Genomic DNA, 57,671 nt, shown 5'->3' on the forward strand with positions numbered 1-57,671 from the left:
TTCGAAGGCCAGCCACCTTGCGTAGCTGTGTAAATGAGGGTACACCGGAGGTTCCGCTGCTGCTATCTTCTCCATGGCGGGATCGATAAAATCCATAATATTATCTTCCGATAACATATTGTACAGCGCGAGCTTGTCGACCAGATCGTTCTTTTTCGAAATCGCTTTGATCAGGCCTGCAATTTTCTGCGCTACTTTTTCATTGCCTCCCGGGTTTCCATGATGCCCGAACGCACCATCCATACCACCCGCCACCCACCGCAGTGACCCATTTTTAAAACGTACTTCTTCATCAGGTAAGTTAAACGCCGATGGGGCCAGTCGTCCTGAGCTTTCAAGATTGGACTGAATATGACCAAAAATTGAGGGGCGGTTATTCCAGGGAAGCGCCTGTGGCTTCACATCCTGGTTCTGCTTAAAAATGGAAAAAAATTTCATGATGATGTTCTTAAAAGCGGTGACTACGTTCACCCAGCACAAACCTAATGATGCAGTGCGCAGTCTTTTTGCACACTAAAGCCGGAATTATAAAAAATACGAGGTACGAAATACGAGGTACGGGGTACGAGCAACGCGATCCGGATTTATCATACCTCATACCTAAATCTCGCCCGCCTTCAGCATGAGGTACTTCTCCGCAGCCTGCTGTAGTTTCTTTTCGATCCGCTCACGCAGTCGTAGGGGTTTCAACACAACAATACTTTCGCCAAACCCCAGGATCTCACGTTCGAGCTCATAGTTGAGCACCACATCGATGGTGATCTCAATACCATCAGCTGATTTGGAGATGACCTGCTGCGTATGGTGAAGTGGCTTGGTGATCACATAAGGGGCATTGCTCCTATCGATGGCAAGATGCACGGTCTGTGGACGGTTGCCATCATTGATGGTAACACCGATCACATCGCGATAATATTCATCGGCATCGAAACCCGGGTTATCAACGTATTTAATATTGCTTAGGGTTCTGAGCTCTTTGATCCTGTCCAGCGCCAGTGTGACCATCGGTTCTTTAGCGCTTTTGCGTCCCAATACAAACCAACGGTTGCGATACTCTTTTAATAAATAAGCGTGAAGGGTAAAAACATTCGGCTTCCTCGCCTTGAACGACTGATAGGTCAATTCAATGACCTGCTTCTTTCTTATTGCCTGGTAAATGAGGTCTATGAACTCGATGCCTTTCAGATGGTCGTTGGTTTCAAGGTGTATGATCGATCTTTCTTTTGCCTGGGCACTATTCACCTTGTCTTCCAGTCCTTGGATCACGCCGGTCATTTCCTGGAAGTGGCTGAATCCTTTGAACTGCCTGAGCACGCCGATGGCCTCCGAGAGCTTATCGAGATCGGCCTCGGTCAGCGGGTTGTTGGTAATGGAGTACGCAGGATCTTCGTAGGTATAATACTTCTTTTCCGTCACAACGATCGGGGCATTGTATCCCAATTTATCGCTCCGCATCAGCTGGATATCCATCTGGATGGTGCGTCTGCTTAATCCTTTATCGATGCCTTCGTATTCGTAAAGGGCATCGGAGCAGGCATCGATCAGATCTTCGAGGGTCCATTTTCTGCCTCTGTTCCTGAGACAGTTGTCAATGGTCCGGAACCGGATCAGGGCATTGCGGTTAACTGGCATCTAACTGGATTAAAGGATTTGCAGGATTTAACTGGATTGAAAAGGCAAAATCGTAAAAATCCTGATTGGAAAGAATGATCTGCGCAAAAAGACTGCGCAATTCTGAGTCGTTTTTGTATTGGCGTACCTGAACAATTGACGAGATGACCACATGGCAAGGGTTTAATAAGGGCTTATGAAAGCAAACGGGCTTCAATGGTCAACACAGTTATTGTTGATCCCAACAAGGGATAATGGAAAGGACGATGATATAATTTCAATTCATTAAGGTACCATGTCAGGATAAAAATATCTCTTCCGGAGAGATGAGCTATCCACGCAAGTAAATTGAGCCACTGAAGAAAGCTGTAACGGGCACAGGCGACGATCTTTGTGTCATTAATCAACAACAGTAATGACAACAATTAAAAAGATTGCCCTGGGCAAAAACGGACCGCTGGTATCCAAACTTGGTTTAGGCTGTATGCGCATGTCGCCGGTTTGGGGTGGACCAAAAAATGACGAGGGCGAAAGTATTGCAACCATCCGGATGGCGTTGGACAGCGGCATCAATTTTTTGAATACCGGTGACTTTTACGGAAGCGGGCATAACGAACTGCTTGTGGGCAATGCGATCAAAGGCAGAAGGGATGATGCCTTTATCAGCGTCAAGTTCGGCGGGATCTTCTATGGTAGCCGGTGGCTTGGGCTGGACCTGCGCCCCATCGCCATTAAGAATTTTATCAATTATTCTTTGGTACGCCTGGGTATCGATACAATCGATCTCTATCAGCCATGCCGGTTGGACAACAGCGTTCCGATAGAAGATGTGATCGGAACCATAGCAGACCTGATCAAAGACGGAAAAGTGCGCTATATCGGCGTCTCTGAAATCACCGCCGATCAGCTACGCAAGGCAAACAGCATCCATCCCATAGCTGCGTTGGAGATAGGTTATTCATTGGCTGATCGCCAGATAGAAAATGATCTTCTTCCCACAGCCAAAGAACTGGGTATCGGGGTGGTGGCATTTGCCAATACAGCCGAAGGATTACTCACCGGGGAAATGAAAGCGCCGCTTGCCGCCGGAAGTTATCAAAATCACTTCTCCCGTTTTCAAGGTGAAAACCTGATCAGAAACCTGCACAAAGTAGAATTATTAAAAGAGATGGCAAAGGCAAAAGCATGCACACCAGCCCAACTGGCAATCGCCTGGGTGAATACGCAGGACGAACACATCATGCCCTTGGTGAGTATGAGCCGCCGGTCCAGACTTCCGGAGAACATCAAGGCCATGGAGATCCAGTTGACTGCTGACGAGATGCATACGCTTAACACGCATTTTTCTCCGGGCGCGATACTTGGAGGTACCTACCTGCAGCGGTAAATTTGGAGCTGTTAAGCGCCTTAGCTCATTTTACAACATGACAAATCCATCTGAAATAATCCCGGGGCTCATCTTTTACGGTTATAATTCGACCACGCGAAAAGAGAAAGTGGGATTCCTGTCGCACCACACCCTTGTATTGCAGGTGTCAGGACATTTTACGCTGGAAACGGCTGAGCAGAAAATTTCAATGAACAAAGGTGAGATGTTATTGATCGGCAAAAATCAACTGGGACAGATCACCAAAACTCCGCAGTCCGATGCGCATTACGAAACGATCGTTATTTCTTTGCAAGAGGATCTGCTCAGAAAAATTGCGCTGGAGGAACATCGGGAGTCACAAGAGAAATACACAGGGCCACCGAATATCCTCATTCCCGCGAATGAGTTTTTGAAAAGTTTCTTTCAGTCCGTACTACCCTACGTTCGCAATCCGGAAGAAGCGTTAACAAAGGAAATCGGTTTGCTGAAAGTGAGAGAAGCGGTGACGTTGCTACTGCATACCATGCCCCGACTCAGTAATTTCCTGTTTGACTTCTCGGAGCCGCACAAGATCGACCTGGAAAAATTCATGCTCAGCCATTTTCATTATAACATCCCTGTTGCTGAATTTGCCGGGCTTACCGGAAGAAGCCTCGCAGCATTCAAACGCGATTTCCAAAAGATATTCGCGATGGCCCCGCGACAGTGGTTGCAGGAAAAGCGACTGATGGAAGCCAAAAATCTGATAGAGAACAGGCATCAGAAACCATCTGCTATTTATCTTGACCTGGGATTTGAAAGCCTTTCGCACTTCTCAAGTTCTTTTAAGAAAAAATTCGGTAAGACACCTTCAGATTGGTCGAGCAGGATAGCTCATTAGTCGCAAACCGCCCTCCTATTTGACGCGAATGCCCCTGAGACGGTGAGCCCGGCTGTTCTAACTTTGTTCAATTATTAACGCAACAGTAAACAAACATGAACAATATCAACAAGACCATCGCCGGCCTCGAACTCGCGCAAATTGGCTGGGTGGTGCCTGACATCCACGCTGCCGTAAAATTTCTTTCAGGCGCCCTGGGCATCGCTGGCTTTCCTGAGCCACAACATGTTCGAGCCCAGGATCTGGACATGACCTATTATGGCGAGGTGGTAGCCGGTGAGTGGCTGACCACGCAGACCTATAACGGAGGTACGTTCATTGAGCTTGTGCAGCCTCTTTCCGGTCAAAGTATGTTCCATGACTATCTCGCCAGGTATCCCGCGGGTGGCACTCAACATCTTGCGTTCCGTTTGCCTGTGAGCGATTTCGAAAGCATCACCGGTGATCTGCGCAAACAAGGCTATGCAATGATCAGTGAAGTAGATCACCCCATTGCACGGATGGCGTTCTTCGACACTTACAAAACGCTGGGTGTGGTTACCGAGATCATGGGTATTACGCCTGAAGGATGGAAGATCATTGAACAAATGCAGAAGGTGGGGTAAGGACGGCGGCGCGCCTGACAGTTTGCATAGTTGTAGTTTAATTTGGTCAACACGTTTGGGAGAAAGTATGAAAATAAAGAACTTGCCTTTCACTCTACGACGTATTGACTTTCGACAATGACGGACAAGGAAAGAAAACTACGGCAAATCATCGCAGACTTTGAAAATCGAAAACTCGATGAACAAAGCGCTATTGATCAGATCAAACAATTAACAGGAGAAACTGTTGATGCAGGGTATCTATCCGGGTATTGGGCATCCGAAAGTTTAGATGAGTTCATCGGTAAACTATTGGTTGAACCAATCCGTGACTGGCAGGAAATTGACGACGACCGCGCAATTACCCTGATAGCAGAAATCATGAACAACGTGACTGATCATGTTGTCATATCAAGAAATTCGCTCGCGCTGGAAAGGCGATATGGAAAACCCAACGGCACTGTAGTGGAAAAGGTGTTTCATGACAACCTACAAGATCCGGTGAAAGTATTACAAGCGCTAAAAAAGGAAACCAGGATTTTCCTGTAACCAACACGCAGTTTTTGAATAAGTAAAGCGCTCGATTGGGTTTTCATTGTTTCTACGTACCACACGCCAATTAGTCGGCCGGCTATTTTTTGAAAGTACCATCCAATCTGATCGCTTCTTTTAAAAGTTTTTTTATCGGCTTTTCATCAATCTCCTCCACTGTGTGGTAGATCTTATAAAAAATCTGCTTGTTAGTTCCACGCGATAGAAAGCCATCGCGGTCATTTAATTTGTGGCCATACCAAAAACCAAAAAGAACTCCTTCTTTGATACCTCCTCTCGGAACCGTTGACGGCCAAATGATACAGATCCCTTTGTTGCCATAAAAAAATGGAACATTGTATGATATCTTCTCTTTGCAATACTCCGGAAGCGCTTCAATAACTATCTGCCGCAACACATCCACCATTACTTTTTCGTCTTCCGGAAGAATAGTATAGAGATCAGCAAGGTTTGTAATTTTCATAATGACGCAAAATTATTAGCCTCAGCTCGCATCATGTATATAACGTTAAAAAATTAGTGAATCGTAAAGATAAGCGTTAATGGCTAAAGCAGCACGAAACTTTAGAAGCCCATCACAGCATCTTGCTAAGTGCAGACTATTCCGCTTTATTTGTAAGTTATGAGATCTTTATTGTTGCTAATTTCCATTATTTGCTTGGGCACTACAACCGCTATAGCCCAGACCGATTCGGCGCGGTATGCCCAGGTGGATACTTTGGTGAACCTTTCGCGGGGTATTGTGAACATCAATATCGACAAGGCCGATAGCCTGGCCCGCGAAGCGCTGAAGCTCGCCGTGGCAGAACACTACCCACAGGGGGAAGCCAATGCCAGCTCGCAGCTGGGCATGATCTACTTTCACCGCGGCAATAATAAAGAAGCCATTAAATATTACCTCGCCGCATTAAAGATCTATGAACGCGATCAGCTCGAAAATACTTTGCAGTACGGACTGGTGATGATCCGGCTTGCGGCCGTCTTTCATGTGGAAAAAGACTGGGAACGAAACAGATACTACCTGAAAAAAACTTTATCGATAGCGCGCACCATCAGCAATGAACGCCTGCTCGGGCTCGCCTATACGGAGCTGGCCGACCGTCACACTGCCCGCCAGGAATACGATAGCTCCTTTCATTACTATCAGGCAGCGCTCGACATCTTCGGCAAAAGCAACGACCGGCTCCGCATCGCCAATATCTACGGCAACATGGGCATCAATTACTTTTACATGGGCAAGTACGCCCAGGCCGTCGAGCAATTTAAAAAAGGCCTTGCCGTGAACAGGCAACAAGGTAAGACCATGCAGTACGGCAACGGTCTGTATAACATCGGTGAATCATATTTTTACATGAACAATTACCCCCTCGCCATCACTTACCTCGACAGCGCCGAAGTTACATTAAGCGTTGCCGGGCAGTGGGGCGCGGTGCCAGACGTGTACCTGATGAAAGCACGCGCTTACAAACAGCTGAAACAAATCGATTCAACAGCGCTTTATTTCGAAAAATTCATCGCATTAAAAGACTCAACCAGTAATCAGACCTACCAGACGGAGCTGGCCTCGCTGCAAACAGCCCTCGACTTGTATAAGCACGAAACAGAGAACAAGCTGCTGAAGCAAGATAACCGCATCGCTACCCTCTACCGAAACCTGGCGGTTGCTGTTGCCATCGCACTGATTGCTTTGCTGGCTTTTGTGCTCACACGCCAGAAACTCAGGATCAATCAATCTATAAAAGCGAAGCTGGAGAGTGAGGTACAGGCCCGCACTGCCGAGATCACGCAGGCCAATACAGAAATACAAAACAAGAACAACGCGCTGGAAGAAAGCAATGCTGTTAAAAGCAAACTTGTGTCGGCCCTGGAAGAAGTTAACCTGAAGCTTCAATTGTCCTTGAACCGTGCGAAGGTAGATCCCCACTTTGTATTCAATACGCTCAATTCCATACAACATATCGTGATGGAGAAGAAACCACACGAAGCGCTGGACCATCTGGCGAAATTGTCGCGACTTATGCGCTATGTGCTGGAGAAGTCGTCGCTGGAAATTGTTGCCCTTACTGAAGAGGTGAAGATGCTGGAACAATATATCCAGCTTGAGCAGTTGCGGCTGGATGATAAATTTCAATACCAGATCATCGCCAACGTGCCAGAGCCTGTTAAAGTGCCGGCCATGCTCATACAGCCCTACGTGGAAAATGCAATCCTTCACGGTCTTTCTCCCGCTGCTGGTGCCGGCTTGCTGCTGAAGCTGCTCGTGGAAAAAGCAGGCGAGATGCTGCGCATCGTCATTGAAGACAATGGTGTGGGACGCACCGCGAAACCAAGGGAAAACCACCAGTCAATGGGCAGCTCGCTGGGCCAAAAACGCCTCGACATTCTTTCTAAGCTCGAGCACAAGCTGTTCTCCGTAGCTATAGAAGACATTGTTCTCAATGGCAAACCCGCCGGCACTAAAGTGATACTGGAGATACCGGCACAATAACTTCAGATCTTCCCGATACCACGAGTAGCCTTTAAATATGGTATAAACAGAAAGTGCCAGCTCAAAAAAGCCAGCACTTCACTCATTTGCTTTTGCTGAACTGCTTTACTTTTTAGGTTCAAACAACTCGATCAGGTTTCCTGAAGAGTCCTGCAGCAGGGCCTGCTTACCACCCTGGCCGGTGATGATGTCGCTTCGAAAGGAAGCGCCTTTGGCCTTGAGGTCTTTCACAAAATTTTCCAAATTGTCGGTTTCAAGCTGAAAACGATTCCATCCTCCCGGTGCGGGAACTGCTCCATCCTTCATCGTCTGCCCTGCACCACCAGCACCTGGCTGGTTCAGATACAACTTCAGATTGTCTTTTGACAGCGCTGCAAAACCCGGCGCTGGGTGCATGTCTACTTTAAAACCAAGCTTGTCCGTATAGAAAGCTATTGCATCCTCTACGTTGTTTACAATATACCGCACGTTAATGCCCATACATTTTTCAATTAGTGATTGTCTTTTGTAAATAGTCACTGAAATCTATACTATAAAAAGCAATGCCGATGGATGTTCCATAACTCCATTTTGGATTGCCTACCCATACCGTCGCATCAACTGTTTTGCGTTGACCGACACTTCAAAGTAACGTACAGATCTGCGTTGAGTTGGATTAAACACGGATAAATCAAACGTTTATGCAATCAAAACGCTGAGGATAAAGTAGAAATTCCTCAAATGAATTGGTGGTGCACAGCCATCCGGATCAGCGTTGCCGTATTGCGCACGTCAAACTTGGCGAGCAGGTTTTTTCGATGGGTATCTACTGTTGTAATGCTGATGAACAGTTTTTCTGCGATCTCAGCGTTGGTGAGGCCGTCAGCGATCAATACCAGCACTTCCTTTTCCCTGCGGGTGATAACCGGTGTTTCAGAGTTCTCCTTCTTTTTTATCGTGACAGCAGCTTCAGTGCTTAAAAATCTGTTGCCCGCCATAACGGACTCAATGGCTTCAATCAATTCTTCGCGTGTGGCATTTTTCAGCACATACCCGGAAGCTCCGTTGTCAACCATCTTTTGTATGTAGCTCTGCTGGTTAAAGGAGCTGAGGCCTATAACATGAATTGCCGGATATTTTACTTTCACTTCTTTGCATAGGTCTATGCCGCTTTTATCCGGAAGGTTGATATCCATGAAGATCACATCGGGTTGCTGTTGCTGAAGGAAGGCCATGCACGAGACCGCATTCATGGCATGCCCCATCCACTCAATATTCTTTTCATGCTGAAGCAGCGAACGAATGCCTTCCACCACCATGTAGTGGTCATCGGTGATGAATACCCTGATAGCCATTTTTTAAACGTTGAATTCAATGTGCACCGAGGTGCCTTTGCCAGGCCCGGAATTTACATCCAGCTTACCTTTTAAAAAATCTACCCGGTGCTGAATGTTGGTCCAGCCGATACCTTTCGATTGTTTCAGAATGCTGGTGTCAAAACCCTTTCCGTCATCTTCAATGGTGGCACTCAGTTGCCCGTTGGTTTTTGTCAACTGCACGATGGCTGTGGCTGCGGCGGCGTGCTTCATGGTGTTGCTGATCAGCTCCTGCACGATCCGGTAGATGGTGATGGCGGTGGTTTGGTCGATCGGTTCATCCGCAATGCCGATGGACTGATAATTAATTTTCAACGCACCGCTTTGGTTAATGTCATGGCAATAGTCCTTCATTGCCGTGTCCAGGCCAAATCGCACCAAAGCCTCCGGCATCATGTTGTGTGCCACCCTGCGCATTTCTTTTATCGAGCTGTCAAGCATGTCCATGCTCCGCTCAAAGGCCTGATGGTTTTCAGGCGTCATAATGAGATTTCCTTTCATGGTATTGAATGAATATTTAATTCCCGAGAGCATGCCGCCCAATCCGTCGTGCAGGTCTTTTGCCAGGCGTGTGCGTTCCTGCTCCTCTCCCTTCAGCACGGCTTCTGTGGCATTCAATTGTCTTTCTGTTTCCAGCTCCGCAATACGCTGGTGTTGGAGTTTTTGCTTTTGTCTGTAGTTGCGATAAAAAAGCAACGATATGATCAGGATGGCCACGGCAATTCCAATCAGAATATAATTGGTTATACTTTTCTGCCGGATGGTGAGCTGCTGCAATTCCTTTTCTGTTCTCAGGTTTTTGATCTCAGCTTCTTTACCCGCAACCTGATACCGCATTTCAAGCGAGGCGATCTGTTTGTTGTTTTCTTCTGAAAGAATACTATCGTGCAGCGCTACAGATCTCCGGAGGTATTCGTTTGAATTTTTATAGTCGCCTTTTTTCTCATACCACAATGCAAAACCATCGTACACCTCCTTTTTCCGTTTTTTCTGGCCGGTCTTTTCAGCCAGCAACAGCGTGGAATCAAGATATGCTTTTGATTCAGCGAGGTTATTCATGGCCATGAAACAATCGACCATCAGACTCATTACCGCCGCGGTCTGATGCAGGTCATCGATCTTTTTACCCAGCTGCAGCGATCTTCTGAGATGCGCGATGGCGTCCGGAAATTTTTTCTGAAGCAATGCCAGGTCGCCCTTCATATAGAAAAAATATTGTGAGTACGCGGTGTTTTGCAGTTTAACAATGAGGGGCGCTGCCTTGTCGAGCACATCCCTGGCCCTGGATAATTTCCCTTTGTTCAGCAGCTCATTCGCATGATTCATCAGGATCCTGCATTTCAAATCATCGTTGGATGACTCTTCTGCTATTGCCAGTGACTTGTTCATGTATTCCAATGACCTCACTGTGTCAGAAAGGTTCGTGTAGATGCTTGACAAATTGCTGTAGAGTGAGCCGAGATAATTCTTGTCGTTGAATTTTTCAAAAGTGGCAATCGCTAAAAAATAATATTCAATAGACCTGGCGTAGTCTCCCATGCGGTTATAGTTATTTGCCAGATCCCAGTGAAGGATAGCCATCTCTCTTTTGGCGGCGTAAGAGCTGTCGTTCCTAAGAAAACTCGTCAGTGAATCAGCATAAGAAAATGATCGCTGAAAATCGGCGCGGTCTCCATAATACATGGTATACATCCGTAATCCTTTCCGGATGCCATAGGGAAAATTGATCCGCCTGCTGATGGAAAGCATCTCGCGGATGTAGGGTTCATGATCGGCTGAATTGAACAGGGTTGCCCTCAGGTATTGATAAATTGATTTTACCCTGACACTATCCTGTGCGGGATGACCATCAATCATTCGCTTGAGGCTGTCAATGGTTTTGTCCGATTGTGCCTGTAGCTGCAAACAAAAAAAGGATGCGCAGATAAGTGCGATGATCTTCATGAGTCAATTAAGATAGACGTTTTACGTCCCATTTACAAAGTAAGGAAAATGATCTGCCTTCGTTTCTCCTCTTTTTCCATGATTTTATCAACATTCTGAAAATATCCTGTTTTCAAGGGATGCTGTGTATATTATATTGAGTGATATTTGTTAGTAAAAACTGATCTTGTATGAAAGATCACCGTGCGAGTGAGCAATGGGGAATCCTTCGCTCGCACCGACCGACGCCCGTATGCCGCTCTCAATTACGCGCTATCAGGAGGCTCCTATGGAGCCGAATATGGAGCCAACGTTGCATTGCTATAGACAGGAAGCTCCATCCGGAGCTGAATGCATTTCGCTCCGTAGGCGCATTCTGTTTATAGAGAACGGATCAATTTTGTCTGCCCGGCTCCATAGGAGCCACCTGAAATCGTAATGTGACAAACCAGTTATGAACATACGTTATTCCATCATCGCTCCCGCCTTCCGCTGGATAAATTCTCAGGATGACCGTCTTCGAGGCAAGGATACCATGGACTGTGGGACAAACCCGATGTTTTGAGTAATCGAAATAAAAATATGAAGTATTTGCCCCTGCTACTATTGTTGTTTGCTGCCGTTCAGCTGACGGCGCAATCAACCGTAACATCCATTCCAAATCAAAAACTGATCAACGGAAGTTATGTCTCCAATCCAGACCATATCCTGGATGAAAGTACCGTGGCGCAGATAGACACACTATTAAAATCGCTGGAAAAGAAGACCTCTGTACAGGTTGCTGTAGTGGCCGTCGAATCTATTGGCGAGGCAGATGTTTTTGAATTCGCACAGGAGCTTTTTACCACCTGGGGCATTGGCAACAACGACAACGGTCTGCTGTTGCTGCTGGTAAAAGACATCCACACCATCCGGTTCCACACGGGTTATGGGGTTGAGGCCATGCTGCCCGATGTGGTCTGTAAACGTATTCAGCGCGATCACATGCTTCCGGAATTCAGGAATGGAAACTATAGCGCAGGAATGCTGGCCGGACTGATACAGGTGGAAAAAATTCTGACCGATCCAGCGTCAGCCGGCGAATTAAAGGCGCCTGAAGTGAAGGAGCTCAGTGACTGGGCGGCCCTTATTACTGTTCTTGTTGTTTTTCTTTTACCCGTATTGCTTGTCACGTACATCATAAAAGCCAGCAAAGGAAGGTTCAGGGACTCAAAAAGACCGGATGAAACACCTTATCCCGAGATGCGGATGAAGCGATGGAGCTGGTTGCTGGAATTTGTTGGCATACCCATCCTGATCGTCACTTTATTTGGACTAAGCACGATAGAGAATCCCACGGGATGGTGTTTTGTTTCGCTTTATCTTTATTTCATAGGAACACGTTTTCACCGGTTGCGGCGCATGAAAAAAGTGATCAACCGGTTCCTGAAAATTCAGGACTATTACGAGATCGTGGAATTTCTGCGAAAGCAACAATGGTATTGGTTCTTCATGGCCGTTTTGTTTCCCATTCCATTCGCCTTCTATTTTTTCTACCACCTTGCCCGTAAACGGATCTATCGCAATCATCCACGCAAGTGCAAGGCATGCCAGGGCAAAATGAACAAGCTGAACGATCTGGCCGAAGACGAATATCTTTCCGAGAGCATGAAGATGGAAGAAACATTACGGTCTGTTGACTACGATGTTTGGCGATGTGAAGCCTGCCAGTCTGTTGAAATGTGGTTTTACCTTAACCGCCATTCCAAATACGATCCCTGCCCGAAGTGCAAAACCATTGCTTATTGCTCTGCCGGCCTAAGGACTATTAGGAGCGCCACCTACTCTTCCAGCGGACAGGGCGAGGAAACTCACGCTTGCAAATTCTGTGGGTACCAGTCGAAATCTACTTACACCATTCCCCAGCTTGAGCGCAGCACACCCAGTAGCAGCAGTGGCAGCTCATTTGGCGGAAGCAGTTCTTCCAGCGGAGGAAGCTGGGGCGGTGGTCGCTCCGGTGGCGGTGGCGCCAGCAGCAGTTGGTGAGAATAATTTTCTCACATTCCTGAAATATCCTGTTTTTACAGGATTGATCCGCGCGCGTTAGCTATGCATTTTTACAATGCCAAGCAACTCAATGCAACTTCAATTCAATCGCTAGAAATGTAAAAGCTATCCGCTTTTTACAAGCAGTTGCTTTGTCCTAAAAAAGCAAGACTATGAAAAAATTTGTAACCCTGGCAGGTTTAGTTTTTCTGTCCACAGCGTTAGTGGCCGCCCAGACCAAACCGAAATCAAAGCCCAAACAAACTGAAGCTGCGCCCACACAGCAAGAAATGGAAGCCCTGATGAAGGAGGCGCAAAAGGAAATGGACAACCTCGATCCGGAAACAAAACACATGATGGACAGCATGGGGTTCAAGATGCCTTCGTTCAAAACGATTCCTCAGGTAACCGATGCGCAACTGAAAGAAGCTTACGAAAATGAAAACAGGATCGTTCCTGTAAAAGATGCAGCCCGGATTGCCAGCATCTCAAAATCTCCGTTGACCAATGCATCGTTGCCTTCTTTTATAGCCACTGCCCACAACAAGGTGGTGACGCAATTAAAACCCGCATCGAAAGCGAAAGGAGAAGAGGTGTATCAATCAGTGAAATCACAATACAATTCTCCTGTAGCCACAGGCAATACGGCAGCAGGTCTCTGGATGTTGGGAAAGGTTGAGCTCGCCCTCTATGTAATGGGCAAAGCCTGTATTGACAATCCAACCAATACAGACAACCTGAATAATTATGCCTCCATGTTGTCGATGAGCGGCGCAGAGCAGCTTTCTCTTCCGCTACTGCATTATGTGAATAAACGTTTCCCCAAAAACAGCACGGTGCTCAACAACATCGGGCAGGCGTGGTTTGGGCTTGGAGACATCGATAAAGCCAACGCCTACCTGGATAGTGTTATCCGGATCTATGCTTATCATCCACAGGCCAACTATACCAAGTCATTTATTGAAGAGAGCAAGGACCATAAAGCTGCGGCCATCGAGGCTGCCAAACGCGGTATCAAAAAATCATACAACCAAAAAAAGGAAGATCGCCTGAACAAGCTCGGTTATAAACTGAAAAGTAATGACCTGAGCTGGGATCAGCCAATGCCCCAGGATGTTTTGGGACTTGAAAAATTCAAGTGGCCCGCGTATCCAAAAAATGTTTCAGAGAGTGAGGTGATGGAAAAAGAGTGGAACGCCTTTAAGGAAATATGTCAGCAGGAGCTCGCCACGCTCAGGCCGCAGCAGAAAAAACTGGAAGACGCAATGGTTGCGGCAAACCAAAAACGAACGACTGAATTACTACAGGCCGGCCAAAAAGGTTTATGGGTGAGTCCATTACCTCCGCTTGCCTTTAAGGCGATGATCAAGTTGCAATACCTTGTAGATGATCAGGACGGGCACCTTTCAGTATCCTATCAAAAGAAAGTAGAAGCCCTTGCAAACGCTAACGCGCAAGCAGGCACGCTCGAAGAAAATCTTTCCAAACAAATGAATGTGCTGGAGAAAAAGTATGAAGATCAGTTTGGAGAAGGAAAGCCCAATCCTTTTAGTGCGGCATGCAATGATGAAAATGGATTAAAAAACGGGTTCCTTAATTCATCTAACACTTTATTGGAGCAAACTTACCGTGACTACCTCAATTTTCTGCGCCGAAAGCTTAATGATGAAACATATTATTATCAATACACACAATGGCCCGAGCAATTTGAGCTGACGAAGCTCAATGCCAAGATCACCTGGCTGAGCTCCATTGCCGGGCAGAAGGTGATGTTCAAGAACAAAAGCACATGGTGCCAGCCCCAGCCTGAACAAAAGCCGAAGCCGTTTAAGCTGGCTGCCTTCGATGATGTGCATTGTGTGTACCACAGCACGTTTACCACGCCGGTGGGAACCATTCAAATGGACTGCAGCAGGTTGACCACAACCCTGGATCTGAAAGTGGTGAAGCTCGGATTGAAACAGGACATGGACAAAGAAACTTTTGGCGATCAGTTCATGACCTGCTCTGTTGAAGCGGGCATGGGCATCAGCGCAGGCATTAATGCGGGGCCTATCAAAGCAGAAGCTTCCATCGGTGCGGGAATAGCGGCGGAGTTTGATCGCAATGGCCTTAGCGATCTTGTTTTAAAAACATCGGCGAGTGTAGGCGGGGGAACGGATATCATTGAGGGCGGAAGTATGGCTGGCGTCGGTGTCAGTGACCTGTCGCTGGATGTGGGTGTAAAGGGTCAGATCAGTCTTATCAGCGGAAAATCTTCCGTGGAGAGTACCGGGCTTTTGGATGGAGTCTTTGTAAAATAAACGCAATATGAGAAAGAACATTTCGTGTTTGTTAATGGCGATGATGGTGGTGCAATCCGCCTTTTCACAAAATTGCGCACAGGCAACACTGGCGCAAAAGCAGGGTGAATGGAAAGAAGGCGTTAAAGGACCTGCATCGGGCATAACATCTGCAGATTTAACCAGAGAGAAAAGCGTTGTGGCTGCCCTGCATGCCATGATTAAATCGAAGTATGTACCGATGGGTGTGAGCGCTGGGTTTAATGGCGTTTACTCAGCCGCGCAGTCAGCCACTCCGGTGAACACCTATGGTTATAACATTATACCCTTGAACTACTTCTGCGATGGAAGCGCCTTAAAGACAGCGCATGAAACCTCAACCTACTTTCAGATCGGAGTTAATTTTTTTGATGCTGAAATCTATGACGAGGCGCAGGGTGACCGGGCGATGGCCGAAGGCTTTAACACGATACCAGATATGCCCCGCGAAAAAGATGGCTACTACTATTTTAAGGAAAAAGATGTCTCGCTGGGATTTGGCTTGCCTGGTAAGAGTCGCCTGTGGCTGATCACTTACCCCGGAAAGCTTCCATTCAGCTACGTCAGCAAAAAGGAATTCCTTGAAAAAAGAAAAAGCATTTTGGCAGCAGACATGCTTGCATCGGCATCTGGCTTTACTGACGTGCTCAAAAGAATAGAGATCGAGAAAAGCTTTAAGGAGAAAGAGTACAAGAATGATCCGGAGAAACTAAAACAGTATTTGAAAATGGATTATCAGCCCACCAAAGAACGGTATGAAAAACTGGTGGCCGACAATGAGAAAAACTACAAGCCCGCACTCGCTAAAATTGAGTCCCTGTTAAAAATGACACCTGGTGAGCTGAGTCAGCCAGCGATTGTAAAGCAGGACCCTGCTGATCATCTATCGTATCTTTTTACGGATGATGATGATCCTTTCGGCAAAGTGCTGATCAAGCCCAACCCGGCGTACTTTGATAAAAAATTGCCCCGGTCCTCGCCTCAATTCTTTTCTGTGTACGTGACCGGTGATCACAAAGAACCCATCGCCGCGAAAGCCATGACCGATATCATCAAAGCTGTTGACTTTGTGGCGTTGAAAAACATGCTCGGAAAGTTATGAAAACAAACGTCTTGTCAATTTCTCTCTGCCTTATCACGCTCGTATCCTACGCGCAGGAGACTTTCGATCTGGCCACCTACACCATCCCTGCTGGCTGGCGAAAGGTCAATAACACTGCTACGGTGGTCGGTTATGCTATCACCAACAATCAGCGAGGCACGTACGCGCAGATCGTCATTTATTCCAGCACAACAAGTAAGGGGAGCTTACGGGCCGACTTTGAAAGCGAATGGCAGGAGCTGGTTGTAAAACCCTACAAGCCAACCGTAGCGGCCCAGTTGACGCCGGCAGAATCGAGCAGTGGATGGGACGCGCAAGCCGGGGCAGCACCCTTCGAATTCAACGGCGCGCAATCGGCAGCCATGCTGGTAACAGCAACCGGTTATGGCCGATGCATGAGTATTGTTGTTGTCACCAACACCAGTGACTATGAACAGGAGGTTCAAAATTTTTTGGAATCTGTTGACCTGTCAAAACCCCTGGATAATCAGCAGACCGTTGCCAACAACAATCTTCAACAACCTGAAAAGGCTGTATCTCTATCGGCAGGAAAAGGATCGTATCACTTTTCAACCAGCAACTTTGATGACGGCTGGGTGAGCACCGTTCAGGAAGACTGGGTGCAGGTGACCAAGGGAAATATCCGGGTACTGCTTCATTTCAATTCCAACAAAGTGGATGTATCGAGCGCTGATCACGCCACCATCTCAAACAATGCCTGGAACACGCTGGCCGCGCCACGCTACAGCAATCTCGCAAACTATCATGCGCTTGGTGCAACGCTGAGCTATGAGCGGCCTTCACTGATCTCAGGCGACGTTACTGATAACCAATCGGGCAAACGTGTGTTTGTTGCGCTGTTCAAAAAAGGAAAAAGCGGATGGATTGAAATTATCTGTCCTGACAAACCAACTTTTGTCAACACTTTTGGCGTAGATGGCAGCAAAGTAGATTATTACGCAGAAGACAATATCTGGAATGCGCTATTGACATTACCTGGCTACAACAAGTTTGCTGTTGACGCTGGTGACCTGCATGGAACATGGTCATCGGGTTTTACGGGTGCTACGCAATATGTAAACGCCATCACGGGAGCCAATGCGGGCATGGATAGTTATTCGTCCAGCGAAAAATTCGAGTTCGGGCCGGGACGGAGTTACCAATGGAATGCGAGCTCAGCCAGCGGCATGGTGGGTAATCTCAAATTTCAAGGCGCAAAATCAAACGGCACATTCTCATTGCCCAACCACTGGCAGGTTTCTTTTTCAGATATTGAAGGCAAGCCCAAAACCTACAATGCATTTTTTTCATGTGTGAAGGGTGGCCGAATACTATGGCTGGGCGAAACCGGTTACGGCAGGGTGGATTAGCAGTGCCGCCTGATATTGAAACAGCGCTACTTTACCACCTCACTTACCAGAATTACAGGGGCAATATTCGTGTAATTTGCGATGTCGGCTCTTATTGCATCTCTGTTCGGAGCGATTGACGCCTGATAATCGGCAAGGTTCTTCACATAAAATATTCCAATGGCCACATAGGGTAATGGTTGGTTCGGAATACCGCTTGCCAGGCCTTTTTCAATGGTGTATTTCACCAGATTGGATCCCAGAAGCCCTGCTACCATCGGCATGTGCTTGGTTTCATAATATTCCATGTTGAAGGTCTTGCCTTCTCCGGCAGGGTACATGACGGATACTTTGATCAATCCTTTTTCATCACCTTTCGGGGACTGCTTTTTCTGACCAAAAGTGGTAAGGCATGCCATAAGCACTAAAAACAATAAAACGATTCCAGATTTCATAAGAGCTTCTTTTGAGTTTAGAATGATAAGATCTGCGTTCGAAACTTGATGCTCCAAATATCTGAACAAGGGCTTTATTCGCAAAACGGTATTTTTCGATTATATTAATCGATAATACCGATTTAGCAATGGAACTGAGACAGCTTAAATACTTCATTAAAGCGAAGGAATTATTGAATTTCACCGAGGCTGCGAAGATCCTGAACATCAGTCAAAGTACGCTATCACAGCAGATCAAACAACTTGAAGACGAGCTGGATGTGCTGCTGTTTAACAGGATCGGCAAACGAATCATTCTTACCGAGGCGGGCGAAATGTTCAGTGAATATGCGCAGCAGAGTATCAACAGGGCTAATGAAGGGCTGCTGCTGTTAAAGGACCTGAATGATCTAAACACAGGAAAGATCACGATTGGTGTGATCTACTCCATGCGCATTCCTTTTGCCAAAGCATTGATACAGTTTGCCAAGCAGTACCCCGGGGTAAAAGTCCAGGTTGTTTTTGGCACCACGAAAGACCTGCTCGAAAAACTCGACCTGCATCATTTTGACTTTATATTGACCTTTCTTGATGAAAAATCGAAACAGCCTCACCTGAAATACCAAACACTTTTAAAATCGAATATGGTATTGGTAACGGCCAAAAAATCAGCGCTGGCCAGCAAAAAAAGTATTTCTCTAAAGGAAGTGGCCACGCTTCCACTGGCTTTGCCGTTCAGTGGCTATAGCACCATTCAATTTTTTGTGGAATCGTTCCGTCAGAAAAAGCTGCATCCCAATATCTGTATGGAGATAAATGACATCCCTACTTTATTTGAAGTTGTAAAAACCGGTTATTGGCACACCATCCTCAGCGAAACCAGTGTAAACGATCCACAGGTGCTGGGCGTGCCGATCCAGGGAAAAAACATGAGACGAACGATCATGATCGTCTCTCTCAAAGACGCTTATGAAAAGAGGGCCGTGAAAGAATTTTACGAAGTATTGACCAGGATCCAGATCCAATAACGTGATGTTCATTAAGCATCGGTATACTATCCGCAATCAGTTACGATGAAGAGACAACGAGTTTTACATCATCGGATCTGACAGCCCCTTTGTTGTCTTTTATCGTTAACCTGAAATAGTATGTGCCAGGAACGAGGTTGGAAACCCAAAGCTTGGGTGTGTTGGTATGGCTCAGCGGCACGGCGGGACCGGATAACTTCTGCCACTGATAGGAGGTGATGTAACCGTCTTCATCCGATGCTTTTCCTACCAGGGTGATCCCGGGGTTGGAGGTTCTCTGGTCTGGTCCGGCGCTCACGTGAGGCGCAACATTCCCCGAGGTCACCACTAATTTCATGTCATCATGCCTGGTGGTTCCCTTATTGTCAGTTACCATGAGCCTGAAGTAATAGGTTCCTCCTGCAAGATTTGAGACCCACAGCTTCGGCGTGGTGGTGTTGCTCAATGAAACGTTAGGGCCAGAAATTTTTGTCCATTTGTACGCGGTGATATGGCCATCGGGATCTGATGCCTTGCCAACAACGGTAAATCCCGGGTTGGCCGTTGTTTTATCCGGCCCTGCACTTACAACGGGTGGCTTATTCGCACTTGCCGCCACCACGATGACCTTTGCATCGTCATATTTTGTTTCGCCCTTGTTATCTTTCACCGTGAGCCTGAAATTATAGGTGCCTTCCTTTAAACCTGAAAGGTGAAGTTTTGGCGCCGACGTTCCGCTCATGGATACGGTGCCACCCGAAAGTTTACGCCATGAATACGAAGTGATGCTGCCGTCGGCGTCGCTGGCAGATCCCTGGAGATCTGTAGCACTGGAGGGAAGGGTCAGTTTTTTGTCGCCACCGGCAGATACAACGGGGGCCTTATTGGTACCTGGCGATGAGGCGCCGTTTCTGAAACCCAGCATCCAATCTAACGCTGTAGTCTGTTTATAAACTTTATCCCAGATCAGGTGGCTCATGCCGGGGAAGATGGTAAACTTTGCCAGCGGCGATGGCTTGGGCGACGATCCGTTCAAAGCATTGATCATGTTTTGCGTGACCTTGTAGGAGACCGTATGATCTTTGTCGCCATGAAATGCCCAGACCGCAACATCGTGAGACGCGATCTTGCCGGCAGCACCCAGGGTATTATAGCCACTGCAGATGGGCAGTATGGCAGCAAATGTTTCGGGATGTGTTCCGGCCACAGACCATACACCGCCTCCGCCGAGGCTCAGGCCCGTGAGGTATATTCTAGACTCGTCTATTCTCAGGTTTTTTCTGACATGGTTGAGAACCTGCATCACATAGTCGCCCGTCCATTTACCCATGCTGGTCTTCAATTGTGGGGAGATGAGGATGAACGGATACTGCTGTCCGTATTTTACATATTTCGGAAGGCCCACATTGGCCACCCGCGAGACATCGGCAAGTGAATTTCCCTTTTCTTTAACACCGTGCAGTGAGATCACCACCGGATACTTGCCCGAACTGTTCTTATAACCTTGCGGCAAATACTCGAGGTATCCGATACCGTTGGAAGTTAATTTAGCTGTTTGTTGTGCTGAGGCGCTGGTAAAAAGCATTATCGCTGCCAATGCCAAAAGGTAAGTTCTTGTACTCATGCAAAAGGCTCAGGTTATATGTAAAGCACTGCGTGAAAACTTTACACGTGTTTGGATTAAAAATAAATGAAGAATGGAGGTTCAGAAAAACATGCGCATCATGATAACACGACCCGGAGTCATGCTGCACAAAAAAACCAATAGCATGTTTTCATTGAGTTTGCATATCCCGCCATGGATAGCCGCCGCACACGATCTCTTCAATTGAAACGTAAAAGAGTTTAAATCAGCAGGCTAACCCAAACGTTCGCTGGTGAGTGTCAGTATAGTTCGGGGACTTGTAGTGAGAGGCGATCCGGATATTTTCGTTTTGTTATGCCTTCATATGCGAGCGCAATAAGCTCCCAAAACGCCGACCTGGGCAGTGGCAACAGGTTGTAGCATGCATATATCAGTGCGTAAACACCGGTAATTGTCCAGAGTTGTATTGTGGGTCCATTTGCAATACCGATAGGCCCACTAAGGCTTTGCTTCGGTGCCAGCACCCCTGATATAATTCTGCCGAATGCAATAACGTTTGTTTTCAGTGTAGTGAATGCCCGCGCCGGACCCATCCACAACGCTTGTAATAAAGAATTTCTTTTTTCCGTGTATGCTATGGATGGATTCCACTGAACGCCGATCACGCTTTGATGGCCGGGGAAAACTTCAAGTGTAAGCGTTTGCGTGCTATCGGGTGTTTTTCGTTCTATTGTCAGCAAAACTTTTTCTTCGTCGATTTTTTCTTTCAATACACTTGTCACCTCTTTGATGTACGTTACGGGCTTGTCATTTACCATGGTTATTCTGTCACCTGGTTTTATTCCTGCCTGGTCTGCCGGCGAGTTGGAAACGACCTTTAATACCTCGGCTGGTATTCGGGGGTAGATAAACGGATCACCGCGACGATTCAGACTTTCAGCGAGGCCCTGGAGCTTGATCTCGATTTCTTTTCCATCGCGCAGCACGGTATACGAAACTTCCGGCGCTGTTATTAACCCGGGGCTGATGAGGTCCTGAAATGTTTCGTAGTCTTTTCCATTCACGGCCACAATTTTATCACCCGGCACGAAGCCAGATTGCATAGCCCATTCTGAAGGCTCAATGCCGTGTTTGTTTACTTCTTCTTTGGAAATGACGTAGTCGGGTGTGAAATATGCCAGCGCCGTAAAGATCAATATTGCAGAAAGGATCAACCCGATGGCCCCACCCAGCGTGGCTACAAACCTTCTGAATATGCCTTCACCAAAAAACTCCCACGGATATTTCATCCGCTGTCCATCATTGGTTATGGTATAAATCGGTGACAGCATCACAATCGGTATATACACTCCGATATGAAATGTTGTTTGCCGGATGGTGAACCTGATAAACTTTTTCCCGTAGCCAAGGAAGTAATGCGTTTCGGCCACATTGAGCCAGATGGAGATGGCGAAGAATGCGGTGAGGTAAAACAGGTTGAGCAGGGCTAAAGAGAGGAGAATCTGAGGGAGCATGGTGAGGGTAAAATGAAAAGACGTTACAATTTTTAATATGGACTTTTTTCCAGTTTGCTGTCTGCCGGCAACTCAAAAAATTTGTCTTCAAGCTTCATCGGAACAATTTCTATTGCCGAGCTCTCTACGGTAAATTGAGGACTATCGATGATCATTTTCAATGGCAACGCGCTGGTTCTTGACGTCACTTCATTCCAGTTTCCGAATTTATGTTTTTCAAATAGTTTAGGATCTACTTTCAGCTTTGAGCTGTAATAGTATTTTTGAACACCGCTCTTGCATGTTAAAATGAGCTCGTCACACGGATGCCCTAAAATGTTTGCCACTCCTTTATTGATTTCTGCCTTGATCACTTCGTCAGCATTGACGGAACCGTCGTTCCATAATACGGATTGTGAGCTTGACATTTTGCTGTACAATTTATTGTCTTTATTGCTATAGAGTTGCCATTGAAAGAGTGTGCCATTTCCTGAAGACCTGTAATTTCCGCCTTTAATGAAATACTCCTGCGTTGTGCCCATCATTGCGCTAAACTGCTCATTTGTAACGTTGGGGATCTTGCTCTTGTAGTTGTTTTTGTAAACCACTTTTCCCTCGAAATTTTGTCCATACGTGAAGGAAACAGTTATCAGCAGTAATACCAGTAGTTTTAGCGTTCTCATTGCCATTGATTTATTGATCTGATGTGTCGAAAATTGCATCCAATGTTTGCATTTGCCAGGTGACCATTAATAGAGACATCTCATATTTCAGCGCACTCACCCATCGCTGTCCGCAAACGTTATTGCAAGATAACATTTTTACTTTCACTGGTTTGTGCAACACGCTGCTGACATAGGGCTGTCACCCGGGCCTGGCACCTTTGTAAGGTCAACCAAAAAAATTATGACGACACAGGAAACAGCAGCCCGTTATCACGAATTGATCTTGCAACGGAAATTTATCGAAATCCAGGATACGCTCTACGACGAAAACATCGTTTGCCAGGAGCCCGAAAAAGCAACCTTGATGGGAATGCCCGTTTTTACGCATGGGCGGGAAGCCATGAAAGCAAAAGGCATCGCACGACGGGCTACGATCGAAACCATGCACAGCTATGCCTGCACCGAACCGATCGTGGCGGGTGAATTTTTCAGTGTGGTTCTTAAACAGGAGGTCACGTTCAAAGGCAAGCCACGGGTTGCCATTGAAGAAGTTGGGGTCTTTCATGTAAAGGATGGAAAAATTATCAAAGAGCAGTTCTTTTATTGAGCCAGCTCCTCTTGCCCTCTTTAGCCCTGGTTCAAAAACAGCTTCTTAACCCGGTCGTTCCTGATCCATAATGAGCCCCACGCTAGTATGGCCAGGTACACCGGAAAAAGAATATGAGAAAATAGTGGGTTGTCGAGTCGCAAGTGCGTGGCAACGACACCACCAAAGTAACCGGTGAGCAGAACAGCGCCCAGTATTTCTGTGCGTGGGAAGGCAAACAACAAGATCGAGATCAACCCGAGTGATCCCATTACCGGCAGGTGATGTGCCTGGAAACCGAGCTCTACCGCCCCCGCAGCGACCTGTTCGTTAACAATGAATTTGAAGATGCTGTCGACCAGCATAAAAGCGATGACCAATCCACCCATAATCCGGGCCGTCCATAATCTTCCTTTAGATAATGCGGGTTGTGCTACTGTTGCCATAGTTTTTTTACTCCTTTATTTTAAGTCTCTGCTTTAAATTATTTGCTCTTGTCCATTAGTTTGATCCACTGTTTGACAACCGTTTCCAATTGCGTGCGGAACTTCTTAACATCGGCCATCGTATGAAATTTCGCATACGCTCTCCCTTTCGGACCGTTCTCAAGCAAGCCGGCGCTGTCGTTGAGCATTTGTCCCTGATGGAAGATCAAAGCGACATATTCCTTTACCCTTGGGTTCAGCGTAACCATGGGTTCTTTGTATTCGAAACTTGGTCCGCCCCATTTAACATCCTCTTCCAACTTGGGGCTGGCACCACGAATGATATCGATTACAGCTTCAATTTCTTTTTTCAACGGATGATCGAGTTTGCTCATAAAGTCATCCACTTTCTTCGTGCCATTCATTGTTTTATGCGATTCATTTACGCCGGCAAACTGTTGAAAAAGCGTTCGAACGATTGTGATCAGGATCACAAAAAACATGAAACAGATTCCCTAATGAATTTTTCCCCTTAAAATTTATTTATACCTTGTTTGATCTGCTGTTTACTAAATCCATGAAAAAAATCGAGATCCATCATATTCGTCCTTTGGTTAACTACTATACAGATAAGTTGGACGATGCCTGGGAGAAACTGCTCACTATCGTTGAGATAAAAAGGGTAGCGAAAGGTCATGCTTTTATTGAACAGGGCGATATTGCGAAAGTATGTGGATTAGTGCTTAGCGGATCGTTTAAGAATGTGGCTTACGATGACCCTTCAGACGAAAGAATATTGAGATTCACATTTCAGTATGGTTTTCTGGCCAGCTGCCAAAGCTTCAACGAGCAGCAGCCTTCGTCTTTTGCAGTGGTGGCGATGGAAGACTCAGAGATCCTATCCATTGACAATAAGGAATTAGTGGAGTTATGCCTCGCTCATCCTTCCGTAATAACGCTTGGCCTCCTGTTTTCACAACAAATAATGATTGATCATGAGCATCATTCAAAAGTTTTGTCCCTGTCGACACCACTGCAGCGTTATGAATTTTTAATTCATGAAAAGCCCTATTTGCTGAACCGTGTATCAATGACAGACCTGGCGAAACATCTCTACACGAGCCGGGAAGCCCTGAGCAGGGCCCGTCTTAAAATACGTTCAATTGAACGCATCCAGAAAACGACTTGATGGCGCCCTGATTTATTATTTATCCCCAATATCGTGTATGATGATGGGAAGAGCTCTTGATCATTAAGGTAGCAGGAGCTTTACGAGGAGATATGTTTGATCACCTCGCTGAAAGCCGAGCCAAGAATAGGCGAGAGCAACGTCAGGAAAATATTCAGGTTCTTCAACCCTGAATCTTTCATCGAAAATGTATCGCTTGCCTTCGCATCAGCACCGTCCGTTTTTGCCGGGAATTCTTTGGTTAACATTGCCCCTACAGACCGCAGATGATAGTCGACGGGAAGATAGATGATGGCCAGAATGACCGTAAAGATCAAGCCGTAGGCATAAATGAACTCTGTGGGGAATATCCTGAATTTCCTTTCACCGTTGATCACAATATCATTGGTGAGTGCCTGTTCCATGAGCGTTGTGTTGAACACGGCAAACATCACAAGCAGCGAAAGCACTGTTAGAAAAAATTGCAGATTGCCTCTTAACTGATCGAATAGCCGTTGCGCCGTTTTTCTGCGCCCGTTAGCCAGGATCAGGATCTCCGGCAGGCTTCGGTTCACGAGCAACATTCCGAACACGGCGAATCCACCCATCACCATGGTGAGGAAGACGATGAGCTTCAGGCCTGACGTATTGGAAAAGAGTATTTGAAAGGATTCGGCAATTTCAAAGGCTGTCAGGATCGGCACCAACACACCACTTCCCAGCAGCATGATGACAACCGTGACCATTATGGAAACAAGAACGATCGAACGGACATGCTGACGTCTGAGAAATTTTGATCTGATATTCCGAAGATTCTCCGCGAGCGGCAGCGCCAGACCGCCGGCCAGAGCAAACATCATGGAGAAGCTCAGGCTCCAGATCAACAGGATCGGATTACGCGTAAAAGTGAACTCGCGCTTTGCCAGTGAAATGGAAGTATCGTTTGCAGTGAGAGACGCTTGCTGAGTTTTCGACGACCTGAATAAAGTGTCAGGCTTTACTTCTAACAAGAAATGATAATCAGGAGTCGCCAGTTGCTCAGAGTCATATTTAAAATTCCGTATTGTTCCATCGTGGTATCGGATGCTGAAAAATAGCACAATGATCGCCGATAGTAGTCCCAGGAATGCAAGACCAATGATTACCAGTATCTTGGTTGGCATTGTCATAATCAGTTAGGGTAGAGATAAAATAAAAAACCCATCATGCATCGATCTCCGGGATGCATTGATGGGCTCAATACGAATATAGTTATTTTTTGAGCAACTTATAACGCTCCCTATCAATGGATCAGATCTCCAATTCCCCAACTGGATCTTGTGAATTCCATTTTAAAATTTGTGGGCGGATGGCCCTGACAACAATCCGCAGTCTTTTCAGCACCTATTGAAACACAGCACGTACCAGGATTATCGAACATTCTCCTGATGTTCTTTAAAGCAGGTGATCTACGCTATGTGAAGCGTAGTACCATTTGTAAGTTCTACAAGCAGCCACCGGATTTCAAAAAGCACTTCGGCTACGCCCCTTCCATGGCGGCAGCCATAAAGGCGAGCAGGCAGCAAATCAATTGATCTGATGACCGCCAGCCAGACCATAAACCATATTACTGACCTGATCCTCCAATTCGTATGGGCATTCTATACCTTAATGTTAAAAAAAATGAAGCTATTATAGCAGGAAGTACAGGCATGGTTGGCAACCAGATCCTAGAGCTATGCCTTGAGATTCATCGTGGCATAGCACACGACCGCATCAATAATCATTGCCTTGTTTCTTGAAATAAAGCTTAACACCTTCCGAGGAGGTCAGTCCCCAGCCTTCATTCAACGGCACGTTCAGCTTAATATTTAAGTTCGGGTCATCCGTTAGGCTATAGTTCAAAATGTAGGGTACCTTAACACCCCAGCTTCCCGAATGAAAATACTCTGAAGGGTTGGTGGGAAGAACAACACACACGTGACCTGGCTTTACCGCGATCACCGCGTATCCCATGCCAGCCATCAATCCAGCCATGTTCAGGGCAAGCTGGTCTTTGACGTCTCCAAGTTCGGTCCAGTTTTGTGTTACATATTGTGTGATCTGGGCCGTGTTATAGTATGTGGCCTGAACGGTTCCGTCACCCCTTCTGGCCACATCCCAGCCATCGGGCTTGTTATAGAAATCACCGATGCCGTATACATCCTTCAGGAAGCTTGTTGTAAACCTGTTGCATGCCGAACTTTCAAGGGCACCACCCGACTCGCACATGGAATAATATTCACGGGTATGGGCGGTAAGATGTTTGCGTACGCCCTCGGTGCTCAAAAAGAACTCCGTATTCTCGAGGCTATATTTTGGAATAAGCCCGAGGCTGTAATAGCGGATCATTCGCGCGTTGTTGACAAATTGTTCGGCCACCTGCCTGGCCACCTTCTTGTTGCTCCTGTAAAAAGCATTGTCGGGCCTGGTGATCTCCTTGGCCGTGAGCAGGTAGGAACGGGAGAGGTAGAGGGCATCTTTCAGCTGTTTTTCATTTTCGAATACCGGATCCGGAGGAGAATCGGAGCTTTGCTGGCTTCGCCTGAACCTTGCCGTTACCGCATCAAAGTCTGCGTTGCTCTTGTAAGCTTCGTAAGTGATGTTGCGTTCCTGGGCACTCGCGCTGCCATAGAACCGCTCACGTATATCAAAGTGCGGCGAAGTATATCCTGAAGGACGCAGATGGTGCCGGGGTATGGTATTGAACAGCGCCGTAGAAATATCATTCTCTTTAAAGAATGCCCTCAGGTTTTCTGTGGTTACGGGATTCTTCAGCAGGTTGTTCACCTGCTCCCTGTATTGTTCAATGTAATCTTGATTCAGCTGTTGGCTGGAAGCTGTTACCGACTGCAGCTCTTGCTGCCTGACCTTCAATGCCTCGAGGTTTACGCTCATAGCCTGCAGGTTGGCAGCGCTCCATTGCGGATGAAGCGAATGGCTTTGCTGGTAGGCGTCGATCATGTCTTCCATGCGGCGTGCCAGGTTCTCTTTGAGGGCATCAACTTCTGCTTCGGGTGACCGGCTGTCGCTGTTGAATCCGCCGTCGAATATAGACTGTCCTATGTTGACCTCACCGTGGTTGCTGAAGTGATGATGAAAGCTGATGTCTTCGCTCAGCGAGTAGGTTCCGCTGCCATAGGTTCCGGAAAGATTATAATACAGGTATGGGGCATATTGCAATTTGAGCGCGTGACCTGATCCCGCTGATTTCTTCAGGCCGTGTTCTGCCGGCAGAAAAGTTTTGGCTGTTGTTGTATTCCGCCCAGGTGAAGCCTGTTTGCGGAGCGACTTGTAGATTTTTTGATGATCACGTACTATTTTTTGTTGATCTGCGGAGGTGAGGGCCGGCGCAAGGCTTTTCAACGCGCCTGCCTGCTGTTCTTTTTCCAGGAATGCGAGGTACTTGTCAATATCGGGCACCAGCGGCAGATGTTCAGGCCTGTCAGCGATCCACTCGAAGGTACGGAGATTCTCTTCCACCGCGTCGAGGTATTGCTCTTGCAGTGTTAGTTTCTTCAGCCCGTTATTCTCCTGCAGCATTTTGAGCTTCAGCTGACGGAGCTCTTTGGAATAGTTGAACATTTCGCCAGCCACGGTAATGATGCGCTGGTGCTCAAAGACAGCGGCAAACAGCTCGGGGCGCTCGAAATACGTTGTTGAAAGCTTCTGGATCTTTTTGGTGTGAAGAATGTTGTTGCATACCGACAATGTTTGAAATGTATGGCGGATCAGTGATGCAGAAACTGTCTCCAGGGTATTAAGATAGGCCAAACGTTGGCCCCGGAGGCTGTCGTACCGCACCTGCACACTGTCGTAAGCTTGCTTGTAAATGTTGTAGGCTTCTTCGTCTTCGATCAGCTTCTTGGGCAGCAGCGCCACGGCCTCTTCAAACAGCTCCACCTGTTTCTTATAGTCCTGGTGATCGAAATACTTATAGAAGCCATAGGCCATGAGGATGATGGCACCTGCCAGCGCCGCGCGGGGCTCGCCAGAAGACATCAGGGCCAGGCCGGTATAATACACGGCCTCCTCGCCTTCGTTCTTGGGCCCGAACTCCGGATTGGTGAAAGTTATTGTGTAGTCGCTGTCGTTGCCCCGGCCACTGTCAGAGGGACTGGTGTTACCCGTGCCGTTTTGTGCGCGTTGTTGCCGCTCATTATATTCAAGCACGGTCATGACTGCTTTTCCGAAGGTATTGCCATAGGTCACTGAAATATCGGGTGATCCATTGTTGATTTTGGCAAATGACTCCAGCAGGGTGGATTTTCCATGGTGCGAATAACCCTGGAACATAAAACCGCTTAGCGATTCAGGCTGTACACTCAGCGCGTGCTTCATGTTCTCTATTTCGCCGGCAATGGCATACAGTTTATTGAGCTGGTCGTTATAGATCTCTTTCAGCTGAATATACTGTGCAATGCTGGTGGTATCGACACGGAAAACGGTCTGGTTGGATACCTTGATCATTTCGGCGATGACGCTATCGATCTGTGTGCTTTTTTTGTTCAGCTTTTCGTGCAGCACGATGTGGTAATTCTGCCAATATAAATTCCAGTGATGCTGGGTAAATTTGCGCGAGGTCTTGTTCGCATTATTCTTTACCCAGTCCATCATGTCAGATCCGAAATCCTGGGCCATGGCGAGGTTGGCAACGATGATAAAAAGTACTGACAGGTAACGTTTCACAGTGATTGGTATTTTGTGTTTTGCTGTTATTTGGATCACGTTCATTGAGAAACCAGGGTTCGAAGGAATTTTCCTCTTCCGTCCAGGTATTCGGAGGCGATCATATTCTCATCGCCAAGAATAACGCGGTGAAGGCTGTTCACGCTGATGTTGCTGTCGCGATAGATCTTTTCGATCTGCTGATCGCTGATAAATTGTGCCAGCTCAAGTATGAGGCCCTGGTAAAAAGTGATCTCCTGGTTCACGTTCTGAAAGTATTTCGACGTAAATGTATCGAGATACTGGCTGAGGATCTCGCTATCATTGGCCTGCTCGATGAGCATGCGGTTAAGCTTTTCCAGCTTCTGCTTCAGCTGCGCATCCGTAATATCGTGCAGGTCGATCTGCTGAAAGAGGATGCGGAGATCGAGCTGGTCCTGGATGGTGATCTTTTTATTCAGGACATAGAACTGGCGGAGCTTGTTCAGATCTTTATCCATGGTGCTGATACGCTCTGCGGATTGCCGGAGCTGCTCGGCCACATATTGCGGATACTTCTCGGTGAGCATACCGTGAGAGAGGATGTTGGTGGATACCTGTGAATTTTTCAGCGCCGTAAGGTCCTTATCAAAAAGGGAGTTTTCATACAACGATGCATAGTTCCTGATCCGCTCCCTTTCGGAGAAGGATCCGGAGATGGTATGGGCAAACGACCTGTAGGTGACGGGTTGTACAGGGTAATGAGGGATGAGTGAAATATAACAGCCCAGCGACCAGCCCTCCATATTGGTGATCTTCAGGGTAAAATCGCCCTGGCTCACATCCACGATGAGCATAGATGAGCTGGTGAGCGTACTCTCCTTTCCGTTGACCACTGCCTTCACGATCTCGCCCTTGCCGCTGCAGGCATAGCGCACATCTACGGTGGGAAAGAAGACGGCCGATCGTCCATCAAAAGGCATTTTGGGAATGGTGACCTCAAGACCACCTTTGTTGTAGATCCGGTCTCCCTTTTTTATCATGGCTACATTGCCGATATAAAGTGTTGGCGACTGCGCGGTAAAGGACTGCACGCTGAGGTCAAGGTTTATTTCATATTGCTGATGTATGCCATCAGGCACCTGGGTGGTTTTGGTGAACGACCCGAGGTTGAGCCCATCTTTCTGGGAGGGCAGCAGCATGGGCTTATTCACGAACAGATCGGTTGGCGTTTTACCGGCGTGCATATGTGTGCGCCATACCCTGGCCTCGTAGCGAACGCCGTCGGCCACGCGTTTGAAAGCACTTTCCATCAGCGTTTTCAGCGGCTGATCTTTTACCGGCAGCTCGCTGTTCACCAGCTTTCGCCTCAAAAAAAAGTGTTTGAGCACCTGCAGCTCTTCGTTGGTGTCGGCCATCTCGGCAAGTTCCGTGACTTTGGTCAAGGTATCGGCTTTGCTCAGTACATAACTGAGTGCGCCGGTATTGTTCTGCAAGAGGAGCTGCCTGGCTTTTTCGTGAAGGCGATAATGAACATCCGCACCCTGCTCCACCAGCTTGCGCAGGGTTTCCTCATCTTCAGCTAAATAGCAGGCGCGGTTCATGGCTGCCTTGTCTTGTTTAACCTTGCCGATGAGATCATCGATCAGCCTGGCCCGGTATTCTCCTTTGCCCGAGTTGTAGCACAGCATACCGAAGAGCGAATGAGCGCGGTCATCCCCGCCACCACTGGCCAGGCCTTTGCTCACCAGGTGACTGATGATCTCGTAATGCTCTTCGAGCACGGGCTTGAACATAATGAAGTCGAACATGTAAGTGGCACCCACTGAATTCAGGAAGGCGATATCGATGGCAGGCTCAAACTCCCAGAAGCGTGTAACGTCTCCTTTGTCCATGATCTCATAGAGGTATTTGGTATAGAGCGCCTCCTTGCACGATGCCGGATCTGCGCCATCGAGATCCTTCAGGCTCATGATGAGCTTTCTTTTTGCCTGCGGACTGTCTTTGAGCAGATCTTTTTCGAGCAGGGTGTATTTGCTGCACCCTGGCATTTTCAGGAGCATCGGTTGAAAGGCCTCGTTGTTTACCAGGGCCGCCAGCAGGTGTGGTTTGTCTTCGGCCAAGGCAGAAAAATCATCATCGTGCAATCCCTTCCGGTTGAGGTAAACAAGCATTGAAGACAGGGCCATATCATCTGTGGCATCTGGCTTCATGAGGCGCATGGAAAAATAGGCCCTGTAAACCATTTCTTCATTCAGGGTATCTGCCATGAATGCCTGGCTGAGCGCGAGGCAAAAATCTCTCCAGTGCCTGACCCGTAGCCCTTTGGTGATGATATGTAATCCGTCTTCGGCTGACTGCTTAAAATCCTGCCCGCGGGCCAGCAGCATTTCCATCATGCCCGGTTGATTAAACCAGGAGGCGGTCAAAAGCTCGTCATTTTGTGCCGAAAGCATAGCCCCGTGATCAAGAAGCGTCTTCACAGTGGACTGGTCACCCAACCCTGACGCCAGGACCAGGGGTGTGATGGTCACCACCTCGGGGGAGATCAAAAAATGACCGGGATCGGCACCACGCTTCAGCGATAACCTGAGCCCTGCTGTATCGCCGCTGATCACGGCGTTGTACAGCTCTTTTTGGGCTTGGGTAAGCACCTGGGCGGAAGAAGAGAACTGTGCCAGAACAAAACACCAGCACACAATGCTTAAGATTCTGAAATTCAAGATTGCTGCATTTAATGATAAAGTTGTGACCTTCCTTGGCTGATATGCCCATGAGCGGAGGACACGGTAGCGAAATTGACAGGTGGTCAAAATAAGATTTTCGTGAATCAAAAAAAATACCTGAAAGTAGGTATGCGTCCTCAGCGCTTTGGGTGGGCTCAATAAGACCGCGTGCATGCGACTGATCCCACATCCTCTTCGGAGGTAACGAACCGGCTGCCGGACGGCTGGACAATTTTTAAAAAAAGAAAGCCAAACTAAAAATCGCCGCCTGCGAATATTAACTTCGTATTGCCGCAGCCAGCTTCCCAACAATATAAACTACAAACGCATGAAAAAATTCTTTCTCATTGATGACGATACGGATGACATTGGACTGTTCAAGGAAGCTATCTCTGAACTCAATGATTCTATTATGCTGCAAAGCGCTACTAATGGACAGGATGCTATGGATAAATTGAATCGCGGAGAAGTCGAGAATCCGGATGTTATCTTCCTGGACATCAATATGCCGGTTATGAATGGGTGGCAATTTCTGCTGGCCTTAAAGGAGAATCCACAGTATAAACACATACCGGTTATTGTATTTTCCACGTCATTAAATCAAACTGACGTGGATAGGGCATTGACCTTAGGCGCCCTTTGTTTTTTTTCAAAACCCGATGACTATTCAAGGCTTAAGGAGATCGTAAGCGTTATAGCGCAAAATAGTAATGCACAAGACATTTTAAGGGCGATAGAAAAATTCAGCAGCATTAAAGCAAGACAGGTGTTTGCATGCGCTTAAACACTCCCCTCTTCCCAGCATAGTAAAATGCAGCATTTCTTACGTGAGCGCCTGGTTGGCCACCTAATGGCTACTGGACTCGATGGCCTGTTGTAAAATATGTCCGGTATTTTGCAATGGAGCCTGATCGCCTTTTGCAACGGCAGACGCCAGACGCTGTGCTTTCTTGATCAGCACATGATCAGGAAACGGGGAGATCTCCGGATCTGTAATTGCTTCGATGAGCACAGGCCGGTCAGCGGCGAGGGCTTGCTGCCAGGCTTCGGTCACCTGATCGGGCGAGTCGATGCGAATGCCGAGGAAGCCAATAGAAGTTGCGTAAGCAGCGTAGTTAAAATCGGGTGTCACTTGCGTAGCCTCAAATTTGGGATCACCCTCCATCATGCGTTGCTCCCAGGTGACCATGTTCAGATCGTGATTGTTCAATACACACACGATGATATTAGGTGAAGACCATGACTTCCAATACTTGCTTATGGTGAGGAGCTCCAGGTTGCCGTTCATCTGCATGGCTCCATCGCCGGCAAAGGCAATCACGGTTCTTTCAGGATAAGCAAATTTTGCTGCAATGGCATATGGCACAGCACAACCCATTGTTGCCAGGTTCCCTGACAATGATGCCATCATTCCCTCACGGATGCTGAGCTCGCGCGCATACCAGCTAGCGGTAGAACCCGAGTCTGCTGTGATGATGCAGTTGTCTGGAAGCAGCGGCGAAAGCGCGGTAAACACAAATTGTGGATTCAGCGGATTCGCCTCCCTTAATGCAAGGTGTTGCTGCTCGTATTTCCACTGACTTATTTTCTCCTCAAGTTTTGATCTCCATTCATGCGCCGGCTTTTGATGCAATAGTGGTATTAACCGTCTTAATGTCTCTTTGCTATCGCCCAGCAGGTTCACCTCTACCGGGTATCTTAAACTCAACATGCGGCCGTCAATATCGATCTGAACTGCGCGTGCCTGGCCTTCTTTGGGAAGAAACTCCGCATAGGGGAAGCTTGTTCCAATCATTAGCAGTGTGTCGCATTCATTCATCATCGATTCTGTTGCCGTGGTTCCGAAGAAACCGATGGTCCCGGTCACGAATGGAAGATTGTCAGGCAGGGCACATTTTCCCAATAGGGCCTTGGCAACACCGGCGCCCAACAGATTGGCAACGGTGATCACTTCACTGGCCGATCTCATGGCGCCAGCCCCTACCAAAATGCCTACTTTATTGCCCACGTTCAGGATATGCGCAGCCTGCTGAAGGGCTTCATCTGTTGGAATGATGTGTGAAGACGGGTGACCAATGCCTGTGTGAATCGAATAGTGCTCATGCGGAGGGGCTTCTACAGCATCAAGGGTTTGAATGTCATTTGGAATAATGACGCAGGTCACTGTTCGCTCAGCCCGCGCGATCCGTATGGCGCGGTCGATAAGATGTCTTATTTGTGAGGCATCTGTAGCCAGGTGAACATACTCGTGCGCTACGTCTTTAAAAAGACTGACCAGATCAACTTCCTGCTGATAATGTCCTCCGATCGCCATGCGCGCGGTTTGGCCTATGATTGCCACCACCGGCTGATGATCAAGTTTGGCATCGTATAAACCATTGAGCAGGTGGATCGCTCCCGGCCCGGATGTTGCGAGGCACACGCCGACCTCACCTGTGAATTTCGCATGCGCACATGCCATCAGCGCCGCCATTTCTTCGTGACGCACCTGGGTGAACTTAATGCTTTCCATTGAGCGGCTTAGTGCGCCCAAAATACCGTTAATGCCATCACCCGGGTATCCAAATATGCGCGAGATGCCCCAGCGAGCCAGTCGCTTGATAATGAAGTCGCTTACATTATTCACTATGGTTTGCTCCGGCGTGTTGATATCCTTTTTTTCCATGAGAGTGGGTTTATGTTGTCCGGCTTTTCTCCACTGCCCAAACCAAAATCATCATGCCTAACATTACAGGCCACAGACAACAACAGCAAAAAAAGGAGCCTTCCTTGAAACATGTTATCAATAAACATGAAGCCATGGAACGCATAAAAATGGAATTTTTTAATTCATGGGAACACCTGATCACCAAGCGACATCTACAACGGTGACCATATTGTACAGCGGCGTTTGTCGAATGACTACTAAGGGGTGATTGTTCCCCGTACAGGTGCGCTACACTCTCTCCGCCTTATAACTACATCGCCAGCTATATATGCGATGCCGAGATTATTACTCCGGAATTATGGTCGCTTCCACTTTCGTTACTGTGTGCCGCCTGCGTGCCACGTTTCAAATTCTGCCGGTTTATTCATGGCTGCAAATTGGCCAGGTCATTTTCCTGATACGATGCGCACCGAAGGATAATCCCATTATAACCAGATATGCGGCTATCACGATAAGCAGGGTTTGACTATAATCCCCCATTCTTAAAAACTATCAAAGTCAAAATCACCAAAGCGGTTCCTACCTTGTAAATGCTTCTGATCAGTGCAACAAACTGGCCAAGATATGGTACGGAAACTACCTTGAAGACACCTGGACAAGAAAAACGCCCGAGTATGCGGAGTCTATATTCAGAAAAACAGGACTTACCGGAGCGTTTTGGGAGGTGTGAGCAGGTATCAATGGGTATCACAACTTTCGTAACTGGTACTAAAGAGCCATTTAATCGACCGCCATCGTGTTTTATGTTTGATCGAAAAATTAAACTAAAACACTTTTATGCGTTTACTATTATCTATTCTTTTTTCCGGAAGAACACTGACGGCCGCGACATTGATGCTAATGAATATTGTACTACGCGCCCAGACTCAAGCTCCAAAATATGTTGGTGAGCTCAGTGGCGCTTTGCTAAGTGATCCTTACTCAGTAGCCATCGCTGGCAATTATGCTTACGTGGCAAGCGAAGGCTCCGACGCTCTTGAAATCATAGACATTGCCAACCCGGCAGCACCTGTACACAAAGGAAGCATTGCGCACGGCACTGGCGGAGCTTTGCTCAGCAGGCCAAAATCAGTGGTTGTATCCGGCAACTACGCCTATGTGGCTAGTTATGGATCTGATGCCCTTGAAATTGTAGACATCACTAACCCCGCTGCCCCCATACACAAAGGAAGTATTACGCATGGCACCGGCGGAGCGCTATTAAACGACCCTTATGGATTGACTGTATCTGGTAATTTTGTCTATGTTGTAAGCTGGGCTCCAATGCCCTTGAGATCATCAACGTCAGCAACCCATCGGCCCCCGCCCACGTGGGAAGCATTACCGATGGCACTGGCGGAGCGTCTTTGTTTTATTCCATAGACGTAGTTGTATCTGGCAACTATGCTTACGTGGCCAGTTATCTTTCCGACGCCATCGAGATCGTGGATATCAGCAATCCTGCCTTGCCCAAGCACTCAGGAAGCATTAAGAATGGCATAGGCGGAGCGTTGCTAAACGACCCGCATGGAATAGCGATAGCCGGGAACTACGCTTATGTTGCCAGTTATTCATCGGATGCGCTGGAGATCGTAGACATCACGAACCCTGCCGCGCCCAAGCACAAGGGAAGTATCAAACACGGCGTTGGTGGGGCTTTGCTGGACAACCCATATTCGGTACAAATTTCAGGCAACCTGGCGTATGTGGCAAGCGCTGGTTCCAGGGCGCTGGAGATCATAGACGTTACCAATCCTTCCCTGCCTGTGCATCAAGGGAGTATTGTCCATGGCGCAGGAGGAGCGCTGCTGGATTATCCCAGAGACGTTGCCATATCCGGTAACCATGCCTATGCGGTAACTGGTAACAGTGCCGGCTATGCGCTGGAGGTCATAGATGTCACCAGTCCATCAGCACCTGTTCATAAAGGAAGTATTTCCAATGGCGTCACGATCGATAATGCATTATTGGGCTCGCCTCAGGCAGTGACAATCGCTGGCCCTTATGCTTATGTGGGTAGCGCGGGTTCTAAGGCGCTGGAAATAATAGACATCACTCATCCGGCTACCCCAATCCATCAAGGAAGCATTCAACATGGCGCAGGTGGGGCTTTGTTAAACGGCCCGGCATCAATAGCTGTATCCGGCAATTTTGCTTACGTGGCCAGTTCTAATGCGCTTGAAATAGTAGACATCAGTAATCCTGCCGCGCCCGTGCACAGCGGAAGTATCACCGATGGCGCCGGCGGAGCATATCTAAACTATCCAACGTCTGTAGCGGTGTCTGGCAACTATGCCTATGTGACCGGCTTTTATTCCAATTCCCTTGAAGTTGTCGACATCACCAACCCCACCGCACCTGTACATAAAGGAAGCATCAGGAATGGATTTGGCGCTCTGTTAAGTCATCCGTTCTCAGTAGCAGTGTCCGGCAACTATGCTTATGTGGTTGGCCTTTCCAATGCGCTTGAGATAATAGATATCAGCAATCCGGCACAGCCCAGGCACAAAGGAAGCATTTCAAATGGTACGGATGGTGCCTTGCTGAACTCTCCCAGGTCAGTTGCTGTATCAGGTAATTATGCGTATGTAGTCAGTTTTGAATCCGATGCGCTTGAAATAATAGACATCAGCGACCCAGCGTTACCTAAGCACAAAGCAAGCATAACACACGGAACAGGGGGAGCTCTTTTGGATAACCCACTTTCAGTTTCTGTGTCCGGCAACTATGCTTGTGTTGCCAGTAGCCAGTCCATGGCGCTTGAAGTCGTGGACATTTCCAATCCTTCGGTGCCTGTACATGCGGGAAGCATCGCTAACGGAACAGGTACTGTTTCATTAGCTTTTCCCGAGGCGGTTTTCGCGTCAGGCAATTATGCTTATGTAGCCAGCAGCACTTCCAATGCTCTTGTGATCGTTGAGCTGCCAGCGGCAATATCAGATCAGGCCATTACCTTTGCATCCATTGACGCCGCCTCGCAAAAATCAAATGTCGATGCCTACCCCAACAGTGTAACCGACATTTTGTTTGTTGATGTTTCGACCTTTCCCGATGCGAAAGTTTTTCTTTACAATGATTCGGGAAATTGTGTTGCTGTACAATCCGGAAGTGGGACGATTGAAGTGGATATGAAGGCTTACCGTCCTGGAAAATATTTGCTGGTGATTCAGCATGGTGATCAATCAGTTGTTAAACATATCATCAAAAAATGACATTCTTTGCGGGATAAAGCTCCGCTAGAAAAAAGGGCTGTAACGCTTATCAAAACTTCAACGCTATAGCTGTTGGATATGCATGATGTAAAGGCGAGGATTCAATAACCTGGCCTTTACATCTGATACCCGTAAAAGTCATACGCTGGTGTGAAAGGTGCCCTGAAAACTAATGTTAAAAATTTACGTTTCAAGTTTACACCTAATTTGATTCGTAATGATCTTGAAAGATTTTGCGCCTCATCCATCGCTGAGAGAATTCGTCCGGTGCTACCGAATCGTTCACTTTAATTTCGAGAATGCGCCGGAATCTGTCCTTAAAGCATATGCCCCACGGCCGGAAATATGCCTTCATTTTTTTCTCCGGGAACGGGAGTTGATTCAATTGGGTAGTGGTGCAAAAAAGGATTATAAATTTCAGGTTGTCCTTACGGGCCAGCAAACATCCGTGATCAATCGGTATTTATCAGGAAAAGATTTTATAACATTCAACATTGTTTTTCAGCCCACCGCAGTATTTCGCCTCACCGGGATATCCTCTTCTGAGCTTGCCGATCAATACCTTGACGCTGAAGATGTCTTTTCACGAAATATCCGGTCAGTGCTTGAGCAGTTGCAAAGTGCCGCGGGCTACAGTCAAATGGCTTTGGTGGCCGACCGATTTGTGAGCTCCCTAACACGCCAGGCACGGAAAGAGGCACACCGGTTGGATACCGTCAGCAGGTTAATGCTAACTTCCGGTGGAAAGGTTTCTCTCGACTGGCTCGCCGGAGAGTCGTGCTTATCTCCAAAACAGTTCACAAGAAAGTTCTATGAACGGACAGGCGTTAATCCAAAAACATACCTGAAGATCATTCGCTTTACCAAAGCGGTCAATATCAAGAACGCCTATCCGGACCGCGATTGGTTGCAAATAGCTTTTGAATGCGGCTATTTCGATTACCAGCACCTGGTCAAGGATTATAAGGAATTCACGAAGAATACACCCAACGACTTTCACCTCATTGAAAGCAACTCACCCGAGCGAAGACTCGGCCTTGCATCCGAAGTTTATAAAAGCCGCGCGGAGTCATCTGCCTTCCTGGCTTAACAATGTCCTTTTTTTACCACCTGTTATTGGCGGGCAACCATCAATTTTGCTTCATAATTTAATTCCGTTATGAAGTCTATCTATTTTCTACCATTATTTTTATTAACAATGACAAATGATGCATTTTCTCAATCCGGTAAAACTTACATATTGGTTCACGGGGCATGGCATGGTGCCTGGTGTTGGGATAAAGTGATCCCGTTGGTGCAAGCCAGGGGCCATAAAGCAATAGCCGTGGATCTGCCAGGGCACGGGCACGATACGGGGCGTACATCGGATATCAGCCTGGATGACTACGTAAATGAAGTAGTGAAAACTGTCAATGCTCAAAACGGGCAGGTAATATTGGTCGGACATTCAATGTCAGGCATCGTAATTTCACAAGCAGCGGAAAAGCTGGGCAGAAAAAAAATCTCGGCGCTAGTCTATCTCGATGCGTTCCTTCCCAGAGACGGGGAATCGCTGTTTGCGTTGGTAGACGCCACGCTGAAAAATCTGACGCCGAATTCACGTAAACCTATGCTTGTCGAGAATCTCATTGTCTCGGAAGATCACAAAACAAATTCGGTTAATCCAGCCATGGTGGCAGAGATCTTCTATCACGATTGCGCTGAAGAAGATAAAGAGTTTGCATTACCCCGGATCTCAAAAGAACCAATTGCTCCTTTGGCAACGCCACTCCATCTGACCGATGATGTTTACGGAATGATACCGAAATACTATATCCTTTGCACCGAGAGCAGGGATATGGACAAGACATTCCTGTCGACACATGTGCCCTGCAAGAAAGTGTATAAGCTTGCAAGCAGCCACTCGCCTTTTTTCTCCATGCCTGAAAAACTTGTGGATATCTTAAATGAGGTGAAATAACCAATTAGCACCTCCTGTTTGAGCAATGGGAAACGACTATCGCCTGGCGAGGAAGTTGATGGATAGCTGCACTGAGCGACAACTTAGGTCAGCTATCCCAACCATTTCCAATGATTCGATCAGGCAGGCTTTTATCACGGCGGAAGAATTATTTCCCGGTGTGGCGCTGATCGCTTACGCCAATACACTGCAGCGGGTGGCCTACGTAAGTGACAATAGCAGCAGCATTCTGGGGCATGAGAGTGATTTTCTGAGAACCCTCTCCGCCCCGGAATTTGTGCAATTGATCCATCGCGATGATATCAAAGGGTTCACCAGTTGTTACAGTTACTTGCTTAGCCGATGTGCCGGTATGGGAGACCACGATCGTGCCATTTTCTATTACCGAATTGTGGATGGACATGGAACGATCAGGTACATAGAAGACCAGCGGATGGTTCTGCAAACAGAAAACAGAATTTTTATTCATCTGTTCAGAGACCTGACGGGTCATGAAATTTTCAATGTTCCAAAGTTAAAAATAGTCAAACGCGTGAACCGATCGTTCTTGCCAGCATTCGAATACGCCCCTGGCCGGGTGAGTGACGTACTTACCCCGCGAGAACGCGAGATAGCCCAATTAACACGCATGGGCTTGCGCAACAAGGAAATTGCTAACCGGCTATTCGTCAGCGTTTACACCGTCAAGAATCACAAACAATCGCTGTTCAGGAAACTCGATGTAACCTCAAGCCTCGAACTTAATGCGCGCATGGATCTGAAGAACTATTTCTGAGGCTGACCCGCAGAAAAATCAATCAGACATCCTCTGCATCCATCAGCAAGCTATTGTGTCAAAAATGTAATCCGAACTTTTACCTGTTCATCCAGTATGATACTTTTTTCTCCAAGGTTGTAGTCCAGCCTGTTGAGGTCAAAGGTGCCTCTCAATAAAAGGTTGTTATTGTTGGAAGTACATGTAAAATAAATGATCACTGGCTTTGTTATACCTTTGATGGTGAGATCAAAATATCCGATAAACCTGCGCGCTACTTTTCGGAATCCTGTACACTGCAACCGGATCTCAGGATGCTTTTCAACATTGAAATAATCACTTCTCTTAAGATGTTCATCACGTATCGAAATTCCTGTGTCGATCGTGGCAGGATCTGCGCTGGCTGAAATGGTGCTCTGCGCCGGGTCTTTCGGATTGAAATGAATATCGACGTTTGAAATTTCCATAGTGCCTTTTACTTCAGCTCCTGCATTCAGGATGCTGAAGCTCACGAGGGATGGTATGGTGGCGGCCGGTTTATTTTGTGCGCCGATATGGGTAATCGGGTATAATGCCGCAAAAAAATACAACGTCACTGCCTTTAGCATCATAAAGTTTTCAGAAATGTGATCAGCGCTTTTTTGTCAGCTTCGCTCAGGTCGAGGCCGAATGGGTGCCCTTTCACGGCCATTGTCTTCAGGTGTGGTGGCTTATATCCCGAAGGCACATATCCGGGCGAAAGTCGCTTACGATCAAAAACTTCTTCCAGGGTAGTCAGGTTGCCGTTGTGAAAAAATGCATCCTGCATCCACACGCCTCTCAGAGAAGGCACTTTGTAGTAGCCTGTGCCCCTGCGTGAGTACAATGCCGTAACAGAATCTGTTCCCACTGAAACATTGAAGATATCATACTTGTTGAAGTGCTCCTCCGGTGGCTCAAATCCATTGGCGGGTGTAAGCTTGTTGTTTGTATAGAGCGGGGGCGTGTGACAGGTGACACAGCCGGACTGGTTGAATACCAATTTTCCGTGTGCAACCAACTTCCGGGAATACGTCTCCGGATTCTTTGGCGGCTGCAGGGAATAGATGTATTGTGTGAGGGCGTAAAGCTGTTCGTCGCTATAACGCTTTCCGACATAGCCAAAGGGATGACTCCATTCCGCTGGCGCCGGCAATTGTGTGTTGCCATTCTTACCTCCCGGAATAAATCCATTGTAAGCAGTAAGCATGTCCATGCCCTGGTTGAACGCGGCGTAGCGCATCATATCTGCCGGGCTTTCGTGTTTCATTAAGCCGGTGCGGTCAAGGTACCGGATCTCTTTGATACCGATCAGGCTGGGGATCATGGCAGGATACAGGTATGCCGCGCCCTGGCGGTCTGAAACTCCCGGCCGGCTGGCTTTAAAAAAAGCAGCAAACTCTTCAACGGTTGCAGGCTTGTTCGCCAGACTTTCCGGCGCCCACGGAGCGTAAGCGAGTCTAAATGTTGATTCCTGGAAAACCGGAAAAGGGACTTTTCCGGACAGGATCATGCTCACAAACCTGACGTTGTTAAAAACATTACCCTGTGCTCCGGGAATAACCTCACCCGAGTGCGTTACGCGGGTATGGCACGATGCACAGGATAATGAGCCTACGAGCAGCTTGCCTTTTTCGTTTACCACGTAGCTGCTGAATGGGTAAACGCCTTCTTTCGTTATTCTTCCGTTTGAATTTCTGAAGAGGGCCGAATCAACTGCAGAAACTTTTCCGCCAACAGGCGTGTAGGCGACCGGCCAATGGAAAACCAGCTCACCGGCTTTCACCCAATCTTCCGGTGTTTTTAGTTTCGAAGGATCAAATACAAGCTCAGGCTCCAGCTGTCGTAAGGAATCCAGGTAGCCAGGGCGTTCTGCTTCCCGGATGTACATTGGATAAACCTTTGTAATGATGTGCTCCGGCAGCTCATAATAATATGCTTCGGGTGCGTAGTTTACTTCCACGGCTGTATCGGGAGGCGGTAAATGAAAATTTTTGATGGCCTTCAGATCCCATGTTTTAGGAATATTGCCTTCAAAATGAGCGGTGAATGAAACCAATAAGGTGACAATCAGCAAGGCCACCACGGCAGTGCAGATCTTTTTCATAATTACAAACTGCTTTTTTCGGACGCAAATGTCATTTTTTGGATGCCATTGGTGGTATAGCCCCAAAGAATCAATCTTCGCTTATGGCCGGCCGGCCGTTGTGCGCACAACCCTACCGTGGCTGCCGGCGTTTACACGCTACCGAGAAAGACGTTAGTGATCTTCAATGGATGGATGATGAGAATAAACGGTGAAACTGCATCAAGAGCTTTTGTAGATCTGTTTGCCGGGCAGGAGATATTTTCCGACCCGGCAAAGGCCTTTGTGGCTGAACAGGATGAGCAGATCATTCTTAGCCATTTGCAATTTGCTGAAAGGCTCTTTCCCAAAAGCGGCCTGGGCTTATGTCCTGTATCGCACGCAAAAATTCAATACTTCAGCCAGAGCTGTGAACAGATCCTGGGGCACCCGCTGGAAAAGCTTGTAAAAATGTCGTTGCCGGACTTTTTCGGATTGATCCATCCGCACGACCTGCCATCCGTGCAACAATGCTTCGGCTTTATCAAGGCTCAAAAGCCCGGCGATCCGGAGCTTCATCGTTTTGTCATTCATTACAGGTTCAGGAACGGGCGTGGCGAGTATATTCATATCAGGAACGAGCAGCTTGCGGTGAGCATACGGGAAAACAATTACATCTTTATGATGTTGTACAGGGATGTGTCGAAGGAAGAAAAATTCTATCATGTAAAGCTGGAAGTGCACAAAAGGATCAATGGCAATTTTGTGAAAATACACACCTATCATCCGCAGCAGGAGGATAAGGACATCACCCCCAGACAAAACGATATTGCAACGCTTGTGATCAAAGGATTTTCAAACCGTGAAATAGCAGATCGGTTAGGCATCAGTATTTATACGGTTAAGAACCACAAACAAATATTATTTAAAAAGATAAATGTCAGGAACAGCATCGAGCTTGCCAACTACGTTCAAAGATCAGCATCCTAGCGTTCACCGATAACTTTGCGGAAAATCATAAAAGAGTGGCCCTGGAAAAGCCACTCTATTTTTTTTAAAAGCCAGACTTACTTCTCTTTGACAAAAATTGAATAGGCATATGCAACAGGTGTTGTTGCCGGTTGGAGAGATAGACTATTTCGGAAACGGGCCATGGTTTTCCTTCCTCCGGTTTTTGAACCTTTAGACGGCACTCCTTGTGTTCCACTCCTTACCACATACTTTTACAGGAATGCCCCGGCTCATCCTCATTGTTGCACATGAACATAAGCCAGGCCAACAGGGTCAGCAATAGTTTGCTTTTCATACGATAATTTTTAGTTAGATGCAGCAAGAATACCTTCCCTGCGCCCTGCTACCAATAGTCCTTTCGGACCCATTGCGCTGCATCAGGCGGCATGCACTGTGGCGCTCCGTTGGAAATGGTGCTAAAGTACTAATGACATGGAGAAACCTGATCTGCATCTTTGCAGCCGGTTTTTTGAAGAACTGCACTTCGCTATGTATCAATTAAAAAGCTTCACTGAGATGTTCACAAGATCTTTATTTCTTTTTTTCATTTTGAGTTCCGCCTGTGCTGCCCAAGGTCAGAAGCAGTCATACAAGGTCATTGAAAATGTACGGATCAAGCTTGATGATGGTACTCAGTTAGCGGGCCATCTCTCTTACCCGGCCTCCGGCGAACGTGTGCCCGTACTGTTCCGCTTCAACTGTTATGCACGCCTCACCGACCTTGCAGCCAACGCATTCATCTTCCAGCTCGCCACCAATCTTGGATATGCCTACGCAGAGATCTATACACGGGGCTCTGGCGGATCTACAGGCAGCGTTGCTCCTTTTGAACATGATGCCGGTGACGTTCGCCAGGTGATCGACTGGCTGAGCAAACAAACCTGGTGCAATGGAGAAGTGGCCATGGGGGGTGGTTCGTATCTGGGCTATACACAATGGGCAGCCATGAAGAATCCGCATCCCGCGTTGAAGACCATTGTTCCCATGGTTGCGGCAGCACCCGGGAAAGACTTCCCGATACTGAATGGCATCTCGATGAACTATTCACTTCGCTGGTTATCTTTTTTTGGAGCGCCCTATGTCAATGACAATACTGTTAACGACTCCGTTGCCTGGCGGCAGCTCTACAACGCGCACTACAGGCAAGGACTTCGTTCGCTTGATCTGGATTCATTAAAAGGCAAACGCAATGCTACCTACCAGCAATGGCTGGCGCACCCAACGTTCGATTCGTACTGGTCGTCAAAGCTACCTTCGGCTGCCGAGTTCAGGAAGATCAACATCCCGGTACTTTCCATTACAGGTTATTTTGATTCTGACCAGCGCGGCGCCATGTATTACTACAACATGCATCAGAGAAACAATCCGGATAACCGTCACTACCTGCTGATCGGCCCCTACGATCATTTCACGGGTCAAAACGCAAAACATTTCAGCCGCTACCATTACTACAGGTTCGACAGTATTGCCTACGTCAATAAAGTAATGCTGAGCGCGCAATGGTATAACCATGTACTTAAGAACGGGCCGATGCCTGAGGTGATCAAAGACAGGGTGAATGTGTATGTGATCGGCGATGGCTGGCGGCATGCCCCCTCATTGTCTGCCATGGCGAAGGATACATTAAAATTCCACATTGGAAAAGAAAGTTTGTCAGTAAAACGACAACCCGCGTCTGTTTTGCCGCTGAAATTTGATGCACGCAGTATTGCCGATACGCTTGGCGCCAACTATACATATCGCGGTGCCCTGTCTTTCAATGATGAATTTCCGCTACCAGTAGATGGCAATGAAAATTATCTCCGGCAAACACCACTATTGATCTTCGATTCGCCTGTTTTCGAAAAGCCATTTGACCTGATCGGATCTCCGGTGGCCACGCTCTATTTAAGTGCCACTGATATCCGGGACGCGGATATCGAGCTTCAGTACTACGAAGTTACGGCTGAAGGCAAGAGTTATCCACTGTCGCTGATGACACAACGACTGAGCATGGCTGATGATCGAAAGAAACAGTTATTAAAGGAAAGGGAAGTGCGCCGGTTCCATCTCGATAACGCCTATTTCATGGGCAAGCGTATTGCCAAAGGTTCACGCATCCGCCTGACGTTTCGGATCATCAATGAAGCTGCCACACAAAAAAATTACGGCAGTGGGAAAGACGTGTTTAAAGAAACACGGCGCGACGCTAAAACCGGGCTTTTGAAAATCCATTCCGGCCATTCATATCATTCAAGTGTTTATATCCCCGGTTCATCCATCGGGCAGTGAATTGCTGACGACGGAAACATGAATGTTATGCGCATCAGCAGGATGGACATTTTATAAAAGCGGGCGGTGTTTTGATGCGCTCGAAGCGATCATCGAAAAACCGCCCTTTAACATGCTCTGGTAATTCATTTCCGCTTTTAAACCATCAACCAGATCCTCTTGCGATTTGCGGGAACTCAATACATCGTATAGCTGGGCAAACATCACTACGCATTAAAGAATAAAAACCCTTTGTTTGCGGAACCGTAGCTGTGAAATCGAAGCATTGATCATCTTCATTTCCTCGAGTCCAAATTGAAGGCTGAAGTCGGGGCGTGACACCCACGGTATTCCGTTCGTTGTAATTTCAGGACTGATATTCACGATCAGCTCATCAACAAGATCGTGCGTCAAAAACGAATTGTAAGTATCGGCACCGCCTGCAATGAATGCGGTTTTAAATCCTCTTGCCTTCAGATGCCGCAGCGCTGCTTCAGGTGTACGCACTACAGCACAGAAGTGATCTCCCGGCAATTGATTCGACAGCACAACAATATGCACCCCTGAAAAGCTTTCGAGTACCTGCGCATTGCCGATCAGCGATAGTGCAGTCTTCCGGCCCATGATCATATTGCCTGCGCGATGCACATGCTGCATAAAATCCATCATTAGCGCTGCCGGTGGTGACGTGAGCCGTTTTTCCTGAACCAGCAACTGACCGTTCAACGAAACGGATGCATATAATTTGGTTAACATATTTTATAGTTCAATGATCGTAATTTTCACGCTACACAAATACCTCACTCATTACTGCCGCCCTTTACCATCATGATCAGAACGAAAAACGCCTGCGTAGATTCCAGAAACACTCTATCCCAATTTGTATCCATCACTTCTTGAATCAGTGTGATATCCTTCCCTTCATTCAGTTGCAGATTCATCGGAATCTGCACAAAGATCGACGAGGCCCAGTCAAACAGGAGGCAACACAGCGACACAACAACCAGTCCTTTTTCAACATTTGCTGGGCGGAACCAGAACAAAAACACATTCTGTACAGTGATGATAAAGAATGGCACTACACTCACCGGAAGAATGGCGGTCTCCAGCAATGCGTGATACGCAACAAATTCTTCGTTGCCTACAATAGCCCGTGACGGATATACTAAGAAATAATCCATCATTGCTGTGCCGAAACTAAAGAAGGACAGCGCGCAAAAAATATGGAAATTCAATTTACCAGCTTTCGATGCCAACATAACATTATGTTTTAGATTTTGGCGCAAGGTCGCTCTGTCAAGTGGCCGGCTAAATAGCCCGAAAGAACTAATTGCTAAGCCTCGCGTACATTTCGCAAGCCTGAGCCTACGGTGTCACGAATAAGTGGGCCCACGCCAATAGCGCATTGATGTGAGCACCTCACTTGCGACTGTAACCTTTTACTACCTGGCAGGTAGATACACAAATCAACCGACCCGTTCCTATGTTTAAGAACTACATCATGGTAGCTTTTCGCAACATTGTGCGAAACAAATCCTACTCCTTTATCAATGTCTTCGGTTTGTCTATTGGCATTGCCTGCTGCCTATTGCTCATGTTGTTTATTCAGGACGAGCTCAGTATTGATCATCAGCATGCCGGTATCGAAAACCTTTACCGCATTGTCACACACCTGAAAAGGGGGGCGAATGCGGAAACGCTGGCGGCCTGCTCGCCTCCCATCGCCATGACCATAAAGGCAGAAGTTCCGGAGATCGAAAAAAGTCTTCGCATCGTAACGCCACCAGATGTAACTCATTTCCTGATACGTCATCAACTGGAGACGTTTTATGAAACCGGCGGATACGCGGCCGATTCCACGTTGTTTGATCTTTTCACTTTTCAATTCATCGAAGGCACACCGGTAAAAGCGTTATGCTATCCCAACAGTGTTGTCATTACCGAATCGTTAAGCCGCAAATTATTCAGGAACGACCCCGCGCTGAACCAAACTATTTCGATCACCCAGGGTGGCGCGCCGGCAGATTACACCATTACCGGCGTGATACGCGATATAAAACGAAGTCATATCCAGGCCAATTTCTTTTTCTCGATAACAAGCCCGGGCGGTATTGCTGAATTTGTACGCAATTCCGGCGAATGGGCGGGCCAGAACTTTGTACCCTCTTACATACGGGTACACCCGGGAAGCAATGCGAGCGAAGTAGAACGGAAGATGAATGAGGTGCTGATGAAGCATGGTGCCGAGGCTGTCAAGGCATTCGGGTTCAGCAAAACACTCAGCCTGGAACCTGTAGAGGATATTTATTTAAAATCGGTGGCCGATAAAAACCCCCGCATTATGTATATCTATGTGATCGCCTCTCTTGCCATCTTTATCTTACTTATTGCCTGTATCAATTTTATCAATCTCTCCACGGCAAAAGCTGCAAAACGGGCCAATGAAATAGGCGTTCGAAAAGTGATGGGCGCATTTCGCAGCGCATTGGTGGCACAACTTCTGGGCGAAGTTATGGTGATCGTAGCCATTTCCATCGTCATCAGCACGTTCCTGGTGGTGGCGGCGCTCGGTTTTTTCAATTCGCTTACAGGCAAAGGCATTTCACTTTATGATATGAGCCCGATATCATTTCTGTTGCTTCTTATAGCGCTTACGATCATTACGGGGCTGCTGGCAGGCGGTTATCCGGCGTTCTACATGTCGTCATTCCAACCTGCGCAGGTATTGAAGGGCAAATTCAAAGCCGGCAGATCTTCGGGAGCGTTGCGAAGATCGCTTGTGATTTTTCAATTCATGATAGCCATTACCATGGGTTGTGTCATGTTTGTCATTTCCACACAGCTTCGGTTCATTCGCGAAAAAGACCTGGGATTCGAACCCGAGACCATTATCGTTTTACCACTACGCACCGAGCAGGACAAAAAATCGTATCAGGCACTGCGCGGGCAGCTTCTACAAGAATCTATTATAAAAAAAGTGTCTGGTGCCGACTACCTTCCTGGACATTACTGGAACGATATTGTGCTGTATCGGCAGGGCGCTACCAAAGAGCAGGGCGTCGGCCATTCCATGAATGATGTAGACTATAACTTTACTGATGTGCTGCACATGCGGATGCTTGCCGGACGGGCTTTTACGGACAACCTTGAAGCCGAACAAAACAACATCATCATCAATGAAGCTTCAGCGAAAGCACTGGGCTTCACACCGGCACAGGCCATCGGACAAAAACTAAATCAAGCCATTTTTACCGACGCATCGGGAGCGTTTATTCAATATGAGATTACCGGCGTAATCGCCAACTTCCACCGGCAATCGCTTCATGAATTCATAGCGCCTACATTTCTGAAACCACGCACCCCGGCCGAGGGGGATATGTTCGATCACTTGGTGATCAAAACCACCGGTTCAGATCTAAGTCGTGCAATTGCGTATACTGAAAGCGTTTGGAAAAAGACCGCGTCAACTCCCTTTGAGTTCTCATTCCTGGACCAAAATCTGGCCAGGCTTTACACCGAAGATCAGCGAACATTTCGGGTCATCACGGTCTTTACGGCACTTGCCATGCTCATCTGCTGCCTGGGCTTGTATGGATTGTCATCCTTCATTGCAGAAAGCCGGTTCAAAGAATTTGGCATTCGCAAAGTTATGGGTGCTTCCATTGACCAGATCATCGGGCTGATCTCACGGGATTTTATCAAACTTGTGCTGATGGCCATTTTGCTGGCGGCTCCCCTATCCTGGTATCTCATGAATGAATGGCTTCAACGTTTTGCTTACAAGACCGAGGTAGATGTCTTTATTTTCCTATATGCCGGCGCAGGAGCCATGCTTATAGCCTTAGTGACGGTAAGCTTCGAGTCGCTGAAGGCGGCTACGCGAAATCCAGTAAAATCACTGCGCAATGAATAGGCTTTCAAGAAAAGCAGGGGCGTAACACCCATGGGATACAGGTCACTAAATTAATGCGCACCTTGGGTCGATGAAAATTTCCCCCATCTCACCTTGACAATCTTTCGCAGCTGGCCGCGGCGTGTGACAACGCCAGGGCAGAACAATATGTTATCTTTAAACCAACAGTGTGCCTCCATCAATAATCAGTGCCTGGCCTGTTCCAAATTCCTGGGTCATTAAATAAATAAATCCTCTTGCAACGTCACGGGCTTCGCCAACCCTTTGCAGCAGCAGTGTGTTTGTGTAATGTGAATAAAGCGCCTCGCGGTCACTGTCCTTTAAACTGTTCCATAAGGGTGTGCGAATCACACCGGGAACAACACAATTCACCCGTATCGGCGCCAGCTCAACAGCCATGGCGCGTACCAACCCCTCAACGGCGCCACAAATGGACGATGCTACAGACCATCCTGATCCTGGCCGGGCATTGGCCGTGCCGCTCATCAATGAGATGGAGCCCCCTTTGTTGATCAACCGGGAGCCGTATTTTATCGAAGCGAACGCCGCCCAAAACCGCAGTGTAAAAAAGTCACGCGCCTCTGCGATACTGGTCGATTCAATCCTGTTCAACGTGAGGTTTTCTCCTGCTGAAAAAACCAGGTGATCGAAATGACCTATGCCTGCAAAGAACTTTTCAATGTTCTCTTCACGCGACAGATCGACCGCGAAGCCTTCAGCGCCGGAAGGAAGGCTTTTCAACGCCTCATCGATCTTCTTTTGATTGCCTGAAACAATAATTACCTGTGCACCTTCCGATGCCGCTTCCATGGCGGTTGCCAATCCAATTCCCGAGCTTGCACCTAAATGCACGGTCTTCTTTCCTTCCAATGATCTCCGATAACCTGACATATTTTGTTCATTCATGTGCCAAAGTTCGTGAAGCCGGCAGCCAAAGCACTTACCAAATGGTAAAAACGGATGCGAACGCTGATCCTATTTAACGTTCCGTCTTATCCTGCTTAAAGATTGAGGCGTAACGTCGAGGTAAGACGCAATGTGGTTCAGCGGCACGCGGTAGGCAATATCGGGCTGCAGGCTCAAAAATAGCTTGTATCTACTGGCAGAGTCCTTTCCTGCGAATGCATTCTTCAACCGGATCTTATCCAGTAACCTGTGCTGGTTGATCTGGTCGAGGACGTTGCCCAGGGAGGGGATCTTTGTTAACAGGGACATCAGGGTGTTTTTATTGATGACGAGGATCTCAGCGGCACAGCAAGCCTGAATGCGGCTTTGTGTAACGGTGCCCGCGTTGAAGCTATCCAATATGGTGCATAGCTGTGCTTCGCCGATAAAGAAATAAGTAATGTCACGGCCTTCATCATTGGGTGCCGTGATGCGTACCACACCCTCAGCAACGAAAAAATAGTCGTTACAAACCTTTTCGCCCGGGAACAGAAAATCACCTTCTCTAAAATGTTTCACATTAAAAGAGGAAGCGATCATTTCCTTCGCTTCGTGCGAAAATTTTTGAAACGCGGAGAGATAACTCAGGATCTTATCTTTTTGAAAACTGCTCAACTTCACTTCAATTCAGTTTCAATAAAATTAAAAACTTCCCAGGCACAATTGGCACACATGGCTACAAAATTTATCCTTGCACGACACTCATTTAAAGCGCTGTTTCATCCTTTTTATCGAATTGCTTTTCAAACCGAAGCTTCATAGGTACCTTCGACAAGCGGATGCTGCTGTAATTCTCTGCATAACGACTCCCTGACCATGGCATGATCATCTACAATAAGAACATTGATCTTTTTCATTGTATGAGAAGTTTTTTTGTTATAGAACGCAAAAGCCCTTCCACTCAGTACGTACACTGAAACGGACGGTCTTCTCAGAAGTAAATTATCACTTTTCGCCCAGGCGGCATTGTGGCAATACAAAAAAAAATGGCCCCGATATTTCCGCACAAATATAGCTCTCACAAAAAGCTGACATTTTAACACAGTGGTCGAAAAATGCGGAATGCACAAGGGCATACTCTGCTTCTTCAAGGCGTTTCTCTTTATGTGAGATCTCTAAATAGAGGATAACATTTGTGGCTGTCAGCAGGACTATGCCTGCGCTCAGTCACAACAGCAATGGTGTTAAGTGAATTTTTTTCAAACTTGGTTCTTTAATAAACCCTTTCTAACCCGCCTTTTCAATGGTTGCTCCTGACAGTCTCTCAAAACGATTTTTATTGTCCGTCATGATGGCCCTCGCGCTCTTCACAGCTTGCGAAGAAGAGGCGGAAAACGCCATGACCCCTGTTTCGCAGGCGCTGGAAATTCCTCAAAGTACCTGGCTTACCTCACCGTTTCCCAATCAACAGGTGATCTTTCCGCACCCGCGCTGAAAGACGAACGGGACACCTTCTATCTCATCGCGGGTACCTACATGAATATTTTAGTTCCATAGCTGCTGGCGAGCCATAACTTGAGGAGGTTTTCGAACCTAACGGCGACTCTACTGTATTTCAATATCTTGTAAGTGGCTTGGAGAAGTACTCGCCAGTTAACTCACCACTTTGATGACTGCAATTCTTACGTCTAAAGTAACGAAAAAATATTTGACGAAAAACATCAATGCCTACATATCGCTACGTCCCAAATAGCCGAATAAACGTGAAAGGGTGACTTAGATAATTAAAAATTGCAATAGTGCTGATCTGATCAGAACCTTAATACTTTTTTATCCATCGCATAAAGTCATTCAGGAATTCCTTCACATTAAAATCCTCGTATTTGTATCGTGATAAGATCTCTGGAACTTCGCCTGAAAGCTTCTTTGCAAGAAGCTTTTTTTTGTCTTCATGTGACAATCTAACCACTTCTTCTAAATCAAACATGATATCCATGTAGAGCGTCTTTTCCTTTTTTGAATATCTAATGCGTTGTTTAAAATTCAGAAGAGGATCTCTACACGTAAGAATTATTGATATCGTCTCCAATGATCCTCCATAGTTTTTAACTGCAAAAAGCTCCTTTACCTCATCATTGTAAATTCCATCGAACGCTGTATCAATCTTTGACTCGTAGTTCGCATCGGATGTTATAAATAGTCTCATGCTTACCAGGCTAGCCCTGACCAAATTTCTATTTCTTTCACACTCTAGCCATTGGGCAAAATGGGTTGAATTTGCAGATAAGACACCTAAAAAACCTTGTCATACTACAGGTCATAATGCCTTTGAATTGTTCTGTTCATATCTTCAAAGAAGTAGATTCGATCCCCTTCCATTCTATCAAGGAAAATAAGGTCCTTAGTCTTACTCAAATATTCCACCTGAAACGTGCCTGTATTTATTCTTGCCAACTTAAATCCTGTTCCTAAAAACTTTGGCACATAAGCAGGCAAGTACACATAATTAGCGTTAGCAAGAGCAGGCCCTCCGAAGCGACCATTTATCATATGCCATTGATTGACATCTTCCTAACTTCTGGACCTCCCTGGGAAATTTCCGTTAAATCGGAGTATACTATTTCAATGTCTCCGATCTTCTTTTTAATATCAAATTGTATCGGATCTTCGAATTTGTTCACGTGCAATCAATCATCATCCGCAGACTGCATTGCAAGGCGAACAAGGGCTAGTCCTGTAGCTACTCCGATCATTGGCCATATTGGAGAGGTGGACTTCCGTTTTAGTTTTTCGCCTTCTTTCGTTAGCAACATCACGGAAAGCAATTCTACCGCAGCTTCATCCATAGGATGAATTATATTGATGGTTACCTCACTATTGCCAGCATCGTGGTTATGATATTTCGTTGTAAGCACTGCGGTTGTATCCTGGCTGTAGACCCATTCAGTGTTTTGTTTATCGTAGTGATAACTGTAAATTTTATCAGCGATCGCGATTTTATCCTCTGACCATGTGGCCATTCGCTTTCCGTCCAGATTTACGCGATCATCCGACACCTGATACGATTTACCGTCAAAAGAAACTTCGCGAAAGCTTGCTTGATTGATTGTTACTTTCTTCCCCGCGATCACAACGGTGTGTGACTGGGATTGGAAGACCCTGTCTTTCTTCAAAGTGATCTGACCAGAATAAACTATTTGTTGCTGAGCTTTCAGGGAAATAAACGTTGCTAGAAAGGGGATGATGATCAGGTTTTTCATATTTTTTTGGCAGCCTTGATAGTAAGACAATTAAGTAAATACTGATTAAATATCTCTTCCAATACTACACCCGCTGTCAATCTAAGAACTTGCCACTAATTAAATTTCAAATGAAATTTTTATTCTTTCCGAGATTCCCATTTATCTTAAACGCCGTTCCCTTTGCCCAAGCAAATGATCTATTCAAATTTCTCGCCTCTCCAGAATTGACCCTTTTCAATTTTCTCAGGACGTCCTGCTCCGTCTTCTATAATTTGTATTTAGCTTCATCCATTAAAAACCAAGGTTCCTGATGGCGAGCTTTGGGCTAGCTGTAGCTTAAATACATAGAGCTGTTTATGAATTCCTAAACTACAAGATGCTTGTTAATTTCGAATAATTTCGAAATTTCTTCTCCATTAAGATCAATTACCTTAGCAAGCTCAGTTCCACACCAGGGGCAGTATTTAATGGCTTTTTGAATCACCGAAGTATTCCCTGTGATATCGCCTACATCCCGGTTTCTGGATTGTAATACAAAGTAATACTTATGTTCAGCCTGGTATTCGGTGAGAAGTATTGAAAAACCTTTATGCCCTGCTTCGTTAAGCATTTCTAGAAAAATATCACAGCAAGTTTTGCAATTTATGTTCATGGATTTTTAGTGTATTATAAGATATTTTTGCATTTGAGAAGCCAATTTTGGTGAAAACCTTATTTCGGTATTAATCACTCCAGTTGCAGCATCCGTATCAACAAATGTATCAACAAGTCCGTCAAATTTCCATCTTTGAAGTACATGTCTGGGGATTTTAAACTTCCAAACTTTTCCAGCACGCTGCAAAGCAGCAACAGAAGCTTCATCTAAACCTGTGGATAACGCGCGCGTTGAGGAAACCACACCTCCGCTAAGTTCTCCTTTGTGAAATACAGCAACTGCATCATCAAAAAATTGGCCGCCAGTCTCTGCGACTTGAAGCGTTGGTTTAACGCCATTACCTATTGCACCAGGCATTGCTTGACGAAGTCCTGTTGAAAAGGAGAACATCCCTATTGCAGTCATCACCATGTTAGCATTTAGATTATTGATGACCTCATGGGCTCTTAACAAATTATTCCAATCATTTTGTCTGAGTTGCGGCTCATTGATGTGCATCTGCCATTCTCCATTTTCATATTTGTAAATGTAACTTCCCTCGTTCGTAGGATACGCTGCATACCAGGATTTATCTGTTCCTTGAAACATTACTCCATTCGGGATTGCCGAAACAGTCGCAGACACAATTTTAGGAAGCTTACCTGCTATACTCCCAATTCGCGTTCCTGGGATTTCTACCGGCTTAAATATTCCACCATAGATTGCAGTTCCGATTGAACCTCCTTCCGTAGTTGCTGCAATCACTTCTTCAGGACAAACAGGTGGGCATCCTGACCAGCCGCCAGTTGCGTCTGTAAAAAAATGCGGAACATTCCCCATTGCCATATATGGACTGGCATATTGCTCATATGGGTCGGGTGACGACCACCTTCCAAATCTTGCGTCATAATTGCGAAGATCGAACTCTTGTTGTCCTGTTGTCAGATCCTTTTCACTAAACTGACCCTGATATCCATATCGGTAAGGCTCATCAGAAATTTCCCTGTTCTCCATTGGCAATCCGAACGGCATATAATCCGCTCCCGCAACAACGGCCGACTGCTCATGAGTGATTGAAAAATCATCGAAGTATACTTCTATAGGTGTTGGATTATCATTGGAAAGATAGGCGTATATGAAGCCGGGCTCAGTAATGTTAAGCTGAGCGAAAAGTTTTTCGTGAGCTATGTCGGTGCCTGTCTCTTTAGCAGCTTCCGTTACAGCAACAAGGCCACTCTTACTCAATTGAAAAGCAAAGTTCCTGTCGAAGAACAAATAATTGAGATATGCCTTCGGGCCCGAAGAAGAAGGCGGTGTGAGCATGCCAGCATAAGGGGAAGGATTGGAACTGTTGGTGCTGTAAGCTGCTCCATCGATAACGGTACCTGGCGCGGCTGTTCCGTTGACTATCGAGTTCACAAGGTTATTCAAGGCCGTAGTTACATTGGCCGAATTGGGATCTACGTACTTGGCATATACTTCGAGTTTTACCACATCTCCCGGAGACACGGAGAACGATCTTGCCAGCCCCGTTTTCTCGTTGGCACTGCCTGACAGGCGAATGGCGTTCTGGGAACCCGCTGCATTTGTGTGATCAAAAATGGCAGCGTTCACAATGCGAACATTCTGATACCGCAAAAACTGGTTTTGCTCCGTGCTCTGATTGGCTGTTTCCATGGTGGCGGTAGCTGTAACGGTCTGTGGCGCACCGATCACAGCGCGAACGTTGCCCAGGTGATCACTCACCTCATAGAAATACCTATTTGCTGCCGGTTTGTAGACCGCTACCCGGCCTGCCCCATAAACCGGCACCTCCAGGGGCTGCAATGCCAGAGTTGTTGTTCCAGTCTGTTCATAAATTGCCAGCACGTTTCCGCCTAAGTCACTGATGTAAGTCGTGTACTTTTGAAGCGCACTGTTGCTGTTATGGAGTACCTTCTGCAATATATTGCCGCGATCGTCATAATAATAGCTTTGTACAAGCACATTGTTGTAGTCTCTTATTTCCTTGACGAGGCCATATGCATTGTAAGTTATGTTGAATGTCTTTGAGGGCCCCTCAGTCTGCTGAGTCATCTGACCAATAGCGTTATAGGCATAATCTACCATCACGCTTGAACTGTTATTGACCTTATCCAGCCTATTGGTATTAGACTCATAGATATAGGCATAATTGGCGATCTCGTTTCCGCTTTTCCCCTTCCGGAACATGGTGCCAATGTTTCCATTCTTATCGTAGTTACCGGCCGCTTCGCGATGTGATTCGTTGCTGGAAGGTGAAAAGCTATAACTGCCAGCTGAGCCAGTCATATTTCCCCATACAGCGTTGGTAAGAAAGTTGCGGTCGTTGTACTGATAAGCATAGAGTTGCTTGTTGTGGTTATCTGCGGGACTGTGCCAGCTCATGCCTTTGATCAAACCTCCAAATTGATTGGTATAACCGCTGATGGTTTGTGTTCCCGCGCTGTATCCTGCACCCTGGTAGTCACCGTCGTAGTAATGAAGCGTTTCGCCAAATGCGTCATTCGCGCCATCACCTCCCGGATCTTTGGCGGGGTCCGCGTGGTTGATCGCTTTTAGTGAGCCATCAATGGTATACGTATAGTCAATGCCTTGAAGGTTGTTACCTAACACAACTCTCTTCAATGGCCCATGCAGATAATACTGATATTTTGCCTGCAGGGTTCTGGCTGTTCCGTCTTTGCTTGTATAGACCTCTAAAAGCCGG

48 protein-coding genes (2 of these 48 running past the window's edge) are annotated in these 57,671 nt (G+C 46.9%); 22 read left to right on the forward strand and 26 right to left on the reverse strand.

All coding sequences use genetic code 11. The features are described from left to right. Positions 1-438, reverse strand: the beginning of a protein-coding gene (locus tag KK083_RS09400; protein WP_254162809.1) for a hypothetical protein. The gene continues 1,173 nt to the left of window position 1, outside the view; 438 of the gene's 1,611 nt are visible here — the first part of the coding sequence; its start codon is at positions 436-438; the stop codon falls past the left edge of the window. A gap of 162 nt (positions 439-600) precedes the next feature. Next, positions 601-1,632 (reverse strand): helix-turn-helix transcriptional regulator, encoded by a 1,032-nt coding sequence (locus KK083_RS09405; RefSeq protein WP_254162811.1) that lies wholly within the window; start codon positions 1,630-1,632, stop codon positions 601-603. Positions 1,633-2,026: 394 nt separating this feature from the next. Between KK083_RS09405 and KK083_RS09410 the strand changes: the two genes are divergently transcribed. The 4 genes from KK083_RS09410 (at position 2,027) to KK083_RS09425 (ending at position 4,993) form a co-directional block, all read left to right on the forward strand. Beyond that, complete coding sequence (locus KK083_RS09410; RefSeq protein ID WP_254162813.1) at positions 2,027-2,998, forward strand: aldo/keto reductase; 972 nt, start codon at positions 2,027-2,029, stop codon at positions 2,996-2,998. 37 nt (positions 2,999-3,035) lie between these two features. Beyond that, positions 3,036-3,860, forward strand: a complete 825-nt coding sequence (locus KK083_RS09415) for a helix-turn-helix domain-containing protein (protein ID WP_254162815.1) — start codon at positions 3,036-3,038, stop codon at positions 3,858-3,860. A 95-nt stretch (positions 3,861-3,955) separates the two neighbouring features. Continuing rightward, a complete protein-coding gene (locus KK083_RS09420) occupies positions 3,956-4,465 on the forward strand; it encodes a VOC family protein (RefSeq protein WP_254162817.1) in 510 nt (169 codons plus the stop codon). Positions 4,466-4,582: 117 nt separating this feature from the next. Then, entirely contained in the window at positions 4,583-4,993 is a 411-nt protein-coding gene (locus tag KK083_RS09425; RefSeq protein ID WP_254162819.1) for a hypothetical protein, read from the forward strand. Between the two features lie 82 nt (positions 4,994-5,075). On the opposite strand, the gene KK083_RS09430 is transcribed toward KK083_RS09425, so the two are convergent. After that, on the reverse strand, positions 5,076-5,459 hold the full coding sequence (locus KK083_RS09430) for a DUF1801 domain-containing protein (RefSeq protein ID WP_254162821.1): 384 nt from the start codon (positions 5,457-5,459) through the stop codon (positions 5,076-5,078). A 195-nt stretch (positions 5,460-5,654) separates the two neighbouring features. On the opposite strand from KK083_RS09430, the gene KK083_RS09435 reads away from it, so the two are divergent. Next, positions 5,655-7,484, forward strand: coding sequence for a tetratricopeptide repeat-containing sensor histidine kinase (locus tag KK083_RS09435; RefSeq protein WP_254162823.1), 1,830 nt, complete (start codon positions 5,655-5,657; stop codon positions 7,482-7,484). Between the two features lie 105 nt (positions 7,485-7,589). Here KK083_RS09435 and KK083_RS09440 read toward each other — a convergent pair whose 3' ends face one another. The 3 genes from KK083_RS09440 to KK083_RS09450 form a co-directional block, all read right to left on the reverse strand. Continuing rightward, complete coding sequence (locus KK083_RS09440; protein ID WP_254162825.1) at positions 7,590-7,964, reverse strand: VOC family protein; 375 nt, start codon at positions 7,962-7,964, stop codon at positions 7,590-7,592. A gap of 236 nt (positions 7,965-8,200) precedes the next feature. Beyond that, positions 8,201-8,818, reverse strand: coding sequence for a response regulator (locus KK083_RS09445; protein WP_254162827.1), 618 nt, complete (start codon positions 8,816-8,818; stop codon positions 8,201-8,203). Positions 8,819-8,821: 3 nt separating this feature from the next. Continuing rightward, the gene (locus KK083_RS09450) at positions 8,822-10,783 is read right to left on the reverse strand and encodes a tetratricopeptide repeat-containing sensor histidine kinase (RefSeq protein ID WP_254162829.1); all 1,962 of its coding nucleotides are present in this window, start codon (positions 10,781-10,783) and stop codon (positions 8,822-8,824) included. 561 nt (positions 10,784-11,344) lie between these two features. Here KK083_RS09450 and KK083_RS09455 point away from each other — a divergent pair. From KK083_RS09455 to KK083_RS09470, 4 genes are all read left to right on the forward strand, one after another. Then, positions 11,345-12,787, forward strand: coding sequence for a TPM domain-containing protein (locus KK083_RS09455; RefSeq protein WP_254162831.1), 1,443 nt, complete (start codon positions 11,345-11,347; stop codon positions 12,785-12,787). A 173-nt stretch (positions 12,788-12,960) separates the two neighbouring features. Continuing rightward, positions 12,961-15,090 carry a tetratricopeptide repeat protein gene (locus KK083_RS09460; protein WP_254162833.1) on the forward strand — a complete coding sequence of 710 codons (2,130 nt, stop codon included), beginning with the start codon at positions 12,961-12,963 and terminating at the stop codon, positions 15,088-15,090. A gap of 7 nt (positions 15,091-15,097) precedes the next feature. Further along, the gene (locus KK083_RS09465) at positions 15,098-16,210 is read left to right on the forward strand and encodes a hypothetical protein (protein ID WP_254162835.1); all 1,113 of its coding nucleotides are present in this window, start codon (positions 15,098-15,100) and stop codon (positions 16,208-16,210) included. Next, positions 16,207-17,580 (forward strand): hypothetical protein, encoded by a 1,374-nt coding sequence (locus KK083_RS09470; RefSeq protein WP_254162837.1) that lies wholly within the window; start codon positions 16,207-16,209, stop codon positions 17,578-17,580. The genes KK083_RS09465 and KK083_RS09470 overlap by 4 nt, the downstream gene beginning before the upstream one ends. A 26-nt stretch (positions 17,581-17,606) precedes the next feature. Here the strand turns inward: KK083_RS09470 and KK083_RS09475 are convergent, their stop codons facing one another. After that, positions 17,607-18,014 carry an EthD family reductase gene (locus KK083_RS09475; protein ID WP_254162840.1) on the reverse strand — a complete coding sequence of 136 codons (408 nt, stop codon included), beginning with the start codon at positions 18,012-18,014 and terminating at the stop codon, positions 17,607-17,609. Between the two features lie 128 nt (positions 18,015-18,142). Here KK083_RS09475 and KK083_RS09480 point away from each other — a divergent pair, with 128 nt between their 5' ends. Further along, entirely contained in the window at positions 18,143-19,021 is an 879-nt protein-coding gene (locus KK083_RS09480) for a LysR family transcriptional regulator (protein WP_254162842.1), read from the forward strand. A gap of 40 nt (positions 19,022-19,061) precedes the next feature. On the opposite strand, the gene KK083_RS09485 is transcribed toward KK083_RS09480, so the two are convergent. The 3 genes from KK083_RS09485 to KK083_RS09495 all read right to left on the reverse strand — a co-directional run bounded on the left by KK083_RS09485 (position 19,062) and on the right by KK083_RS09495 (position 22,761). Next, entirely contained in the window at positions 19,062-20,624 is a 1,563-nt protein-coding gene (locus KK083_RS09485) for a carboxylesterase family protein (RefSeq protein ID WP_254162844.1), read from the reverse strand. Between the two features lie 260 nt (positions 20,625-20,884). Continuing rightward, complete coding sequence (locus tag KK083_RS09490) at positions 20,885-22,099, reverse strand: PDZ domain-containing protein (RefSeq protein ID WP_254162845.1); 1,215 nt, start codon at positions 22,097-22,099, stop codon at positions 20,885-20,887. 32 nt (positions 22,100-22,131) lie between these two features. Then, a complete protein-coding gene (locus KK083_RS09495) occupies positions 22,132-22,761 on the reverse strand; it encodes a hypothetical protein (RefSeq protein WP_254162846.1) in 630 nt (209 codons plus the stop codon). Positions 22,762-22,984: 223 nt separating this feature from the next. Between KK083_RS09495 and KK083_RS09500 the strand changes: the two genes are divergently transcribed. After that, complete coding sequence (locus KK083_RS09500) at positions 22,985-23,350, forward strand: SnoaL-like domain-containing protein (protein ID WP_254162848.1); 366 nt, start codon at positions 22,985-22,987, stop codon at positions 23,348-23,350. A 20-nt stretch (positions 23,351-23,370) separates the two neighbouring features. On the opposite strand, the gene KK083_RS09505 is transcribed toward KK083_RS09500, so the two are convergent. Both KK083_RS09505 and KK083_RS09510 read right to left on the reverse strand, forming a co-directional pair. After that, entirely contained in the window at positions 23,371-23,775 is a 405-nt protein-coding gene (locus KK083_RS09505; RefSeq protein WP_254162850.1) for a DoxX family protein, read from the reverse strand. Between the two features lie 38 nt (positions 23,776-23,813). Continuing rightward, positions 23,814-24,257 carry a DUF1801 domain-containing protein gene (locus KK083_RS09510; protein ID WP_254162851.1) on the reverse strand — a complete coding sequence of 148 codons (444 nt, stop codon included), beginning with the start codon at positions 24,255-24,257 and terminating at the stop codon, positions 23,814-23,816. Between the two features lie 74 nt (positions 24,258-24,331). On the opposite strand from KK083_RS09510, the gene KK083_RS09515 reads away from it, so the two are divergent. After that, positions 24,332-24,943 (forward strand): Crp/Fnr family transcriptional regulator, encoded by a 612-nt coding sequence (locus KK083_RS09515; RefSeq protein ID WP_254162852.1) that lies wholly within the window; start codon positions 24,332-24,334, stop codon positions 24,941-24,943. An 80-nt stretch (positions 24,944-25,023) separates the two neighbouring features. On the opposite strand, the gene KK083_RS09520 is transcribed toward KK083_RS09515, so the two are convergent. From KK083_RS09520 to KK083_RS09530, 3 genes are all read right to left on the reverse strand, one after another. Continuing rightward, the gene (locus KK083_RS09520; RefSeq protein WP_254162853.1) at positions 25,024-26,085 is read right to left on the reverse strand and encodes a hypothetical protein; all 1,062 of its coding nucleotides are present in this window, start codon (positions 26,083-26,085) and stop codon (positions 25,024-25,026) included. Between the two features lie 592 nt (positions 26,086-26,677). Beyond that, entirely contained in the window at positions 26,678-29,629 is a 2,952-nt protein-coding gene (locus tag KK083_RS09525) for a hypothetical protein (RefSeq protein WP_254162854.1), read from the reverse strand. 41 nt (positions 29,630-29,670) lie between these two features. Beyond that, the gene (locus KK083_RS09530; RefSeq protein WP_254162855.1) at positions 29,671-32,310 is read right to left on the reverse strand and encodes an ankyrin repeat domain-containing protein; all 2,640 of its coding nucleotides are present in this window, start codon (positions 32,308-32,310) and stop codon (positions 29,671-29,673) included. A gap of 331 nt (positions 32,311-32,641) precedes the next feature. Here KK083_RS09530 and KK083_RS09535 point away from each other — a divergent pair, with 331 nt between their 5' ends. After that, complete coding sequence (locus tag KK083_RS09535) at positions 32,642-33,097, forward strand: response regulator (protein WP_254162856.1); 456 nt, start codon at positions 32,642-32,644, stop codon at positions 33,095-33,097. 63 nt (positions 33,098-33,160) lie between these two features. Here the strand turns inward: KK083_RS09535 and KK083_RS09540 are convergent, their stop codons facing one another. Beyond that, on the reverse strand, positions 33,161-34,978 hold the full coding sequence (locus tag KK083_RS09540; RefSeq protein WP_254162857.1) for a thiamine pyrophosphate-requiring protein: 1,818 nt from the start codon (positions 34,976-34,978) through the stop codon (positions 33,161-33,163). Positions 34,979-35,797: 819 nt separating this feature from the next. Between KK083_RS09540 and KK083_RS09545 the strand changes: the two genes are divergently transcribed. The 5 genes from KK083_RS09545 (at position 35,798) to KK083_RS09565 (ending at position 40,946) form a co-directional block, all read left to right on the forward strand. Next, positions 35,798-36,382, forward strand: a complete 585-nt coding sequence (locus tag KK083_RS09545; RefSeq protein ID WP_254162859.1) for an LVIVD repeat-containing protein — start codon at positions 35,798-35,800, stop codon at positions 36,380-36,382. Next, the gene (locus KK083_RS09550) at positions 36,331-38,211 is read left to right on the forward strand and encodes a T9SS type A sorting domain-containing protein (RefSeq protein WP_254162861.1); all 1,881 of its coding nucleotides are present in this window, start codon (positions 36,331-36,333) and stop codon (positions 38,209-38,211) included. The genes KK083_RS09545 and KK083_RS09550 overlap by 52 nt, the downstream gene beginning before the upstream one ends. 217 nt (positions 38,212-38,428) lie before the next feature. Then, the gene (locus tag KK083_RS32650) at positions 38,429-39,301 is read left to right on the forward strand and encodes a helix-turn-helix domain-containing protein (protein ID WP_317195220.1); all 873 of its coding nucleotides are present in this window, start codon (positions 38,429-38,431) and stop codon (positions 39,299-39,301) included. 69 nt (positions 39,302-39,370) lie between these two features. After that, a complete protein-coding gene (locus tag KK083_RS09560; protein ID WP_254162865.1) occupies positions 39,371-40,171 on the forward strand; it encodes an alpha/beta fold hydrolase in 801 nt (266 codons plus the stop codon). Between the two features lie 25 nt (positions 40,172-40,196). Beyond that, entirely contained in the window at positions 40,197-40,946 is a 750-nt protein-coding gene (locus KK083_RS09565) for a response regulator transcription factor (RefSeq protein WP_254162867.1), read from the forward strand. A gap of 50 nt (positions 40,947-40,996) precedes the next feature. On the opposite strand, the gene KK083_RS09570 is transcribed toward KK083_RS09565, so the two are convergent. Further along, positions 40,997-41,536 carry a YceI family protein gene (locus KK083_RS09570; protein WP_254162869.1) on the reverse strand — a complete coding sequence of 180 codons (540 nt, stop codon included), beginning with the start codon at positions 41,534-41,536 and terminating at the stop codon, positions 40,997-40,999. Continuing rightward, a complete protein-coding gene (locus tag KK083_RS09575; protein ID WP_254162871.1) occupies positions 41,533-43,050 on the reverse strand; it encodes a hypothetical protein in 1,518 nt (505 codons plus the stop codon). The genes KK083_RS09570 and KK083_RS09575 overlap by 4 nt, the downstream gene beginning before the upstream one ends. Positions 43,051-43,224: 174 nt before the next feature. On the opposite strand from KK083_RS09575, the gene KK083_RS09580 reads away from it, so the two are divergent. Both KK083_RS09580 and KK083_RS09585 read left to right on the forward strand, forming a co-directional pair. Beyond that, positions 43,225-43,998, forward strand: a complete 774-nt coding sequence (locus tag KK083_RS09580; protein ID WP_254162873.1) for a LuxR C-terminal-related transcriptional regulator — start codon at positions 43,225-43,227, stop codon at positions 43,996-43,998. A 537-nt stretch (positions 43,999-44,535) separates the two neighbouring features. Then, positions 44,536-46,290 (forward strand): CocE/NonD family hydrolase, encoded by a 1,755-nt coding sequence (locus KK083_RS09585; RefSeq protein ID WP_254162875.1) that lies wholly within the window; start codon positions 44,536-44,538, stop codon positions 46,288-46,290. Between the two features lie 213 nt (positions 46,291-46,503). Here KK083_RS09585 and KK083_RS09590 read toward each other — a convergent pair whose 3' ends face one another. Next, the gene (locus tag KK083_RS09590) at positions 46,504-47,025 is read right to left on the reverse strand and encodes a dihydrofolate reductase family protein (protein WP_254162877.1); all 522 of its coding nucleotides are present in this window, start codon (positions 47,023-47,025) and stop codon (positions 46,504-46,506) included. A 44-nt stretch (positions 47,026-47,069) separates the two neighbouring features. Further along, positions 47,070-47,528, reverse strand: a complete 459-nt coding sequence (locus KK083_RS09595; RefSeq protein WP_254162878.1) for a hypothetical protein — start codon at positions 47,526-47,528, stop codon at positions 47,070-47,072. Between the two features lie 224 nt (positions 47,529-47,752). Here KK083_RS09595 and KK083_RS09600 point away from each other — a divergent pair, with 224 nt between their 5' ends. Further along, a complete protein-coding gene (locus KK083_RS09600; RefSeq protein ID WP_254162880.1) occupies positions 47,753-50,182 on the forward strand; it encodes an ABC transporter permease in 2,430 nt (809 codons plus the stop codon). Between the two features lie 156 nt (positions 50,183-50,338). Here the strand turns inward: KK083_RS09600 and KK083_RS09605 are convergent, their stop codons facing one another. Together KK083_RS09605 and KK083_RS09610 are read right to left on the reverse strand one after the other, a co-directional pair. Beyond that, complete coding sequence (locus KK083_RS09605; RefSeq protein ID WP_254162882.1) at positions 50,339-51,088, reverse strand: SDR family oxidoreductase; 750 nt, start codon at positions 51,086-51,088, stop codon at positions 50,339-50,341. 69 nt (positions 51,089-51,157) lie between these two features. Further along, entirely contained in the window at positions 51,158-51,748 is a 591-nt protein-coding gene (locus tag KK083_RS09610; RefSeq protein WP_254162884.1) for a Crp/Fnr family transcriptional regulator, read from the reverse strand. 622 nt (positions 51,749-52,370) lie between these two features. Between KK083_RS09610 and KK083_RS09615 the strand changes: the two genes are divergently transcribed. Beyond that, complete coding sequence (locus KK083_RS09615; RefSeq protein ID WP_254162886.1) at positions 52,371-52,562, forward strand: hypothetical protein; 192 nt, start codon at positions 52,371-52,373, stop codon at positions 52,560-52,562. A 324-nt stretch (positions 52,563-52,886) separates the two neighbouring features. On the opposite strand, the gene KK083_RS09620 is transcribed toward KK083_RS09615, so the two are convergent. From KK083_RS09620 to KK083_RS09635, 4 genes are all read right to left on the reverse strand, one after another. Next, a complete protein-coding gene (locus tag KK083_RS09620; protein WP_254162887.1) occupies positions 52,887-53,273 on the reverse strand; it encodes an Imm44 family immunity protein in 387 nt (128 codons plus the stop codon). Between the two features lie 481 nt (positions 53,274-53,754). Continuing rightward, entirely contained in the window at positions 53,755-54,327 is a 573-nt protein-coding gene (locus KK083_RS09625; RefSeq protein ID WP_254162889.1) for a hypothetical protein, read from the reverse strand. A gap of 346 nt (positions 54,328-54,673) precedes the next feature. Then, positions 54,674-54,961, reverse strand: a complete 288-nt coding sequence (locus KK083_RS09630; protein WP_254162891.1) for a hypothetical protein — start codon at positions 54,959-54,961, stop codon at positions 54,674-54,676. 6 nt (positions 54,962-54,967) lie between these two features. Beyond that, on the reverse strand, positions 54,968-57,671 hold the 3' end of the coding sequence (locus tag KK083_RS09635) for an RHS repeat domain-containing protein (RefSeq protein WP_254162893.1). Its footprint extends 2,726 nt past the window's final position; 2,704 of the gene's 5,430 nt are visible here — the last part of the coding sequence; its start codon lies off the right edge, out of view; its stop codon occupies positions 54,968-54,970.

The sequence above is a fragment of the Chryseosolibacter histidinae genome (assembly GCF_018598225.1).
GTDB classification, from domain to species: Bacteria; Bacteroidota; Bacteroidia; order Cytophagales; family Cyclobacteriaceae; genus Chryseosolibacter; species Chryseosolibacter histidini.

What these genes read in the sequence shown, in the direction of transcription:
- KK083_RS09415 (WP_254162815.1), top strand. Translation starts at nt 3,036, where the DNA reads ATGACAAATCCATCTGAAATAATCCCGGGGCTCATCTTTTACGGTTAT.
- KK083_RS09580 (WP_254162873.1), top strand. Translation starts at nt 43,225, where the DNA reads ATGATGAGAATAAACGGTGAAACTGCATCAAGAGCTTTTGTAGATCTG.
- KK083_RS09575 (WP_254162871.1), bottom strand. Translation starts at nt 43,050, where the DNA reads ATGAAAAAGATCTGCACTGCCGTGGTGGCCTTGCTGATTGTCACCTTA.
- KK083_RS09510 (WP_254162851.1), bottom strand. Translation starts at nt 24,257, where the DNA reads ATGTTTTTTGTGATCCTGATCACAATCGTTCGAACGCTTTTTCAACAG.
- KK083_RS09465 (WP_254162835.1), top strand. Translation starts at nt 15,098, where the DNA reads ATGAGAAAGAACATTTCGTGTTTGTTAATGGCGATGATGGTGGTGCAA.
- KK083_RS09420 (WP_254162817.1), top strand. Translation starts at nt 3,956, where the DNA reads ATGAACAATATCAACAAGACCATCGCCGGCCTCGAACTCGCGCAAATT.
- KK083_RS09520 (WP_254162853.1), bottom strand. Translation starts at nt 26,085, where the DNA reads ATGCCAACCAAGATACTGGTAATCATTGGTCTTGCATTCCTGGGACTA.
- KK083_RS09450 (WP_254162829.1), bottom strand. Translation starts at nt 10,783, where the DNA reads ATGAAGATCATCGCACTTATCTGCGCATCCTTTTTTTGTTTGCAGCTA.
- KK083_RS09475 (WP_254162840.1), bottom strand. Translation starts at nt 18,014, where the DNA reads ATGAAATCTGGAATCGTTTTATTGTTTTTAGTGCTTATGGCATGCCTT.
- KK083_RS09495 (WP_254162846.1), bottom strand. Translation starts at nt 22,761, where the DNA reads ATGAGAACGCTAAAACTACTGGTATTACTGCTGATAACTGTTTCCTTC.
- KK083_RS32650 (WP_317195220.1), top strand. Translation starts at nt 38,429, where the DNA reads ATGATCTTGAAAGATTTTGCGCCTCATCCATCGCTGAGAGAATTCGTC.
- KK083_RS09615 (WP_254162886.1), top strand. Translation starts at nt 52,371, where the DNA reads ATGGTTGCTCCTGACAGTCTCTCAAAACGATTTTTATTGTCCGTCATG.
- KK083_RS09570 (WP_254162869.1), bottom strand. Translation starts at nt 41,536, where the DNA reads ATGATGCTAAAGGCAGTGACGTTGTATTTTTTTGCGGCATTATACCCG.
- KK083_RS09565 (WP_254162867.1), top strand. Translation starts at nt 40,197, where the DNA reads ATGGGAAACGACTATCGCCTGGCGAGGAAGTTGATGGATAGCTGCACT.
- KK083_RS09430 (WP_254162821.1), bottom strand. Translation starts at nt 5,459, where the DNA reads ATGAAAATTACAAACCTTGCTGATCTCTATACTATTCTTCCGGAAGAC.
- KK083_RS09480 (WP_254162842.1), top strand. Translation starts at nt 18,143, where the DNA reads ATGGAACTGAGACAGCTTAAATACTTCATTAAAGCGAAGGAATTATTG.
- KK083_RS09560 (WP_254162865.1), top strand. Translation starts at nt 39,371, where the DNA reads ATGAAGTCTATCTATTTTCTACCATTATTTTTATTAACAATGACAAAT.
- KK083_RS09405 (WP_254162811.1), bottom strand. Translation starts at nt 1,632, where the DNA reads ATGCCAGTTAACCGCAATGCCCTGATCCGGTTCCGGACCATTGACAAC.
- KK083_RS09625 (WP_254162889.1), bottom strand. Translation starts at nt 54,327, where the DNA reads ATGAAAAACCTGATCATCATCCCCTTTCTAGCAACGTTTATTTCCCTG.
- KK083_RS09515 (WP_254162852.1), top strand. Translation starts at nt 24,332, where the DNA reads ATGAAAAAAATCGAGATCCATCATATTCGTCCTTTGGTTAACTACTAT.
- KK083_RS09455 (WP_254162831.1), top strand. Translation starts at nt 11,345, where the DNA reads ATGAAGTATTTGCCCCTGCTACTATTGTTGTTTGCTGCCGTTCAGCTG.
- KK083_RS09505 (WP_254162850.1), bottom strand. Translation starts at nt 23,775, where the DNA reads ATGGCAACAGTAGCACAACCCGCATTATCTAAAGGAAGATTATGGACG.
- KK083_RS09500 (WP_254162848.1), top strand. Translation starts at nt 22,985, where the DNA reads ATGACGACACAGGAAACAGCAGCCCGTTATCACGAATTGATCTTGCAA.
- KK083_RS09445 (WP_254162827.1), bottom strand. Translation starts at nt 8,818, where the DNA reads ATGGCTATCAGGGTATTCATCACCGATGACCACTACATGGTGGTGGAA.
- KK083_RS09460 (WP_254162833.1), top strand. Translation starts at nt 12,961, where the DNA reads ATGAAAAAATTTGTAACCCTGGCAGGTTTAGTTTTTCTGTCCACAGCG.
- KK083_RS09600 (WP_254162880.1), top strand. Translation starts at nt 47,753, where the DNA reads ATGTTTAAGAACTACATCATGGTAGCTTTTCGCAACATTGTGCGAAAC.
- KK083_RS09545 (WP_254162859.1), top strand. Translation starts at nt 35,798, where the DNA reads ATGCGTTTACTATTATCTATTCTTTTTTCCGGAAGAACACTGACGGCC.
- KK083_RS09630 (WP_254162891.1), bottom strand. Translation starts at nt 54,961, where the DNA reads ATGAACATAAATTGCAAAACTTGCTGTGATATTTTTCTAGAAATGCTT.
- KK083_RS09490 (WP_254162845.1), bottom strand. Translation starts at nt 22,099, where the DNA reads ATGCTCCCTCAGATTCTCCTCTCTTTAGCCCTGCTCAACCTGTTTTAC.
- KK083_RS09485 (WP_254162844.1), bottom strand. Translation starts at nt 20,624, where the DNA reads ATGAGTACAAGAACTTACCTTTTGGCATTGGCAGCGATAATGCTTTTT.
- KK083_RS09410 (WP_254162813.1), top strand. Translation starts at nt 2,027, where the DNA reads ATGACAACAATTAAAAAGATTGCCCTGGGCAAAAACGGACCGCTGGTA.
- KK083_RS09470 (WP_254162837.1), top strand. Translation starts at nt 16,207, where the DNA reads ATGAAAACAAACGTCTTGTCAATTTCTCTCTGCCTTATCACGCTCGTA.
- KK083_RS09585 (WP_254162875.1), top strand. Translation starts at nt 44,536, where the DNA reads ATGTTCACAAGATCTTTATTTCTTTTTTTCATTTTGAGTTCCGCCTGT.
- KK083_RS09590 (WP_254162877.1), bottom strand. Translation starts at nt 47,025, where the DNA reads ATGTTAACCAAATTATATGCATCCGTTTCGTTGAACGGTCAGTTGCTG.
- KK083_RS09605 (WP_254162882.1), bottom strand. Translation starts at nt 51,088, where the DNA reads ATGAATGAACAAAATATGTCAGGTTATCGGAGATCATTGGAAGGAAAG.
- KK083_RS09440 (WP_254162825.1), bottom strand. Translation starts at nt 7,964, where the DNA reads ATGGGCATTAACGTGCGGTATATTGTAAACAACGTAGAGGATGCAATA.
- KK083_RS09620 (WP_254162887.1), bottom strand. Translation starts at nt 53,273, where the DNA reads ATGAGACTATTTATAACATCCGATGCGAACTACGAGTCAAAGATTGAT.
- KK083_RS09595 (WP_254162878.1), bottom strand. Translation starts at nt 47,528, where the DNA reads ATGTTGGCATCGAAAGCTGGTAAATTGAATTTCCATATTTTTTGCGCG.
- KK083_RS09425 (WP_254162819.1), top strand. Translation starts at nt 4,583, where the DNA reads ATGACGGACAAGGAAAGAAAACTACGGCAAATCATCGCAGACTTTGAA.
- KK083_RS09535 (WP_254162856.1), top strand. Translation starts at nt 32,642, where the DNA reads ATGAAAAAATTCTTTCTCATTGATGACGATACGGATGACATTGGACTG.
- KK083_RS09540 (WP_254162857.1), bottom strand. Translation starts at nt 34,978, where the DNA reads ATGGAAAAAAAGGATATCAACACGCCGGAGCAAACCATAGTGAATAAT.